At 56.9% G+C, this 41,756-nt stretch carries 39 protein-coding genes and 3 pseudogenes (1 of these 42 running past the window's edge); 14 read left to right on the top strand and 28 right to left on the bottom strand.

From position 1 onward, the window contains the following. From CTATCC11996_RS24085 to CTATCC11996_RS24060, 6 genes and pseudogenes are all read right to left on the bottom strand, one after another. Positions 1-369, bottom strand: a pseudogene (locus tag CTATCC11996_RS24085) (acetaldehyde dehydrogenase); the annotation flags it as partial. A gap of 25 nt (positions 370-394) precedes the next feature. Continuing rightward, positions 395-1,186, bottom strand: a complete 792-nt coding sequence (locus CTATCC11996_RS24080) for a 2-keto-4-pentenoate hydratase (RefSeq protein WP_034350307.1) — start codon at positions 1,184-1,186, stop codon at positions 395-397. A gap of 117 nt (positions 1,187-1,303) precedes the next feature. Further along, on the bottom strand, positions 1,304-2,110 hold the full coding sequence (locus tag CTATCC11996_RS24075) for an MBL fold metallo-hydrolase (RefSeq protein ID WP_236597811.1): 807 nt from the start codon (positions 2,108-2,110) through the stop codon (positions 1,304-1,306). Between the two features lie 226 nt (positions 2,111-2,336). Further along, positions 2,337-3,182, bottom strand: a complete 846-nt coding sequence (locus CTATCC11996_RS24070) for an alpha/beta fold hydrolase (protein ID WP_003081586.1) — start codon at positions 3,180-3,182, stop codon at positions 2,337-2,339. Positions 3,183-3,227: 45 nt separating this feature from the next. Next, on the bottom strand, positions 3,228-4,130 hold the full coding sequence (locus CTATCC11996_RS24065; protein ID WP_003081583.1) for a VOC family protein: 903 nt from the start codon (positions 4,128-4,130) through the stop codon (positions 3,228-3,230). A gap of 31 nt (positions 4,131-4,161) precedes the next feature. Continuing rightward, a complete protein-coding gene (locus CTATCC11996_RS24060; protein ID WP_003081581.1) occupies positions 4,162-5,709 on the bottom strand; it encodes a bifunctional 3-(3-hydroxy-phenyl)propionate/3-hydroxycinnamic acid hydroxylase in 1,548 nt (515 codons plus the stop codon). Between the two features lie 280 nt (positions 5,710-5,989). Here CTATCC11996_RS24060 and CTATCC11996_RS24055 point away from each other — a divergent pair, with 280 nt between their 5' ends. Together CTATCC11996_RS24055 and CTATCC11996_RS25335 are read left to right on the top strand one after the other, a co-directional pair. After that, positions 5,990-6,634, top strand: coding sequence for a TetR/AcrR family transcriptional regulator (locus tag CTATCC11996_RS24055; RefSeq protein WP_003081579.1), 645 nt, complete (start codon positions 5,990-5,992; stop codon positions 6,632-6,634). Between the two features lie 110 nt (positions 6,635-6,744). Then, positions 6,745-7,005, top strand: coding sequence for a helix-turn-helix domain-containing protein (locus tag CTATCC11996_RS25335; protein ID WP_080569939.1), 261 nt, complete (start codon positions 6,745-6,747; stop codon positions 7,003-7,005). Here CTATCC11996_RS25335 and CTATCC11996_RS24050 read toward each other — a convergent pair. Together CTATCC11996_RS24050 and CTATCC11996_RS24045 are read right to left on the bottom strand one after the other, a co-directional pair. Beyond that, entirely contained in the window at positions 6,995-8,248 is a 1,254-nt protein-coding gene (locus CTATCC11996_RS24050; protein ID WP_003081574.1) for an amidase, read from the bottom strand. The two genes, CTATCC11996_RS25335 and CTATCC11996_RS24050, sit on opposite strands and share 11 nt — an antisense overlap. 18 nt (positions 8,249-8,266) lie before the next feature. Next, entirely contained in the window at positions 8,267-9,265 is a 999-nt protein-coding gene (locus CTATCC11996_RS24045) for a Bug family tripartite tricarboxylate transporter substrate binding protein (protein ID WP_003081572.1), read from the bottom strand. Between the two features lie 76 nt (positions 9,266-9,341). On the opposite strand from CTATCC11996_RS24045, the gene CTATCC11996_RS24040 reads away from it, so the two are divergent. After that, entirely contained in the window at positions 9,342-10,328 is a 987-nt protein-coding gene (locus tag CTATCC11996_RS24040; RefSeq protein WP_236597813.1) for a LysR family transcriptional regulator, read from the top strand. 60 nt (positions 10,329-10,388) lie between these two features. Here CTATCC11996_RS24040 and CTATCC11996_RS25785 read toward each other — a convergent pair whose 3' ends face one another. After that, complete coding sequence (locus tag CTATCC11996_RS25785) at positions 10,389-10,562, bottom strand: hypothetical protein (protein WP_155278089.1); 174 nt, start codon at positions 10,560-10,562, stop codon at positions 10,389-10,391. Between the two features lie 77 nt (positions 10,563-10,639). Between CTATCC11996_RS25785 and CTATCC11996_RS24035 the strand changes: the two are divergent. After that, positions 10,640-10,906, top strand: a pseudogene (locus tag CTATCC11996_RS24035) (transposase); the annotation flags it as partial. 525 nt (positions 10,907-11,431) lie between these two features. On the opposite strand, the gene CTATCC11996_RS24030 reads toward CTATCC11996_RS24035, so the two are convergent. The 4 genes from CTATCC11996_RS24030 to CTATCC11996_RS24010 form a co-directional block, all read right to left on the bottom strand. Then, a complete protein-coding gene (locus CTATCC11996_RS24030) occupies positions 11,432-11,887 on the bottom strand; it encodes a hypothetical protein (protein ID WP_003081567.1) in 456 nt (151 codons plus the stop codon). Positions 11,888-12,171: 284 nt separating this feature from the next. Beyond that, a complete protein-coding gene (locus CTATCC11996_RS24025) occupies positions 12,172-12,870 on the bottom strand; it encodes a hypothetical protein (protein WP_003081565.1) in 699 nt (232 codons plus the stop codon). 460 nt (positions 12,871-13,330) lie between these two features. Continuing rightward, positions 13,331-14,377, bottom strand: a complete 1,047-nt coding sequence (locus CTATCC11996_RS24015) for a GNAT family N-acetyltransferase (protein WP_169315355.1) — start codon at positions 14,375-14,377, stop codon at positions 13,331-13,333. 247 nt (positions 14,378-14,624) lie between these two features. Further along, positions 14,625-15,131 (bottom strand): GNAT family N-acetyltransferase, encoded by a 507-nt coding sequence (locus tag CTATCC11996_RS24010; protein WP_003081561.1) that lies wholly within the window; start codon positions 15,129-15,131, stop codon positions 14,625-14,627. Between the two features lie 87 nt (positions 15,132-15,218). On the opposite strand from CTATCC11996_RS24010, the gene CTATCC11996_RS24005 reads away from it, so the two are divergent. The 5 genes from CTATCC11996_RS24005 to CTATCC11996_RS23985 all read left to right on the top strand — a co-directional run bounded on the left by CTATCC11996_RS24005 (position 15,219) and on the right by CTATCC11996_RS23985 (position 21,650). Further along, positions 15,219-16,142 carry a LysR family transcriptional regulator gene (locus CTATCC11996_RS24005; protein ID WP_003081559.1) on the top strand — a complete coding sequence of 308 codons (924 nt, stop codon included), beginning with the start codon at positions 15,219-15,221 and terminating at the stop codon, positions 16,140-16,142. Positions 16,143-16,485: 343 nt separating this feature from the next. After that, positions 16,486-16,983, top strand: a complete 498-nt coding sequence (locus tag CTATCC11996_RS24000; RefSeq protein WP_034350297.1) for an RNA polymerase sigma factor — start codon at positions 16,486-16,488, stop codon at positions 16,981-16,983. 80 nt (positions 16,984-17,063) lie between these two features. Next, entirely contained in the window at positions 17,064-18,224 is a 1,161-nt protein-coding gene (locus tag CTATCC11996_RS23995; RefSeq protein WP_003081555.1) for a FecR family protein, read from the top strand. Between the two features lie 128 nt (positions 18,225-18,352). Continuing rightward, on the top strand, positions 18,353-20,767 hold the full coding sequence (locus tag CTATCC11996_RS23990; RefSeq protein WP_003081553.1) for a TonB-dependent siderophore receptor: 2,415 nt from the start codon (positions 18,353-18,355) through the stop codon (positions 20,765-20,767). 427 nt (positions 20,768-21,194) lie between these two features. Next, positions 21,195-21,650, top strand: a complete 456-nt coding sequence (locus CTATCC11996_RS23985; protein ID WP_236597814.1) for a DUF4198 domain-containing protein — start codon at positions 21,195-21,197, stop codon at positions 21,648-21,650. Positions 21,651-21,919: 269 nt separating this feature from the next. Here the strand turns inward: CTATCC11996_RS23985 and CTATCC11996_RS23980 are convergent, their stop codons facing one another. The 4 genes from CTATCC11996_RS23980 to CTATCC11996_RS23965 all read right to left on the bottom strand — a co-directional run bounded on the left by CTATCC11996_RS23980 (position 21,920) and on the right by CTATCC11996_RS23965 (position 26,043). Then, the gene (locus tag CTATCC11996_RS23980) at positions 21,920-22,813 is read right to left on the bottom strand and encodes a hydroxymethylglutaryl-CoA lyase (protein WP_003081549.1); all 894 of its coding nucleotides are present in this window, start codon (positions 22,811-22,813) and stop codon (positions 21,920-21,922) included. Positions 22,814-22,827: 14 nt separating this feature from the next. Next, a complete protein-coding gene (locus tag CTATCC11996_RS23975; RefSeq protein ID WP_003066594.1) occupies positions 22,828-24,210 on the bottom strand; it encodes a tripartite tricarboxylate transporter permease in 1,383 nt (460 codons plus the stop codon). A 17-nt stretch (positions 24,211-24,227) separates the two neighbouring features. Next, on the bottom strand, positions 24,228-24,671 hold the full coding sequence (locus CTATCC11996_RS23970; protein ID WP_003081546.1) for a hypothetical protein: 444 nt from the start codon (positions 24,669-24,671) through the stop codon (positions 24,228-24,230). An 82-nt stretch (positions 24,672-24,753) separates the two neighbouring features. Further along, positions 24,754-26,043, bottom strand: a complete 1,290-nt coding sequence (locus CTATCC11996_RS23965) for a hydroxymethylglutaryl-CoA reductase, degradative (protein ID WP_003081544.1) — start codon at positions 26,041-26,043, stop codon at positions 24,754-24,756. Between the two features lie 171 nt (positions 26,044-26,214). On the opposite strand from CTATCC11996_RS23965, the gene CTATCC11996_RS23960 reads away from it, so the two are divergent. The 4 genes and pseudogenes from CTATCC11996_RS23960 to CTATCC11996_RS26005 all read left to right on the top strand — a co-directional run. After that, positions 26,215-27,615, top strand: a complete 1,401-nt coding sequence (locus tag CTATCC11996_RS23960) for an aminotransferase-like domain-containing protein (RefSeq protein ID WP_034350296.1) — start codon at positions 26,215-26,217, stop codon at positions 27,613-27,615. A 253-nt stretch (positions 27,616-27,868) separates the two neighbouring features. Next, positions 27,869-29,029, top strand: coding sequence for an IS30 family transposase (locus CTATCC11996_RS23955; RefSeq protein ID WP_003081540.1), 1,161 nt, complete (start codon positions 27,869-27,871; stop codon positions 29,027-29,029). Positions 29,030-29,578: 549 nt separating this feature from the next. Continuing rightward, on the top strand, positions 29,579-30,265 hold the full coding sequence (locus CTATCC11996_RS23950; protein WP_003081537.1) for a TetR/AcrR family transcriptional regulator: 687 nt from the start codon (positions 29,579-29,581) through the stop codon (positions 30,263-30,265). Between the two features lie 69 nt (positions 30,266-30,334). Next, positions 30,335-30,529, top strand: a pseudogene (locus CTATCC11996_RS26005) (transposase); the annotation flags it as partial. Positions 30,530-30,546: 17 nt separating this feature from the next. Here CTATCC11996_RS26005 and CTATCC11996_RS23945 read toward each other — a convergent pair. The 10 genes from CTATCC11996_RS23945 to CTATCC11996_RS23900 all read right to left on the bottom strand — a co-directional run bounded on the left by CTATCC11996_RS23945 (position 30,547) and on the right by CTATCC11996_RS23900 (position 39,826). Beyond that, positions 30,547-31,176: an isochorismatase family protein gene (locus tag CTATCC11996_RS23945; protein ID WP_003081534.1), complete on the bottom strand. Its 630-nt coding sequence runs from the start codon at positions 31,174-31,176 to the stop codon at positions 30,547-30,549. Beyond that, positions 31,169-32,251, bottom strand: a complete 1,083-nt coding sequence (locus CTATCC11996_RS23940) for a 2,5-dihydroxypyridine 5,6-dioxygenase NicX family protein (RefSeq protein ID WP_003081531.1) — start codon at positions 32,249-32,251, stop codon at positions 31,169-31,171. Before CTATCC11996_RS23940 ends, CTATCC11996_RS23945 begins: the two co-directional genes overlap by 8 nt. Before the next feature lie 26 nt (positions 32,252-32,277). Beyond that, positions 32,278-33,108 (bottom strand): alpha/beta fold hydrolase, encoded by an 831-nt coding sequence (locus tag CTATCC11996_RS23935; protein ID WP_003081528.1) that lies wholly within the window; start codon positions 33,106-33,108, stop codon positions 32,278-32,280. After that, the gene (locus CTATCC11996_RS23930; protein ID WP_003081526.1) at positions 33,108-33,884 is read right to left on the bottom strand and encodes a maleate cis-trans isomerase family protein; all 777 of its coding nucleotides are present in this window, start codon (positions 33,882-33,884) and stop codon (positions 33,108-33,110) included. Before CTATCC11996_RS23930 ends, CTATCC11996_RS23935 begins: the two co-directional genes overlap by 1 nt. A gap of 14 nt (positions 33,885-33,898) precedes the next feature. Further along, a complete protein-coding gene (locus tag CTATCC11996_RS23925) occupies positions 33,899-35,134 on the bottom strand; it encodes an FAD-dependent monooxygenase (protein ID WP_003081515.1) in 1,236 nt (411 codons plus the stop codon). Positions 35,135-35,243: 109 nt separating this feature from the next. Further along, positions 35,244-36,011 (bottom strand): ABC transporter ATP-binding protein, encoded by a 768-nt coding sequence (locus tag CTATCC11996_RS23920; protein WP_003081513.1) that lies wholly within the window; start codon positions 36,009-36,011, stop codon positions 35,244-35,246. Continuing rightward, positions 36,008-36,808, bottom strand: coding sequence for an ABC transporter ATP-binding protein (locus CTATCC11996_RS23915; RefSeq protein WP_003081511.1), 801 nt, complete (start codon positions 36,806-36,808; stop codon positions 36,008-36,010). Before CTATCC11996_RS23915 ends, CTATCC11996_RS23920 begins: the two co-directional genes overlap by 4 nt. After that, the gene (locus CTATCC11996_RS23910; RefSeq protein ID WP_003081508.1) at positions 36,805-37,794 is read right to left on the bottom strand and encodes a branched-chain amino acid ABC transporter permease; all 990 of its coding nucleotides are present in this window, start codon (positions 37,792-37,794) and stop codon (positions 36,805-36,807) included. Before CTATCC11996_RS23910 ends, CTATCC11996_RS23915 begins: the two co-directional genes overlap by 4 nt. Further along, positions 37,791-38,663: a branched-chain amino acid ABC transporter permease gene (locus CTATCC11996_RS23905; RefSeq protein ID WP_003081504.1), complete on the bottom strand. Its 873-nt coding sequence runs from the start codon at positions 38,661-38,663 to the stop codon at positions 37,791-37,793. The genes CTATCC11996_RS23910 and CTATCC11996_RS23905 overlap by 4 nt, the downstream gene beginning before the upstream one ends. A 29-nt stretch (positions 38,664-38,692) precedes the next feature. Then, a complete protein-coding gene (locus CTATCC11996_RS23900; protein ID WP_003081502.1) occupies positions 38,693-39,826 on the bottom strand; it encodes an ABC transporter substrate-binding protein in 1,134 nt (377 codons plus the stop codon). A 987-nt stretch (positions 39,827-40,813) separates the two neighbouring features. On the opposite strand from CTATCC11996_RS23900, the gene CTATCC11996_RS26570 reads away from it, so the two are divergent. Continuing rightward, on the top strand, positions 40,814-41,239 hold the full coding sequence (locus CTATCC11996_RS26570) for a TonB-dependent receptor plug domain-containing protein (RefSeq protein WP_370511094.1): 426 nt from the start codon (positions 40,814-40,816) through the stop codon (positions 41,237-41,239). Here the strand turns inward: CTATCC11996_RS26570 and CTATCC11996_RS23890 are convergent. Beyond that, positions 41,232-41,756, bottom strand: partial view of a Bug family tripartite tricarboxylate transporter substrate binding protein gene (locus CTATCC11996_RS23890; protein ID WP_003081496.1) — the 3' portion only. It continues 450 nt past the right edge of the window; 525 of the gene's 975 nt are visible here — the last part of the coding sequence; its start codon lies beyond the right edge, outside the window; its stop codon occupies positions 41,232-41,234. The genes CTATCC11996_RS26570 and CTATCC11996_RS23890 overlap by 8 nt on opposite strands.

The raw sequence follows: 41,756 nt of genomic DNA, 5'->3' as shown, positions 1-41,756 counted from the left end.
ATCCAGATGCATGTCGCCGTTGACCACGGGAATGCAGTACGGGCCGATGGCTGCCGGCGTCAGGTCGATCATGCGGATGCCGGGCTTGAGGCTGCGCAAAAAGGCGTCGTTCTTCACATGTGCGCCCGCGCTGGTGGCATCGAACACAAAGTCGATGTCGGCGAACCCGGGCATGCGTGTGAGGCCTTCCACGCCCTCGTGGGTGGTGGCCACGCCCATGCGGGAGGCGCGGGCCAGGCCGTCGGAGTGGGGATCGATGCCGACCATGGCGCCCATCTCGATGTTTTTGCCATGGCGCAGGATCTTGATCATCAGATCCGTGCCGATATTGCCGCTGCCGATGATGGCGGCCTTGAGTTTCTTGCTCATGGGTGTCCTTGTAGGAGAGGGGTCGTCAGGCCAGGCGGCAGCCGACGCTGCCCAGGCTGCCCAGATGTGCCTGGACCAAGTCGCCGTTGCTGAGAGCTACCATGGGTCCCAAGGCACCGGACAGAATGAGTTGGCCAGCGCGCAAGGGATGGCCGCGCTCGGCCATGGTGCAGGCCAGCCAGTAGGCTGCGCGCAGAGGGTGGCCCAGGCAGGCGGCGCCCGTGCCGACCGAAACGGTTCTGCCGTTGATGCTCATCTGCATGCCAAGGGCTGAGGTGTCCAGTGCGCCGATGCTGACAGGCTGTTCGCCCAGCACATAGAGACCCGAAGATGCGTTATCGGCTACGGTATCCACCAGGGTGATCTTCCAGTCCTGGATCACGCTGTCCACGATCTCCAGGGCTGGCAAGGCATAAGCCAGGGCGTTGAGGAACTCGGCCCAGGAGGGCGCATGGCTGCCTAAATCCTTGCCGACGACAAAGGCAACCTCGGCCTCCACCTTGGGCTGGATGAGTCGACTCATGGGAATGGTGTCGCCATTCATGTATTCCATGTCGTTGAACAGCACTCCGAAGTCGGGTTGATCCACTCCCAGCTGCTGTTGTACAGCTTTGCTGGTGAGTCCAACCTTGAGGCCAATGACTCGGCGGGCTGGATCTTCCAGGCAAGCCTGTGTATTGAGTTGAGCCACTTGGTAGGCAGCGTCGAGCCCGGTAATGCCAAAGGTTTCGGATACCCTGGCAATCGGGCAGCGGGAGCTGCGAGCCTCTCGTATGGCCAGGGCAGCAGCATGAAGGTTTGTTGATGGGGCAGTCATATGGGGGGAGCTGTGATCGGGTAAGGAGCAAGGCTCTTTGCCTTCGGCCGCAGTCGGCCGACCACACCACAGACCTGGTGCAGCCGGTGGTGAAGTGCTGTTTACTCTGGGGGGCCTCTATTCGAAGACCATGAGATCGCGTGCCACTTCGACAGGTCCACTGAAGTGCTTGCGAACGCCGTCGGTGTATCGCGAATCTGGCTCATCGCCGCCGGGGACCAGATGTGTCAGGATGACTTTCTTGACGCCGGCGGCCTTCGCGAGCAAGCCGATGTCTTCCGGTACCGTGTGCTCCTCGGTCATGTGGCGCATCATGCCGTCCGCTACTGCATCGGGTACATGCTGGCGTCGCATCATCTCGCGAGTCAGAGGCAGGTCTATGACCTCATGCACAAGCAGGTCGGCGTCCTTGGCGAAGGCAGTCAGCGCAGGACATTGGCCTGTGTCACCGCTGAAAACGATAGTCTTGTCGGGCGTCTGGATGCGCAACGCATAGGAGCGATCTTGTTTGCCGCGTTTGGCGTCAGCAGCCGGGTCTACCTTGTAGTGACAGTTCTCCTGGGCCGTAACGCTGATCAAGTCATCTTTGAAGACCAGGCCATTGCCTTGGATGTCATGCGCATGAAATGCTTTCTCGGGAGGGAGTTTTCCGCTTTTTGAGTCTGCTTGGCGAATGCGTGCGTTGACCGAGAAATACTGAAGAAAGCCATTCATCATGGACTTCGCACTCGGTGCGTAGACGTCCACCGGCCAGATCCCGAGATCCCACTGCACGCCCAGCAATGAGCCCCAGCCAGCGTTGTGATCGTCATGGTCATGGGTGATGAAGATCTGCCTGACCTTGCGCAGATCTATGCCTGCCGCATACAGCTGTCGCAGGACGCCGTCACCCGCATCAATGACATATACCTTGTCGCCCACCATCAGTGCATTGGCTGGCTGCGACCGAGCGGTGGATGGCAGAGGTCCACCCTGGGTGCCAAGGGTCACAAGTCGCGTCTGTGCGAATGCTCCGCCAGCCCAGGCTGCCACCAGCAAGCTGGCGCCCAGGAGAGTCTTCAGTTTCATGCTGTTCTCCATTCATGAAATTTCAGTAAGCAAGTCCAGGGCCTGTCGCGACCACGTCGGCGCAGCAGGCCTATGCAAGTGCTTAGTTGCTGGCGATGAAGTCTGCAACCAGGCGGTTGAATTCCTCGGCGTGTTCGATCATTGCCCAGTGGCCGCAGCGATTGAGTAGTACCAGTCGGCTATTGGGGATGCAGGCGAGCAAGAACAGAGAGCTTTCATATGAAACGACGCGGTCGTCACGGCCGTGAATCAGCAGCGTGGGGATCTGGATCTGCGGCAGTTTGGAGCGGTCCACCCACTTGGGCAGCGGTGCACCCTGGGGCAGTCCAGCAACGTAGTTCTTCAGATGTTCCGGGCGGGCCAGCGCCGCATCGGAGCGTGCTTTCGTCAATTCGGGAGTGGCAAAGCGCGCTTTGTCGAACGTCATGATTTCAACCAGACGGCGCATGTTCTCTGGTGACGCGTCCTGGTAAGCCTGGATCAGAACCTTCAGACCTTCGGAGGGGCCGTCGCCGGCTCCGAACAGCGAAGGCATCTTGCCCACGGGCGGCCCCATGGTGACGAGGTGGCTGATGCGCTCCGGATACTCGGTTGCCAGACGCAGAGAAGTCTGACCACCCATGGAGTTGCCGACAAAGGCCGCCTTCTCGATACCGAGTGCATCCATGAACTGGATAGCTGCATCCACATGGTCGAGGCGGTCCACCGTGCACGCATCGGACAGGCCCCAGCCGGGCATATCAACCGCGAGCACGCGGAACTGGCGCGCCAGCGTCTCAATGTTGCCGGAGAAGTTGCTCCAACCGGTGGCGCCCGGACCGCTGCCATGCAGCAGTATGACGGGATGACCTTCACCGGCTTCGTAATATTGCAGGTTCCAGTCGCGAGTTTTGACGGTACGGCTAGTGCTGGCTTGCGTGATAGACATTGGTATCTCCTTGGGACTTTGGGATAAATGAAATGAAGTCGAGGCTCAGGCTTGCAGCAACTCAGCTACAGCCTTGGGGTGGCGGTGTCCCCAGCTACTGAGGTGATCCAGGTGCTGGACCTGCCAGGTCTGCTCATCAATGACCAAGCCACCCCAGCCGAACTCCACGTTGAAGCCCGAAGGGGTACGGACATAGAAGCTGAACATCTGATCGTTGGGGTGCACGCCTAGCGTCATCTCGAACTGCCTTCGGTCGTCCATGCAGCGGTCATAGGCATGGCCCACGTCATCCATGGAGGACACTTCGACCATGAAGTGGTGAATGCGCTTGGGAAACGGCATATTTGCCAGGGCCAAGGTGTGATGGCGACCATTGCAGTGCATGAACGCCACGCTGGCAATGAAGTTGGGAGCCAGCTTCTCGTCGATCACATCGGTCAGTTTGAAGCCGAGCAGCCCATACCAGTGCATCAACTGCTGGCGATCTATGCCTCGCTCCATGAGTACCTGATGGCCCGCGCCGCCGAAGCCCGTCACAAAGCTGGATTTCAGCGTTTTGGAGACGAAGGGTGTGCTTGCGGTTGCGAATCCCGTGACCAGCTCCACACGATTCCCGAGTGGGTCTGCCGTTACAAAGATGCGCTGGACTTGGCGCTGCTCTGCAAGGGCTGCATCCCCTTGCTGCACTTGGTGACCTGCGGCTTGCAGGCGTGCAACGATGGCATCGAGGTCTGCATCGTTGCCGCACTCAAAACCGGTGAGCGACAGATCGTCCGCGGGGCCCTTCTGTATCAACCATCGATAGACTTTGTCATCCATGCGCAATTGCAGGGAGTCAGAGCTCCTGGAGCCCAGCTGCATACCCAGCAGGTCGACGCCGAAGCGCTCCCAGTCGGCAAGGTCACTGGCCTCAATGCCCACATAGGCAAGTTGATTCACGCTACTCATTGGAGTCTCCTTACAGAACTACGGGAGGTGTTCAGGCGGGCACAGCGAGGCCACTGGTATCGGCTGCCGCTACGAACTTGTCTGGGCGTATGGCGATGGTTTTGACTCCGTAGCGCTGTAGCCAAGGCAGCAATACGTTGTCGAGATCCACCAGCTCATCAGAACCGTGCGTGTAAGCGGTTTTGGGGCGAACCGTGAGGTATCGAGCATTGAGTGCGTCCCAGCCGGCTTTTTCTTCTGGGGTCAGCAAGTCAGCTGGATTCGTATCGACGCCCAGCAAGACGAAGCCATCACCCAGCAAGGTGTCGAGACGGGCCATCTTTCCGAAAGTGTCTCCCGCGATGGGCTGAGGAATCATTCGGCCGACGATGCTGGCATCGCCTGTGGCGCCGCGTATCCATCCTGCTTCCAGTGCAGGCGGTGCGATCAAAGGCGGTTCGTAGGGCGTTACTGTCTCGGTGGGTACTGCATGGAGGGCTTCGATTTCCTCGGCACTAGCCTCCTGCTTGATTACCCGTCCCAGAGCTACGGCCAGATTGGTGTAGAAGACCGCATTGGGGCGGCGTTCCGTTTCATAGGTGTCGAGCCAGTTGTCGGGCAACTCGCCCTTGATGACGCGGGCCATCTTCCAACCCAAATTAAAAGTATCACGCATGCCTGTTTGCATGCCAGCGCCTGCCCATGGAGGCATCAAGTGAGCTGCATCACCGGCCAGGAAGACGCGGTCCTTGCGCCACGTGTCGGCCATGCGTACATGGTGCTTGTAGAACGCGTGCTGGTGAATCTCGACATCGTCTTCCGTCACGCCCAAGGCCTTGAGCAGTGGCCAGACCTCTGCACTGGATGGGTAGTCGGCCGGTGTCTCGCCTGGCGTGAGAGGAATTTCCCAGCGGTGATTGCCAGCCGAGAGCGCGATATCGACCACAGGGCGGTTTTTGTCAGACCAGAAAGTCAGAAAGTCACGGTCAGGCCACCAGCGCTTGACGCGGCAGTCGATGACCACCCACGTCACGTCATTGGTGTCACCCAGCAGATCTATCCCGAGCATCCCACGGCAGGGGCTGGAGCCCCCGTCGGCGGCAATCGCGTAGCGTGCCCGCACGGAACTCAGCTTGCCGGTTGCTTTGTCACGGCTGGTCAGCGTCACGCCGTCAGAGTCTTGCTCGATAGCGATGACTTCAGCGCCGTACCGGACCTGTAGGCGCTCCCCGTAGGCATCGCCGCAGCGGCGCAGTTCAGCCTCCATGGTGGGTTGGTAGATGTTGTAGAAGCGCGGCTTGCGACCCAAGGTGCTCGGTGGGTGCTCCACTCGCATGATTTCCGTGCCGTCATAGGTGATCCAGCGAAGCGCGCGCTGTGGATCTATGACTTTCTCGATGCGCTCATCAATTCCCAGGTCCTGGAAGATGCGCATCGTCCAGTCATTGACCGTCACAGCACGGGCTCGTTGGTAGATGTCTTGCTCACGCTCCAGCGCAATCACAGATACGCCTTTGTTGGCGAGGGTTAGCGCGCCGATCAGCCCTGTCGGGCCATAGCCGACGATGGCAACGTCTGCGTCGTAGGTCTTGGTGGTCATTTAGCTTGTCTCCTGAGTTCGCAACCGTTGGTGCCAGTCATAAAGCTCAGATCAAGCATGCTTTGACATGGATTAAATTGGACCAATCGGTACAAAACAAGAATGTACCGATTGGTCCATAACTTGTGATTAGTGAAAACTAGTAAGGGTTTTCATGTATGAATTTGATGTGTGAACGTATTAAGAGCCCACATGATTTGAGGTGGACGGCAGGTACACCGAAGGCAATTGCTGCTGCCGAGTGCTGCATGTGAAGTCGCCAGACACATACACTGCACATATGGAAGAGAGCAAAAGCAATGGAAATCGGCGCGGACAACGTTCGCGTCAGGAGATACTCGATGCGGCAGCCAAGGTGATGGCTACCCGTGGCTATGCCGGCACATCGATGTCCGCACTAGTGCAGGAAAGCGGTATTCCCAAGAGCGCGATCTATCACCATTTCGAGTCAAAGGCGGGTCTGCTGTCCGAAGTGATGGCGCGTGGCGCGAGGGAGTTCTTCGCTGCGATGCGCGATGCTCATCAGCCGCCCCCGGAAGGTGGAACGCCACGTGAGCGACTTGGTTGGTACCTGCACAAGACGGGTGAAGTCTTTGTGCATCGAGAGGACTTTCTTCGTCTGCTGCTGCTGCTGGTTATGAGCAGCGAGGCCACAGATGCTCCCGAAGCAATGCAAACGATCGCCGAGATCCGTAAAGAGGGTCTCGACTACATGCGACACATGATTCGGATGTCCTTTAACGACAAGGGCGAGAAGGTCGCTGATGAGTTGGCGAATGCATTGGCATTCTTCGGTGTCGCAGGCTTCGACGGTGCATTCGTGGGTATGCAATCAGGTGATGGCCGAGCGATGTCGCAATACATGGCCCAGCTCACTGATGCGATGGTGGCTCTCGGTGAAGCTCAGGCTTGTGTTCGGTGTTGAGTCACAGGCTAACCGGCATGCAAACTTGCGGCCAGACTTCGTCCAGATTGCCTGGTGTCGAGTGACCGCTCCCGCCCAGAGCAGACACTGGCTGGTGATCTTGCTAGCGACTGCTTTGGGTCGATTTCTGGCCGCACCACAAACCTGAGGTACGCGTTAGGAAAGAGCTTCAAATAACGCCTTGGGAGTTTGTGGAGCGGGCACGGGCGGATGCCGACCGATCCATGCTGGAGTGCAGCGCCACGCCCCTGAAAACCATTGCGTTTGAATACGGCTTTGTGGATTCAGAACGCATGCGCAGAGCTTTTGTGCGCTGCGTGGGCGTTACTCCTCAGCAGTACCGAAGCACATTCAACCCCGTCAACGAATAGCGTCTTTAGCCGCTGCAGGAATATCGGTCGTCATGCGCTTGTGGCAATCAATGGCTGCAGCCAACACCTGGGCATCTGCATCGCGAGGGCCAATGACGGACATGCCTACCGGTGCTCCATCCACGTTGCGCCACGGAAAGCTCACCTGCGGAAGCCCTGCCAGTCCTGCGATGCAAAGCAACTGCTGCGCCATTTCTCGCATGCGTTGCAATTCATGAGCTGCGGTATCGCGCATGGGCGCTGGCCCTGGAACAGTAGGTAGCAGCACGAATGCCCCCGTATCAGCAAACAGCTTGTCGAGCATACGGGTAGCGGCATCTCGGAGGGCTTGCCACACCGCCAGGTCTTCTTGAGCGGCTTGCGAAGCGAACCCGAACCGGGCGCGGACATCGGCCCCCAATGCTGCGCCATGTGCTGTCACCCAATCGCCGTGGATGCTCCAAGTTTCCGCTCCTGCCAGGATACGGTGGGCTTGCGCCCAGTGGGCAAGAGGAAGTTCGCCGGCAGGTAACCACTGCCCATTCAGGCCGAGTCGCTGCAAATCGTCCATGAACATGGTGCGAACGTCAGGGTCACACACATGCAGGGCGTCTTCAAACAGGAGTATCTGAAGGTCAGGCTGGGCCTCGTGTACAGCCTCATTGTCAATCACGGCATGAATGCGTGCCATGTCTTCGCCGGACTTGGCAAACCAGCCGACGGTATCGAAGCTGGGTGCCAGTTTGAATCCCCCACCCGGCAAGCGCCCTTGCGTCGTCCGGATTCCCCAAATACCGCAATAGCTGGCTGGCAACCGGCAGGAACCACCGGCGTCGGTGCCGAGCGCGAAGTCCACGTCACCAGCGGACACGGCAGCAGCCGAGCCAGATGATGAACCTCCAGGTAGTCGCCCCGGCGCACCAGCGTTGTAGGGCATGCCATAGTGATGATTGATACCTGCAAGGCTGTAGGCCAGCTCGTCCGTGACTGTCTTTCCGATCCAGTGCGCGCCTGCTTCCAGGCACAGTTGCACTGCTGGTGCACTTTCTTGGGCGATAGGTTGCTGCGCTCCCCAGGCCGGCGTTCCACCCCCCATGCGTTGACCCTGCACAAGGAATATATCCTTGACCCCCATGCGCATGCCGGCCAGGGCATTGCCGGTCGGCGTAAAAGGCGGAGCAGTGCCAAAGCCCTCGCGTACAAAGGCTCCGCCAAGTCCCGGTTGCAGCAAATCATTGCGAGCCGCGTTGTCAAGTATGGGCATATCTGAAAATTTTCCTGATCAATTGAGTTGCAGGTCGATCCGGGTCAGCAGCTGGGACCAGCGGTTGGACTCGTCCGCTATGGCCTTTGCGAACTCGGTACTTTGCGAACCGATGGGGTCCATTCCGTTGCCGGCTAGCACGCGCTTGACTTCTGGATCATTGCGAAGCAGGGATTGCATCTTTTCGCGCAGTAGGTCCACGATCGGCTGTGGTGTACCTTTAGGGGCAAAGGCTCCTACCCATACAAGGGCGTCTACGCCACTGACCCCAGCCTCGCGCAACGTGGGAACCTGGGGCATCAGCGCAGACCGTGTAGGGCCGGAGACAGCCAATACCTTTGCACGGCCGGCCTCCACCAGCAGCTTAGTGGACCCCACGCTGTCAAACCGCATTCCAATCTCTCCAGACAGGAGTGCCGTGGTCAACGCGGGAGTGCCCTTGTACGGAATGTGTGTGAGCTTGACCTGCCCCTGCTGCGCGAACTGCTCGCTCACGAGGTGAATGACACTGCCTTGTCCCACACTGCCGAAGTTGAGCGTGCCAGGCTGTGTTTTGGCTTGCGCAAGCAGATCGGCGACAGACTTGAAGGGCGACCCCGCCGCCACTGTCAATGCCAAGGGATAGCTGCTGAGCATGCTGATCGGCTCAAAGTCATTCACCGGATGGAATGGCCGCTTGGCCTGTAGCAGTGGCGCAATCACGTGGCTGCTGTTGCTGGCGATGAGGATGGTGTAGCCGTCGGGTTTGGCACGCATGACGGCGGTTTCCCCGATGAGGCCGGTAGCGCCGACTCGGTTTTCCACCACGAACGGCTGCCCCAAAGCTGCTCCGAGCTTTTGAGCCAGCACACGCGCCATCAAATCAGTGGCGCCACCTGCTTGGAAGGGGGAAATGAAGGTCACGGGGCGTTGGGGGTAGCCGGATGCCGATGTTGGAGCAGCCAGCACCGATGGGCTGAGCGTCGCGCCCAATAGGCCCCACAGCACCCGACGTCGCAGCGTAGCGTGCAAAACCATTGTTTGTCTCCTTGAGTAAATCAAAGCTGAAGTATTCAAAGAGTGCTCAGTCCCAACAAGCGAGATTTCTCAAATCATGGTTTTGTCTTTTACAAATGCTTTGTCATTTTCCTTAATGGAGCCACACTCGGGATTTCACAGCAGCAAAAAGACAATGCGCTACGAACTGACTGATTTGAGAGTGTTCCATGCGATTTGCCAGGAAGGGAATGTGTCGCGTGGCGCTGCCCGATGCCATCTCTCCCCCTCGTCGGCCAGCCTCCGGATCAAAGCGCTTGAAGAGGCGTTGGGCACGGCGCTTTTTGTCCGCCACGCACGTGGGGTCGTACCAACCGCCGCCGGAGAAATCATGCTTGAGCATGTGCAGCGATGCGTGGCTGGTCTCGTGCAGATGGAGGGTGACCTGGCTCCCTTCGCCCAAGGCTTGAGCGGCCGGCTCACGGTGCTGGCGAACAACAATGTCCTGCACTCATTCTTGCCTCAGGATCTTGCGGCCTTTTTGGCTAGCTATCCCGACGTTCGCATTCATCTGCAGGAGCGCATGGGCACTGACATCATTCCGGCTGTGGCCGAGGGGCGAGCCGATGTGGGGATCGTGGCTGTGGATACCGACCATCCGCAGCTTTTTTTCTACCCCTACCGGGAAGATTATTTCGTCGTGCTGTTGCCGCGTCGCCATGCTTTTTCCCAGCACCGCTCACTACGTTTTTCCGATTGCCTGAATCACCCCTTCATCAGTCTTCAGACCGGGACTGCACTGCATACCTATCTGACCAATCAGGCGGTGCTGCTTGGCGGCCGTCTTGATGTGCGCGTACAGGTAACAGGGTTTGGGGCAATTGCAGCACTCGTGGCCTCTGGAGCAGGACTGGCTATCTTGCCGCGCTCGGCAGTCACGCCCCAGGACGAAGCGCACACCGTAATTGCAGCACTGGATGAGCCCTGGGCTTTGCGCCAACACCGCGTCTGCGTCAAGCGCGACGCGCCTCGCCACTGGCTTCGCGAACAGTTCGTGGCGCAGCTATGTCCGGACGCCCCGGCAGTGAGCTTGGCTCGGATTTGATGAGGTAGGGGCAGGGGGCAGCCCCCGCTCTTACTCCAGGCAGTAGCTCTGCACGGAATCCTATGTATTGAGGCGATCCTTCACCAGTCGCTCGACCACCGCCGGATCGGCCAACGTGCGGGTGTCTCCGAGTTGGTCAGGGGCAGCTGCCCCCGCAAGCGCTGTGATGTCGGCATGGTCAGCGCTCCAGCGTGCCGATGCACGTCTGCGTCCTGTAGCGATGCGCATCGTCATGCCACGCCCTGCTCGGACACGTCTACACACACGGTGCGCTTATTGCGGTGGGCAGCAGCAAAGTACGAGGCCATGGCGTGCGCTGGAACATCGCCATGCACCCAGGCAAGCGCAAGCTGCTGGACAAGACTCACCCGGTCGACAGTCTGACCGACCAACTCGAACGCCTCAAGGCCAGCATCCGGGCCAAGGTCGAACACCCGTTCCGTGTGATCAAGCGCCAGTTCGGCCACGTGAAGGTGCACTACTGCGGCCTAGCCAAGAACACCGCGCAGTTGCACACCCTGTTCGCATTTTCGAACTTGTGGATGGTGCGAGGGCGTTTGATAGGAGCGCAGGCATGAGTGCGCCTGTACACGGCCAAAGAGTAGGAGAACCGGCTTCAGACAGCGCTGCGATGGCTTGCGGACGAAACGTCGCAGCGAATCTGTTTGGCCGCCCAGCATCAGCACATCTCAGAGCGCATTGCGCAGACCTTCCTTAGTCGGGAATCGCAATGTGGCTGCAATGGGTCGATTGCTGGCCGACGCGAACGACCGCTAACGGGTACCTCAGGTTTGTGGCGCGGCCCCATCAAGTCTGTCATTTGGCGACAGACTGCTCATACAGCCAGAAGCAGTCGCTTGCTGGAACGCCTCCAAGGACTGCTGCTGGCCGAAGCCGGGCCTGGCTACTTGTGAGCGCAGCGCCGCAAAGCCGACCTTCGGCGCTGCGCCTTGAGCATCTGGTTTATGACAGGCAGTCAACGGGGCGGGGCATCATCAGTCGGCCATGAGCCGTCGCTGATGAAATCAAGAAGCAGACATTCAACGCCTTAATCAAGCCGAGCCGCAAAGCGGCTTCGGTTTGAATGAATTATTAGATCTGGCCTAGTAAATAACCAAATCTTGATTTGGAAGAATGCCGCATGGCCAGAACCCGGCGATGTAAAACGTCACCACCTTGACCCAGAAGCCGGGCTGCTCTAGCAGTAGCTCGCGGGCCGCCATGCGTGCGGAGAATTGAGCGCCGGCAAGAGCAGCTTGTGCGTAGTCCTCCGGACCCTCGATAAGCACCGGATAGCTTTCGACCGATCGCTGTCCCACCAATACGGCTTTTACAAGAGATAGCTCGGCAGCCCGGCGCTCGGCTCCGAGGCCGGCTGCATCTAGTTGATCTAGCTGCTTAAGGCCGTGAATAGGGTCTGGCTGGTCACGACTGGTTGGCAGCCAATCCCAGCCAATAGCCAACTGGAGCCGTATAGCGCCTGGCTCACTGCGAAATTGGCCACACGCCGAGAACAGCTGAGCTGATCGCAGTCCGTCTTCGAGTTCTGAGAGAGTCATTGCAAGGTCTAACGCCCTAGTTAACCGGCGCCGAAGCACGAAGTGCGGAGGATACTGCGGCAGGCCATGAGAATGCCCAAGGCATGGCCTGCCGTGGCGTCCGCGTTGAACGACCAGTCAGGCTGGGAGCTGATGCTTTTATGTTAATTGGGCGCATTCGCTAAATGCCCTCACTTGTTGCCAGACGTTTTCAAACTCCTGGTGAGACATTGAAAGATATTCAGGCTCAGAAATGTTCAAACGCTGATCTGCGAGAAACCCGAATGAATTGTTAGGGTGCATCTCTAGAAAGACAGAATGAAGGGGACTTTTGCAGCATGTCCACGCTCGATAACACTCGTGAAGATTGGCAATGCCCATTCAGCGGCCTCCTGAAAGGCAATCGAATCCTTCTTTCTATCGAAAGAGAGCGAGAGCTCTTTATCCCATATCAGAGGTCGACCTTTGAGCTCGTTGAGTTCTCGAAGAAGTCGACCCGTTGAACCAATCATGATTTCACCATCCGTGAGCGCAGGGAACTTAAAGAGGAACTCGAAATCACCAGGAAGCCAGACACCACCTTGAAGAACTGACCTGAAATGGAGGTTTTTATCGTCTTCTAGGATGCTTGCCATGGCTGTTCCACTCGCGTAGCTTTCAGGAAGAAGATAGGGGACGGAGAGGTTCGGCCTCTCCAAATGAGCTGCCCACTGTTGAATGGCCGAGTAGCCTTCCCAAGATGGACGGTTTGTATAGTACGGTTGAGTGTCTTCTTCGGACCACTCGATAGGGCCCAGGCCATGGGGTTCGAGTGCGGTATTGATACCGCTTTTCCATGCATCTACAGCCGCTAGAACATCTTCTTTGCGAGGAGGGCCTTGATCTTCCCCTGCATAAATCATCCTGTATTCATTGCCGTCCATTCGGGCTTGAGCTTGAATGACGTTTTCCCATTCTCGGGTATAGAAGCGAACGAAAGTTCCTGCGTAAATATCAAATGCCATAAGTTCATCTTAAAGCCTGAACTAGGCCGAATGGCGGAGTGCAAACACAACAAGCCCTAGAGCAACAGTATCCCAAAACCGGCAGCATCTATGGATAGTTTTGCTCGTTACCGTCGCCCATGTTTTTCATTTAATGGAACCTTCTGCATCACTGAAAGCCATGGGCTTGGGCAAGCGATGGACCGCTTTGCGGCTGAAGGGTGACTGTCTCCTCTGGGTAGTGAGCAGCCTTCGGTGGCGGGCTGCTACCGGCCGGGAGCGATCCCTGGAGCAGTTCCTGCAAGGGGCTGCTTATGGCTGCGTGAGCGGTCTGTCGCTGGATGGCAGACTTGATGGGGCAGTGCGATAAACCGAGGGTACCTACAGCGGTCCTGCGTGTCGGCCAGCAATCGACCCATAACCGTCGTTCAGGAAGAGCGGTACTGGCCATGGCTGCCAACAGCAAAGTGAACGGCGGTCACTATTTTTCTAGAGGGTAGTGATTGAACTCCCACTCAAGTATTGGCAAATATCGGGGCTCACCACATATCGGGCGCGGCATATCGCGCACATGCTGTGCACCCAGTCTCTCGTAGAAGCCCCGAGCCGACGGGTCCGACTCCACCGCCAGAGTGTTCACGCCTAGTCCGCGCACTACAGACAGCGCATGCTCCACCAGGTGCCGTCCATGACCACTTCCAATGGACTGTGGGTCGACCCAGCAATGTTCCAACTGCCAGCCTTCCTCGCGGCTCTCAAGACCATAAAAGCCTAATAGTTGCCCATCCGCTGCGACCAGCACCGCGTACTGACCGGTCATTTGCTCAGGTTGGAAAGTCAGCGCGGCCTCCCATGCCTCCATCCAGGTTTCGGGGTATCCCCAATGGGCTTTGCTGCGATGAGCCAAAGCACTGAGCGCCTGCGCATCAGACGCGCGGGATGGGCGAAGGATAGGAGTGTTGTCTTCCTGCAAAGCTCGCCCCGCCGGATCAGTGGTCAGCAAGCTGTACTGGTGCAGGCTGAGGAAGCGACCGTCCTTATATTCCACATCTCGCAGGGTTCCCTCGAACACGAAACCGATGCGCTTCAACAAACGAGTGCTGGCGGGGTTCTCAGGTTCAACATCTGCGTGGATGCGGTGTACGCCGAGTGAGGACAGAGCGAAGCGGAGGATGGCGGGAAGACACTCCTGCATCAGCCCTCGTCCCCAGTGTTCTGGCATCAGCCAATAGCCGATATCCAGGCTGCGATCGGAGTGAGACCAATCGTTGAAACCACAGGCGCCAATAAGTTCATCCCTCCCCGGGAGGGTGACGCCCCACCAAATGCCCCGATGCTCCTCCAGCAACGCGTCGTACCAGCGCATCTGCTCGTCCGTCGCTTCAAGGCTGTCGTAAGACACGCCGTAGTGGGCAATCACCTGCGGATTGGAAAGCCCGGAAAAAATCGCCTGGACGTCATCACGATGAATCCGTCGCAATGTACAGCTGGGCAGGAAAAACTCGGGAAAATCGGCAGGTAGGTCCATTATGTTCAGCTGCACAGGTATAGATCAGTGCATAAATTTCCCCAGCAAAGAACGCGGGAGTAAAGCACAGTCACTAGGCTTTTGGATGGAACAGTCCAACCATGGTATTTCTAATTGGTTGCTACCAGGCGGGCGTCAGCCAATTGATTCAATTAGCCACTGGCCAATATGGGTCGATCAGCGACAGCCTTAGATCGGCCAGAAGCAATCATTGGCCAAGGCTTTGAGCCCTCGAAGTTCGTGCAGTTCACAGGACCATGACCATTTCGTGCCAGGCCATGCCACCGTGGTCTGAGTCCGAAGGACGCTGGTACTGGAATCCCAGGCGAGAGTACAGCCCCACATGCCGCTCCTTGCACATCAGGTGGATGGTTTTCTTGTCCTCGGCGCGCATCTGCTCGACAAAGGTATGCATCATGGTGGCGGCGTAGCCTCGGCCTTGGAAAGCCGGATCGATCACCACGGACATGATGACCACGTTAGGTGCGGCAGCGTCATGCCCGACCAGCTCCTTGAACTCCTCGTCAGACATGCGCACCTCGTAGGCGCAGCCACTGTTGATGAATCCAATGATCTGTCCATCGCGCTCCATGATCAGGAAGCCAAGCGGATATTCACGAATACGCTTGGTGATCTTGGCAAGCGTTGCGGCTTCATCACCCTCATAGGCACCGGCTTCGATGGCATAGCAGCGATCGGCATCTTCTGCTTGGGCATGGCGGAACGTGAGATCTGGTGTCATGGCGGAGGTCATTTCAAGGCTCATAAATCATCAATTTCATGATGCTAATTGGAATGGACACTGCATGTAGTGCATTGTTTTCATTGCATACTGCATGTCATGCACTTTGCTTTGCGCCGTCTCGATCTCAATCTGCTGCTGGTCTTTGACGCACTGTTTCGCCACCGCAGTGTCGTTGCTGCAGCCGATGAGCTGGCCATCAGCCCTTCTGCGTGCAGCCATGCCCTGGCCCGACTGCGGGAGGGATTGGGTGATGAGCTGTTTTTTCGCACAGGCAGCAGCATGCAGCCCACACCGCGAGCCACCGAGATGGCGGAGGGAATTACGCTGGCACTGCATACGCTTTCGGACCAGCTGGGCGACCCGGCAACGTTTGCGCCTGGCAGCAGCACTCAGTCTTTCACTTTTGCTGCGACCGACTTCACCACCTTTGCTTTGATGCCTGCGTTGATCTCCAGGATTGAGCGTGCGGCTCCTCATGTACGCCTGCGAGTGGTCCATTCGCGTCATCGGGATGCCTACAGCGACCTGGTGCAAGAAGGAGCCCATTTCGTCATGGGTTTTTCGGATGAATTCAGCCCTGCGCAAGAAGGCGTGGAGGTCTTGCAGGGACATACCGATGCCTATGTCGTCGTTGCACGCAGAGGTCATCCTCGCATCGGCAAGAGGCTCTCCATGGCGCAATATCTCGCGGAACGCCATGTGGTCGTGAAACCCTGGCAGGAGGAGAAAGGCGTCATAGACTCAGCTTTGAGCAAGGGCGGGTGGACTCGCGAGATTGCGATAGAGCTGCCCAGTGTCATGGCCGCGCCTTTTATCGTTGCAAATTCAGATTTGCTCATCACGCTGCCCCGCCTGGCGGCACTGCAGTTGGAGGCATCGGCAGCAATTGCGATCTTCAAAGCACCTTTTGAGGTGCCGTCATACACCTTGAACGTGTATTTTCAGCACCGGCATCTGAGCAGTCCATGGCATCGCTGGATGCGCGCTCGTCTGGAGAGCATATTGCACCCCCAAGGGTGACAAAAGCGTGAGAGCGATTGAGCTTCGTGGGTCGAGAGCTGCTTTAGATAACTGGCGGCTCTCGGCCAGAAGCAGCCGGCCACCGCAGATTTTCGAACGGCGGCTTGAGGCGGTTTGCTGTCGGTACCCATCAGGTATGCCGGTCGACATTGAGCCGAACAGGGGGCACGACCGACCAGTATCCGTTGTTCGCATCGCACTGGATGCTTTGGTTGAGAATAAGTCGCATTATCAATCTATAATTTTGCCGTGTAGTTGATCGCAACTCTTTGCGCCAGGGATCCAGGGCTGTCTTACCGCCGCGCACGTTCGACCTCACTCATTGCTACTGGCTTTTTGGATCGTGCTGACCCGCTACTACAGAGACCTGCTGAATTTCTGCATGCGCAAAGTGAGAGACCGCGATACTGCGGCTGACCTGGCGCAGGAAAGCTATGCCCGTGTGCTTTCCATGCAGCAGAAGGGGCAGGTCATTCTTGAGCCAGGTGCATTGCTGAGGCAGGTGGCCTTGCGCGCCAAAATCGATATGGATAGACGGGCCGAGGTGCGCCAGCATCAAAATATCGATTCTTTGGAGGAGCGGGATCAGCCTGCGAGTCCTCTGCATCTGCAGCCCGAGCATGCCTATGCATCGTCTCAGAGCATTCAAGCGTATCTTGACACTATCGAGGGGCTGCCGCCTCGGTGTCGCGATGCCTTCTGCATGTACATCTTCGATGAGTTGCCCAACAAGGAGATTGCAGAGCGTCTGGGAGTGTCGCTGAGCATGGTGAATCAGTACATCAGCCGCGGAAAACTTGCATGTGCTGCGCGCAGAATGGAACTTGATAATGTCGAGTGATCGCAAATTCGCGTGCGTTTTGCGTAGCTGTTTCGCCGAGGGTGAATTTCTGCCCCGCCCCGTGCATCCGTATCCCTAAGATGAGTCACTCTTTTGCATCCCAGCGCAATGTGCCGGCCTCCTTTGACGAGGCTGCGGAAGCGCGCGAGCTTGCGGATTTTTTCAGTCGACAGAATCCGGTGGATGTGGCGGCCGTTGAATGGCACTCGCGTTGGGAGCAAGGCTTGAGCGAGAGCGAGCATGAAGCCCTGCGTCAGTGGTTGGCTGAGGATGCTGCGCATGACACGGCGTTTCGTCGTCTGACGCAAGACGTGGCGGTGCTGCGTTCTGCTCCTTCCGACGTGGTTGCAAAAGCGCGTTCCTCGTTCAAACGCGAGGCCATCGCCAGTGGTGGATCTTTTGCGCAGCCTGGCGGGGAGCCTGCGAAGCCGAAAGCGATGGAGGGATGGGCGCGCACAGGCGCTTTGTTGAGCTGGGTGCAGCCGCGCTCTGCCTTGGTCGCTGCCTGTTGTGCTGCGGTCTTTGCGGCAGGGATTGGATGGCATCAATGGATGCTGCAGCCGACATTCGAGAGCAGCTATGTTGCGCAGAAGGGGCAGCAAAGGCATGTCACCTTGCCAGATGGCACCGAGCTCGCCATGGACACCGACACCCAGGCTCAGGTAACCATGTACCGCGACCGCAGAGAAGTGCGGATTGCTGATGGACAAATCATGTTCTCGGTTGCGGCCGATCCCAAGAAGCCATTTCATGTTCTCGCTGGGCCTGCGCGTGTCACGGTACTCGGGACACGGTTTTCCGTTCGCTATCGCAACCAGGGGGCCGATGCCGGGGCTGTCAATGTTTCGGTGGAGAAGGGTCATGTACGTGTCGCCAGTTCCTACAGCACCGCCAGCGCGAAGGCTGATCTGCCTGTCGAGTTGCTGGCAGGACAAGGCCTGAGGGTGTCATCCAGTGGGGTGTTAGGCCAGGTAGCCAGCGTTTCTCCCGGCAGTGTCGCCCTTTGGCGCAAGGGCTTGGTGCGTTTTGATAACACCTCACTGGCTGATGCATTGCTGGAGCTGGAGCACTACGGGCCTACGGGCCTGGAGATCCGCGACCCTGCGGTTGCCGCTCTGACCATCGGCGGCAGCTACCAGATTGATAGACCAGGGGAGTTTGCGCGCATGCTGAGCCAGATCCTGCCTGTGAAGCTGGTCGGCATGTCATCGGGGAAGACCGAAATCGTCAGTGCGCATTGAGCACTTCATGCTCAATGCGGCCATTTTGAATTTTTTCGGACTAGGGGTGTAGTTCTGGTGATCTGATGCGTCTTAAAGAGTAGTGAGTTTCATTTTCATTCATTACTCGACGTTCGGAATCCCTCTCCATGCGCTTCACGCAGCCTCATTTCCAGCCCGCTCCTCTTGCTTTGGCCGCAGCCCTGGCAGTCCTCTCCCCGGTGATTGCGAAGGCGCAATCCGCTGCTGATAGTGCAAAAAGCATCAGTTTCTCGATCACTTCCCAGCCATTGGGGAGCGCACTCAACGAGCTGGCAGCAGCCTCTGGCACCTCGATCGGGTTTGCTCCCGCGTTGGTTGTCGGCAAGACCGCGCGCCCCGTCCATGGAGCACTCACGCTGAAGCAGGCTGTAGAGCAGATGCTGGCTGGAAGCGGTTTGGTCGCCGTGACTCAAGGGGGTGGTCTGATCATCAAGGCCATCGCGTCAAACGATGATTCCGCATCGCTGGCCACAGTCACGGTGACTGCACAGCTTGAGAGGGACGGCGTTACCGAGGGCACGGGCAGCTACACCCAGACGGGTCCCAGCCGGACGGCAACGGGCCTGAATCTCTCGCTACGCGAGACACCTCAATCCGTGACCGTCATGACGCGTCAGCGCATGGATGACTTCAAGCTGGAGACGCTGACCGATGTGATGGAGCAGACACCTGGCATCGCCGTCTACAGGCAGAACAATGCCACTGACTTTCAAGCGCGTGGGGCAAAGGTAAACCTGCAGACCGATGGCATGGCACAGCTGAGCAGCGGCTGGTATTACCTGACCAGCACCATGTTTTCGCTCGACGATATGGCTGAGATCGACCGGATCGAAGTCCTCAAGGGTTCATCCGGTCTGGTTGTCGGCAAGGGCGACTATGGCGCCACGGTGAACATGATCCGTAAGCGCCCGACCCGCGAATTTCAGGCCAGCGTGCGTGCCAATGCGGGGAGCTGGGACACTTATCGAACACAGGCCGATGTGAGCGGTCCATTGAACGAGGCGGGCACGGTACGGGGGCGTCTGGTCGCTTCTGCCATGGATGCAGGGGGATTCCGCGACCATGAAAAGAGCAGCAGCAAGATGCTGTTCGGGGCACTCGAAGCGGACCTCACTCCCAGCACACTCCTCAACCTCGGTATGACTTATCGCGAACGCGATGCACAAGGTATCGGCACTACGCAGCCGATCCAGCGCTACACGCGAACAGGTGGCGAGGTGGCGTGGATGCCGCGCTCTTTCAACACCGGTGCCCCCTGGGGCGGATATTCCCAAAAGGGTCTCAATATCTTCGGCAGTCTGGAGCAACGTCTGGCGGATGACTGGACAGCCACGCTCAAGTTCTCACATCAGAACGTATCCATGGACGATATGAAGGCTGGCTACTTCTACGACCAGGACCGCGCAAGCTTTGGCCGGTGGCGCAACATGGAGACCGATAACTGGAGCGTCAATCTGGATGTGAAGGGGTCATTCGAGCTGTTGGGCCGCTCGCATGAAATTCTGGCCGGCGCAGGCGTATCGCGCTTTCACAGCAATGTGCAATTGCCGCTGAATGCGTTGAACCTGGTGCCGCTTGGCAATCTCGGCATCAACATGGCACAGGGGGGCGCTGCGCTGCCTCAGCCTGATTTCAGTGTCTTGAACTACGGCAACAACAAATTCAGTCAGAAGCAGCGTTATGCCTATGCTGCGGGACGCTTCCGGGTGGCTGATCCTCTGCAGTTGATCACGGGCTTACGCGTCACACGGTTTGAAGAGCGTGACATCACACCCTACTGGTGGAACTATGACATGAAGGAGAACGGCGTGATCACCCCGTACGCTGGGTTGGTCTACGAGGTGCAGCCGAACGTGTCGCTGTACGCAAGCTATGCCAACATTTTCCAGCCGCAGACGGCTCAGGATGCGCGGGGTTCAACGCTGGCACCGGAGGAGGGCAACACTTATGAGGTCGGCGCCAAGGCCGAATTTTTCGACAAGCGCTTGAACGCCAGCATCGCTCATTTCTGGATGAAGACGAAAAACACCGCAGAGGAAAGCGGTGATCTCACTCCTGCGGGCACTACGGCCTACCGTGCGGTCTCGTCTGCAACGCGGCGTGGCTGGGAGCTGGAGTTGGCGGGCGAACTCGCGCGCGGCTGGCAAGCGCAGGGCAGTCTGGTGCAGCAAAGCAGCTCGCTCACCAGCGCCAGTCAATATCCCAAGTACCAGTTCAAGCTCGGCACGACCTATCGCTTTGACCAAGGCTCGTTGCGGGGACTGACTGTGGGAGCGGCCACACGCTGGCAGGGCAAGACCTCGATGAGCAATAGCGCTGCCACTTTGTCGCAGAGAGGTTATGCGGTGCTGGACCTGATGGCGCGCTATCAGGTCGATAAGCACCTGTCGTTCAGCCTGAACGTGAACAATGCACTGGACAAGAAGTACATGGCCGGGCTCACCAACTTTACCGCAGCAGGCTTGTTCTACACCTGGGGTGCTCCGCGCAGCGTAAATGTAGGAATGCGTTATGACTTCTGAGTGCCGATATTCAAAGTTGAACGTCGGTACTTCGCTGTCGTGGAGCTCGCCATGATGGACCTCCACTGATTCTGGGCAAGGCGGATAGAAACTCCGCGCTGACCGGCAATCAACCTGCCCAGCCTTTGTTATGTGCTATTCGACGCAGGGCCTGGACTGCAGGCCATTGTCGAACAGGGAGAAATCCAAAAGGCACCAAGACGCCGAGCGGATTGAATACAACCTTCAAGATGAGGATCGCTGAGTGCAATTGCTTCCTGTATTTCATCGAATGGCCTTGTGCCTGCTAATCAGTGGCCTATGGTGCCCAGCACAGGCACAAGCGGAGTATCTCTGGGTGCAGCCCGACGGGGCGGAGGTCCGAGCCTACGTAGGAGAGTTACACAAGCCATTAGACAAGTTGCCTGCGTTGCTGGAGCCCAAGGCAATGCAAGCTGATGGCAAATCATTGCCAATTCAGACTGCGATCAACCATATCGCTGTTACAAGGCCCATCAGCGATCTGCGCTTCTCTGCAACCGGGCTTGATGATGGAGTTCTTACCTACTATCAAGCTCGCTACGGTCGCCAGGACATTCAGGCCAGGAACGACTTGGAGCTGGTTCCTACCCTCCCTGACGGAAACACCTTTCGATTGATGTTCAAGGGGCGGCCCGTCGCAGCCAGTCAGGTGAATATCGAAACGGGGGAAGGGTGGCGCCGTTCACTGACCCCGTCAAAGGACGGTACGGTGAGCTTCACGCCGTCTTTTCCTGGCCTGTATGTGCTGGAGGTATCGGCTCGTGTCAATGATGCAGTGGTTACTGTGGGCGGTAAGAAATACAACGATGTACGCTATACCGCGACGCTTAGTTTTACTGTCCCTCAGCAAGAGGGGAGGTGAGTTGGCTGGCGCTGGAAGCGCACCACAATCGACTCTGCTGACGAGCATGAGCCAGTCATCGCAATAACTGAGGTGCAAGACAGCCAGAAGCTTCTCTCTGGTGGGTTGAGGCAGCTCATCTCAGAGACGTCAGCGACTGCTGCAGCGCATGGCAGACTTGCGTGTAGAAGTCGGGATTTGCTCTGACTGCGGGCTTTGACGCCTTCGAATAAAAAGGCCTTGAGATCTCAAGGCCTTTTTGCGCTGGTGCTCATGTAGAAGCGCAGGTTTCAGTGCGGCACCTCTTGCTGGTCATGCAAATCGCCCAGCACTTGTCGGATATAGCGACCTGCGGCTTGAACCCTGGACATATCTACGCCGGTCTCATAGCCCATGGCATGCAAGGCATGGATCAGCTTTTCGGTAGCCAGATTGCCTGATGCTCCTTGAGCATAGGGGCAGCCGCCCAAGCCCGCCACAGAGCTGTCGAAAATGCGCAGTCCCATCTCCAGAGAAGCGCAGACATTGGCTTCAGCCATACCATAGGTATCGTGAAAATGGCCCGCCAGGCGCGCGCTGGGAAGGTCCCTGAGGCAGACTTCCAGCAGCTTGCGTGTGGACTCGGGCGAGCCGCGGCCAATCGTATCGCCCAGAGAAATCTCATGGCACCCCATGGCCAAAAGCTCTTGCGCAACCTGCAAGACGGCCTCTGCAGCAACATCGCCTTCATAGGGGCAACCCAACACGCAGGACACATAGCCACGCACAGGGACGCCAGCCTCCAGCGCCTTCTGCACCACAGGCCTGAAGCGATCCAGACTCTGCGCAATGCTGCAATTGATATTGCGTTGCGAGAAGGTCTCCGAAGCCGCACCAAAGACCGCCACCTCGTCACAGCGAGCAGTCAGAGCAGCTTCCAGCCCTTGCAGGTTGGGCGTCAGTGCGCTGTAACGAACTCCAGGGCTACGGTCGATCAAGGCCATCACTTCGGCGCTACCGGCCATTTGCGGCACCCATTTGGGCGACACAAACGAAGCCGCCTCGATAAAGCGCAGGCCTGCGCCGCTGAGCTGGTTGATCAGCTCGACCTTGGCATTCAATGGCACAGGCAGCTTTTCGTTTTGCAGGCCGTCGCGTGGCCCGACTTCCACGATCTTGACCCGGCGCTCTGATGCATTCGACATTGCTGCCCTCGCTTTCAGAACAGCTTGAGCAGCGCAGGAACGCTGAGCACGGCTGTGTAATAGCCCATGAACTGCACGCCGGTGTTAAAGCCGAAGGTGCGTGAGAGCAGGCCACCCATGAGGCCCATGGTCAAGATCACCAGCAGACCCAGCAGACCGCCTTCCCAGACGCTGATCACGATGATCAGGCCGACAAAGGTGGCAATGATGGCTTCGTGGCTGACTTTGCGCGAGACAAACATTGCAGCACGGCGCGCGTAGTTCATTGCAAACGGATAGGACACCACAGCGGCAAGCAACACCGACAACATGCCGTAGCCCAGAAACTCCCAGTGGCTCAGCAGGTTGTGCAGATTGTGGGTCTGGCCCGTAGCAGCATCCACCGTAAAGCGTGGAGGTGCATTGAACAATGGTGCAGCAGGGCCGGCAGCCACAGGACTCAAGGGCAAACCGAAGGCGATCAGCGGGATCAGCGCTTCAGCAATGTAGGTGGCTTCCGTCACGCCGTTACGAGCGCTGAGCACCGTGGTCAGGCGGTGATAAGCGTGTTTGATGCGAGAGCCCACCAACTCGCCCAGCACCACGGTCATGGCCACAGGGCTGAATACAAAGGTTGCGCTGGAAATGGCGGCAGTTGTCAATGTCCAACGTGTCTGGGTGCGATCCAGCACCTTGAGAGGGTTGGGGAAGTAGCCCGACCAACCCTTGACATCGGGAGCCAGGTTGAACTGGCGAACCTTGTCGCGCAACATGCTCTTGCGGCCTGCGGGCGCCATGACGGTAAAGAGATCTGCGACCAGAGGTCCAATGGCGATACCCAGGAAGTAGCTGATGCTGAGCTTGGTGTCGTACTTGGCAGTCAGTGCCTGCAGAGCCAGAATCACCACCACAAAAGGCACGAGCAAAGCAATTGCACCCCAGCGGCCTTTGGAGAAATAAGCAATCAGCACGGCTGCGGCCAGAAAAATCCAGGGTGCAGTCTTGGTAATGGTTGAGCCGAACGGCGCCAGCATCACGGCAAACAGCACCGCCAGCGGCACGGCGACAAAGGCCGCGACAATGGCGCCCGAGACCATTTTGCGCAAGGCAATATGCGGCACGCCAAGTTTGCGCAGCAAGTCTGCATCCTGTAGCAAAGGCGTGGCGAGTGTATCTCCGGGAATGCCCAGCAGCGCTGTCGGAACGGCGTGGGTCATGTGCTTGGCAACGGCACCAGCCAGAAAGAAGGTAAAGACGCCTGCAGGCGGAACGCCGAGCAAAACGACAAGCAGAGTGAGTGGTGCCAGTGTCGTTGTTTCGTCGGTGCCGGAAACCAGTCCGATTGCAGCAAAGACGATGGCGCCGATCAGGCCCATGCCCGCAGCGACGCCGATTTGTTCAATGAGTTGAGGATCCATGCCGTGTACTCCTTGGGTTATTGGCCATCACGGCTTTGGGAGGCCTGGGGCGTGACGAAAAGCTCGTAGAGCTTGAGTTCCTTGAGCTCCTGCACCACGACTGGGGGCAGGTCAGACACCGAACCCAGACCACCGGGCTGCTGCTCCAGCTCACGCAGCACCTCGGCGCGCCACTCGGGGTTGCTGGAGATGTCTTCTTCGGTCACCACACGTTTGGGTGGGAAGATGCGGGCGCAAATAACGCCAGCCAGCACACAGCCTGCCAGGCCAGCGAGCATGGCGTAGGCATGAGCCAGCTGTTTGGACTCGACCACCGAGCTCAGCCAACGGCTGGCTGCAAAAAATCCGAGCACGCTGATGCCGATGCCAATCAGGATGGACCAGCTCAGGTGCTTGAGGTCGACGGTATCACCCCAGACCTCAGCGAGTTGCCAGTGCGAGGCTTGCTTGTCGGAACTCATAGCCTTGTCTCCTTGCTTGTTGTTGTTCCCGTTTTGGGTAAAAAAAGCCTCGCCCGGATGTGCCTGGCGAGGCTGAGGATGCTTAGCGCTGGGCGCGAATTTCTTGCAGCACTTCCAGTGCGCGATCGGTGCGCACGTCATGCTCGGCAGCCAGGCGCTTGGCGACGATCTCTACTTCTTCACCCACGGCACCTGCGACCAGCGCAATATTGCGAGCGTGAAGTGCCATATGGCCGCGCTGAATGCCTTCGGTGGCTAGCGCGCGCAAGGCACCCAGGTTCTGGGCCAGACCCACGGCGGCGGCAATCTCGCCCAGTTCCTGGGCAGACTTCACCTCCATGATCTTGAGCGCCAGACGCGCCAGCGGATGGGTCTTGGTGGCACCACCCACCAAGCCCACGGGCATGGGCAGCTCGATGGTTCCCACCAAAGCGCCGGCATTGTCTTTTTCCCAGTGCGTCAGCGAGGTGTATTGGCCGTTGCGGCTGGCATAGGCATGGGCACCGGCTTCCACTGCGCGCCAATCGTTGCCAGTAGCGACGATGACGGGGTCGATGCCGTTCATGATGCCCTTGTTGTGGGTGGCGGCGCGGTAGGGGTCAATGGCGGCGAAAGTGTAGGCGTCGAGCACGCCTTCAATAATTGCTTCGCCGCTGCGCTCTTTGGTGGCCAAGGTTTGCGGTGTCAGGCGTACACGAGCACGGGCCAGGCGCAGATCTGCCAGGTTCGAGAGAATGCGCAGGCGCACCGAACCACCGGTAATCTTTTCCACCAGTGGCGAGACCGATTCAGCCATGGTGTTCACGGTGTTGGCACCCATGGCATCGCGCACGTCCACGATCAAGTGCATCACGACCATGGGGCCGCGTGGAGAATCGGGGAAGACATGGATTTCGATGTCCTTGCAGCCGCCGCCCAGGCTGATCAGCACCTTGTCTCGGCTATTGGCTTGCGCGAGGATTTCATCGCGGGCCTTGAACAATGCCAGCCTTGCACCATAGGGGTCGCTGATGCCGACGATTTGCACCTGCGCACGCATCAGCGGCAAGGTGCTCGATGTTTCAAAGCCCCCGTCTTCACGGGCCAGCTTGGCCATATACGATGCAGCAGCAATGATGGAAGGCTCTTCCACTGCGAGCGGAATCAGCACATCGCGGCCGTTGATGCGGAAGTTGCCTGCGACACCCATGGGTAGCTCGAACGTGCCCACCACATTCTCGATCATGCCGTCAGCCAAGGCGGCGGGCAGGGCGCCTGCCTGGGTCAGTAGATTGCGTTCTTCGGCGCTGAGATTGCACGCGGTGGCGACATGCTCCCAGCGCTGTGCGGGGGTGAGAGCTCGGAAATTGGGAAGACGCGAATCGACGGCCATGAAAACTCCTACAGATCCAAATCTGGATATCAATACAAGGGGACGGTTGGCCGAGAATTTATTCAAACTGTACCTTTTAATACAGGTACAGTTTGCAAGAACAGTACTGCCGCGATGCAACATTGGACCCATCTGCATACATACTGGCAACTCACGATCCAGGAGACTTGAATGGCGGGTGGTAGCAAGCGTCAGGCCCCTATTGCAGAGCGTTTAGCTGATTTGATAGGGCAGCAAATAACCGATGGCGTGTATCGAGCAGGGGACAAGCTGCCGTCCTTGCGTGAGCTGGCGCATTTGCACAGTTACGCCAAAAACACCGTGGTGGCAGCCTTTGATCTTCTGGTCTCGCGCGGCTTGGTGGAGTCCCGGCGCGGCGCTGGCTTTTATGTTCAGCCGCAGGCACGCCATGCGGTTCAGGATGAAGACGCAGGGCAGCTCAATCGTGCGATGGATGTGGTCTGGTTGATGCGCGAGCAACTCAAGACCCAGCCAGACGCTGTCGCGGTTGGCGATGGATTTCCGCCGATAGAGTGGCTGGCAGATATGCGCATGGATCGCTATCACCAGAAAGTGGTGCGAACCGGACTGGGGTCCCTGTTTCGCTATGGCAGCCGCTTTGGCTATGCGCCGCTGCGCGATAGCCTGGTACGCAAGCTGGGTGTGTTCGGCCTGGGTGTCACACCTCAGCAACTGGTCCTGACCCAAGGTGCGAATGAAGCCATGGATCTGGTGATTCGCTACTTCGTCCCGCCCGGCGCGACGGTGCTGGTAGACGATCCTGGCTACTATTTGCTGTTTGGCAAGCTCAAGCTGGCAGGGGCGCGCGTGTTGGGAGTCCCCAGGCAAGCCGATGGACCTGATGTCCAGGCTTTGGAACAGTTGCTGTTGACCGAGCGCCCGCGCTTGTTCTTTACCCAGTCTCTGGCGCACAACCCCACTGGCTCGGACATCAGCGCTGCCAAGGCTTACCGCGTCCTGCAACTTGCTGAACGGCATAACCTCTTGCTGGTAGAGAACGACCCATTGGCCGATTTCAAACCGACTTCGTCAGTGCGTTTGTCCACGCTGGATCAGCTGGAACGCACGATCTATATAGGCAGTTTTTCCAAGTCGTTTTCTGCAGCCCTTCGCGTGGGATTCATCGCCTGCAGCGATGCTTTAGCCAGCGACCTGGCAGATTTGCGATCACTGATCCATGTGAGCGGATCCGAATACTGCGAGCGCATGGTCGATGTGATGCTGCGCGAAGGCCATTACGAGCGGCATCTCGTGCGATTGCGCCAACGTTTGGGCAAGGCAACGGAGCAGGCGCTGGATTGGTTGGAGATGCACGAGTGCGAGGTGTTCGCGCGTAACCCTCAGTCGCTATACCTCTGGGCCACGTTTCCCGGCAATCCCGATGCCGTGCGTCTAGCCGAGCGTTTGCTCGCCCACAAAGTCACCATGGCTCCGGGCCATGTTTTCAGCCTCGACCCGAGCCAGACATCGCCTTGGTCGCGCTGCAATGTAGGTGCCATGCTGGACCCCCGCTTTGAGGTGGCCTACCGAGCAATGCAGGAGGTGCGCTAATCGCTTTTGCATAGCTTTGCGCAACTCATTGTTTGGAGTCAAAAGAAGAGAAGTGGCCTTGGTTGAGAGCCGCCTTCCCTGGATTGTTCAACGCTACGGGCGTATGGCAGCCGATTGCGGTCGCTGGCCTTAATTGACCATCATTCCGATATGCGAGGACCGACCTGCTTGTACTAACCACCGGCAGCAAACGACTGTGGATTCAACTGGTCAATGCAACACAATGACTGCCACTGGCGCAAGGGGTGTTGGCATGAAGCAAAGACCGCGGATTTACTACACCGAAGCTCAGAAAGCCCTGATGTGGGATCGCTGGAAAGCTGGCGATACCTTGCACGAGATCGGCAAGCTGTTTGACCGACCACACTCGTCCATTCACACCATCTTGAGTGCGACAGGTGGCATCCGGCCACCAGTGAGGCGTCGGTCTCGCTGGGCATTGACCATGTCTGAGCGAGAAGAAATCTCCAGGGCGTTGGCCGCAGGTGAATCTATCCGCTGCGTTGCCGGCCGCTTAAAACGAGCTGCGTCGACCATCAGCCGCGAGCTCCTGCGCAATGGAGGTAAGACTGGCTATCGAGCAGCCAAAGCGGATGAGGCAGCCTGGACGCGAGCACGCCGCCCCAAGACATGCAAGTTGGCCAGCAATCCTGCATTGGCTCACATCGTGGCGGTTAAATTACAGAGTCAGTGGTCGCCCGAGCAAATAGCGGGGTGGCTCCAACGCACTTACCCCGGCGAAAAGGATTTGCAGGTGTCTCACGAAGCCATCTACCGCACGCTCTTCGTCCAAACACGCGGGGCCTTGAAGAAGGAGCTTCTGGAGCACTTGCGGCGCACCCGGGGGATGCGTCGCTCACGCCACTACACCCAGAAAACACCCATCCATGGCCGGATCGTTGACGCCGTGCCCATCAGCGAACGCCCAGCCTGCATAGAGGATCGAGCAGTGCCGGGCCATTGGGAGGGCGATCTGTTGTTTGGCGATGCCTACAGCCAGGTGGCAACGCTAGTAGAGCGCCACACCCGCTACGTAATGTTGGTCAAGCTAGTGGACAAGGACTCGTACACCGTGGCGGCGGCGCTGGCCAGGCATGCGCAGACCTTGCCGCAAGAGCTCTATCGTTCCTTGACCTGGGACCGGGGATCGGAAATGGCGGGGCACAAACGATTCACTGTGGCCACCGACATCCAGGTCTACTTCTGCGATCCACAAAACCCATGGCAGCGCGGAACGAACGAGAACACCAATGGGCTACTCAGACAGTACCTGCCCAAGGGCATCGACATCTCTGGCTACTCACAAGATGAATTGGATGCGATTGCGAGAAAATTAAACGAGCGGCCCAGGAAGACCTTGGGGTACAGAACCCCAGCTGAGATGTTTAACGAATGTGTTGCATCCATCGGTTGAATCCACAACCCATTGCAGTCGCTCGCCAGCCATCGTCTTAGGTCTGCCTTGTAGCGGTTGCCGCTGGTCGATGCAGCATCGTGAACTATCGGTCACGATCCCATATCAGTCGTCCAAGCATCTACCTAGCGACTATCCAACGTCAAGTTTCAAATGAGCCTTGGGAGGGGAGCGGGGCAATAGGTTGCAGGGCGTCCACTGTCTGAGTGTGCATACATAGACTTGCGACTCAACGGTGTTGTTTGAGCAGTTGTTAGCGATGCCTGCTGCACCTGCAGGGGCTCCGTAACATCGTGACACCTGCGTTGCTTACATGTGCAGGTATAGAGTCAGTCACCTCGCAATATTCTCAGACTTTTCCATTGCCACGGTCCCTGCCTAGAGACGCCACAAATGCGGGTCGGTGTTAGCCATATCCTGGTCGGCTTCTTTTAGGTCGGTGGATACCCAGGAAATGGTTGTCGATGTACTTATAAAAACACTGTGTACCGGCCTTACACGTACAGTGCGCTACACATATACTTCATTATTGGTCAATCGATTAATTAAATGAAAAAAATAGATGTCATCGGCCACGCTCCTAGCAAGCGGGTCAAGCAAAGAAAGCCAGGGCGGCCCGAGGGAATTAGTGCGGTTCGCGATGAGATCATGGATGCAGCAGAGGCGCAGTTCGCGGAACTGGGCTATGCAGGAACCTCCTTGCGGGAGATCGCGGCAGCGACAAATGTCACGCAGGCTTTGATCAGCTATTACTTTGGTTCTAAATACGGATTGTTCGAAGAGACTTTTCTGCGCCGTGGGCAGCTTATCTCGCAGCAACGCACCGAGTTGCTTGAAGCTTTGCTATGCAGGGGCAAGCCTACTGTTAGAGAAATTGTGCATGCCTTTCTTTCCCCTACATTGGCCTTGCGTGGGACTCTGCAGGGACGATCGTTTTTGAGGCTGCAAGCTCGCATGCATACAGAGCCGCCGGAGATTTCATACAAAGTACGTACCGACGCTTACGGCTCATCTACTCAACGCTATGTGGAGGCCTTTCGATTGGCCCTGCCACAGCTTACGGAGTTGGATGCGTACTGGCGCGTTACATTGATGGTTGGCACTTATCTCTACGCATTTTCAGATACCCATCGAATGGAGGAAATGACACCGAAAGGGCTTTATGACCCGGACGACACCGAAGCGCTCATTGATCAAGTGACGCGCTTCGTGGTTGGCGGATTCCTGGCGAATTAGGGAACCTCTGCATAAATCTCCAACGCATGTGCTTGCACATGCGTGCCAGGTGCGGCAACATCCCGGCCCATGAAACAAACTGATCTCACCCCGAACCTCTCCACCAAGAAGATTCGCAAACGCGAATTCCTTGAGCAGATGTAGCAGGTAGTGCCCTGGAGGGAGTTGGTGGCATTGATTGCTCCCTACGCTCCAGAAGGGCGCAAAGGTCGACCACCGTTTCCTGTTGAGATGTTGCTGCTCGTCCACTTTATGCAGCAGTGGTCCCCTAAATTTAGACTTCAGCGTTTAAGCGTGACAAGTTGGGCATGCAGAGCTTCTAGGCTGATGACATCGGCATACTTTTGACGCATGTCAAACAGACTGGCCTCATGCGGACCGATCGCACGATCGCCCACGCAGTCTTCAATTACGACGGGGCGAAATCCCCAACACATGGCGTCTACCACGCTGGCGCGCACGCAGCCGCTGGTGACGCAGCCGGCCACCAGCAAGGTGCATACGCCATGTTGCGTGAGCCAAGGGGCGAGGTTGGTGCCGAAGAATGCTGAAGGAACAGTTTTTCGCACGACCAACTCACCAGGTGCAGGTGCAAGAACATCGACAATAGCACTGGCGGGTGAGTGCTCTTTCAATCCCAACATGCCTGGCACTTTTGTACTGAAGATATTGGCGTCGCTATCGTTATCAGCGTAGACAATGCGGCTATGTGCTACGGGCCATGCATGCTCACGGGCAGTCGAAAGTAGCTCTACGGAGCGATCAATGGCCTCAGGAATGTTGCCGCCGCCGAAAGTTCCAGGATCAGCAAATCCATTTACAAAGTCCACGATTAGAAGACCGATGGGGGCTTGAATGCCCAAGCCCGCACCGAAGCCTTGACGTGAATAGACGTGAGACTCGTCAAGCATGGGTAACCTCCAGTGCGGAAGCAGATTTTGTAGGCTTCATCAGTGACTCCACGACTTGGCCGTCATTCACGACTTGCAGCCCATCGACAAAAACATTGCAGTGCCGCATTGGGATATCGATGTGGCAAGCAGTAGTTCGGCTGCCCCCAGCTTCGTTGTTAGGACCAAGGGAAAAAAGGAAGTTGCCGCTAACCGCTCGAGCATCCATGCCCAGAGTAGCCTCGCGATCATAGAGGCCTAGCGTTGACCAAAAAGCACGCTTTTGCAGACCCCAGCCCACATGTGAAATTGCATAAGCTTCTGGATCATCGAAAGACTCGATGTATTCGCGAAGCAATTCGGCTTCGGCATCGCCATCGATGCTAGTCACAAAGCCGTTCTCCACTGTGAGCGTGATGGGCTCGCCTACATAGCTTTTCATGGGAAGCAAAACATCGCCTTTGGTCAAGACAATGCGGCCTTGCGCGCCACCCTCATTCGGCCAGGTAAAGGCGAAGCCGCTAGGCCAGTGATCCCAACGGCCGGGCTGATCAACGAATCCATACTCTGCGGTTACCGGGTATTCGCCAAGTGGCAAGTGAAGATCAGTTCCTGAAGGAGAAGTGACAAGCATCTCACGCCTGCCTTTGAGTAGCGCTACACCAGCTTGTACGCGTTCATAGTCTTCAAGTGTGGGAACTAAGCGTGCCAAGACCTCGGGAGGTTCTACTGCAAGCAGGATTTTTGTGCCTGACGCCAGGATCTCATGCTGCTCAGGAGAAAACAGCAGTGTCATCAAATCAAGCACCAGATCGCTGGCCTTCAGTGCAGCAATCGCTGCACGATTGCCCGTGAGTGGCGTCGTGCCAAGATAGGCAAGGGTATCGCGGCTGAGTGACTTCTCGCCATTGACCGGTGGCAAGTTGAGCTGGCTTACGCAGGCACCCAGCATAGTGGCCGAAGTGATCGCACAGCGTAGGGTTTGAGGGTGAGTGTGGTCGCTCGTCAGCACAGTGACGGCATCGCCGCGTTTGAGCTTGGAGAGGTTTAGTACTTGTGTCCAGGCGCGGATAAGTTCGGTGTCGCTGATGGCCATGGCAATCTCCGTATTAAATGATTTCGTTACTCCAGCGCTTGGCCGAGAAAGTTACCGAAGGCTTGATAAAAACCTTCCTCGTTATCCCAGGGGATCATGTGACCAGCATTACTGACGCGCTTTTCGTGCAGGCTTGGCACCAGCGCCCGGATTTCGGATACCTCTTCTTCGCGAATTACATCGCCTCGTTCTGCACTCATCAGCATTAGCGGTACTGCAATGTGTGGAAGATCCGCGTGAATGTCGTCCATTTGGAAGGCATTAAAGCTGGCGACAATGGCGCGCTCGTCGCAGGTGTGCAACCACTGTGCGCGCAATCGCAACTGCTCATCACTCCATGAGGGACAGAACTCGCGCATTTGCTCAAGGCTGATTCCTTTGCACGCCATGCGGATTGAGTCGATGTACCAAGCTAGATTGGCTGGATATGCTCGACGACCCGGGCCTGAGACGGGGGGGTCGACGGCTACTACACGTGTAAGACCGATGGGGTGATGGGACGCTGCTCGAATGGCAACGCGCCCTCCCATCGAATGGCCGACGAAGGCATATTTGGACAGACCTAGTGCCGACGCGAACGCATTGAGGTCAGCAGCTTGGGCATCCAGGCTGTAATCCAGTGCACCGGATGCCTCACTTAGGCCTCTACCGCGTACATCGAGTACGTATGTGTCATATTGGCGTCCAAAGCGCTCGGCAACAAAGCCCCATGTAACCGCGGGACTGGTAATGCCGGGGATGATGATGACCGCATCGCGCTCGGCACGTTGGTCTTTGTTACCGCCATAGCGGAGGTAGTGTTGACGTATGTCATTGGCCCGCACCTGCGCGCCGTAGAGAAAGGTGCTGTCGTTCATTAGAAAGCCTTCTTCGTTGAGTAGGCCCCCGATAGCAGCGCACCAGCTCCGGGGACTACTTGTTCTAGGCCGAGCTCGCTTAGCATCGCGTAGGTGGTCGCCACGGCTGCTGTCACCACCGGCTTACCTGTCGCGGCTTCTACTTGAGCAATCGCTGCGAGCGAGGGCATTTGTACGCAGGCGGATAGCACGATCGCATCGACATCGTCAGTCTTCATGCCAGAAACGATGGCAGGCAGTTTAGAGGGGTCGTGACGACCAACTTCCAAGTTGTCTGCAATCTCAAGTGCTCTCCAGTCACTGACCTCAAAGCCTTCGTGCTCAATGTAGTCAATGACCAATTTGGTTAGGGGCACCATGTATGGTGCTACCAACGCAATACGTTTGACCCCCATGACCTTTAGAGCATCCACCAAGGCCCCTGCGCTGGTGATTACCGGAGCTGCCCCCTGATTACTCGCAGTTGCCTTGCTGAGGCGCGACTGTGACGATCGGTGGTATCCATGACCCATGGCCATGATGGCAACTAAGCAAGCGTAGCCCAGTACATCAACACGAGCATCACTGAGTTCCAAGGCACAGCGATCGCTTTCTGCATCCATGGCCGCAAGCTCGTCCTTGTTGACATGCTTCATTCGCATGCGAGCAGAGTGAAAGGTAAAACGCTCGGGGCGCACTTGTTCACGCAGGCGTAACATGGAAGGGATCTCAGTCTCCATTGTGGTGTTGGAGCTGGGAACGATTTGTCCGATGCGGAATGAGGTTTTCGTTGTCATCTTGTCTCCTGAGTTCAAGCCGTAGCGACCTTGGTGCTTTCGCTAAAGCGTTCAACGCAGGCGGTTGCGTCGTAGGAATAGACCCATTCGGCTTTGATACCCACGGCATTGGGATCCTTGGTCTGGGCGTTCTGGAAGTCCTCGTCCCGCTTTCTCTTCTCTTCAGGAGTGGAAAGGTGATAGGTGCGACCACGTTCACGTGCTTCTAGTTGCACGCGAGCGGTGCGTGGACGACGCTCAGCTTCGTAAGCATTGAGCGCTTCATTCAGGTCTGAGCTGAAATGTGAGAGTGCTGCAGCAAGCACATAGGCATCCTCAATGGCCATAGCCGCACCCTGCGAGAGAAAAGGCAGCATGGGGTGGGCCGCGTCGCCCAGAAGCGTCACATTGCCCTTTGACCACTGGGTCATAGGATCGCGATCAAACAATCCCCACTTGAAGATTTGTTGAGCGTCGGTCTTCTCAAAGAGGTGGAGGATGTTGTCGTGCCAGCCTTCAAATGCAGCTAACAACTCTTCTCGGGTGCTGGGCTCGGTCCACGACTCTGTGACCCAGTTCGCGCTTTCGTTGACTGCAACGATGTTGACTGCGGCGCCACCTTTGACGTAGTAGGTGACGATATGTGCTTTGGGGCCCATCCAGAAAGAGGCGTCCGGGCTCACAAAAGGCAGAGGGTGCTGCTCTACAGGAACTACTGCGCGCCAGCACATATGTCCGGTGTACTGCGAAGGTGTCTTACCCCACAGAGAGTCTCGCACTACAGAGTGAATGCCATCCGCACCAACGATTAGGTCGGCTTCAAATTGAGTGCCATCGCTGAAATGCGCTACGGCTTTGTCTTTGAGCTGGGTAATTCCAGTGCATGAGACGTTAAAGCGCACGCGATCTGCAGGGATGCCTTCGCACAAGATGGCATGCAAATCTGCTCGATGCACATGCCAAAAGTCTGCGCCAAACAAACTTGGGCACACCTCGCGCAAGGGCGTGTGAAACAGTTCTCGGGCATCGTCCCAGTTGCGTCCAACCATGGCATTGGGTAAGAAACCGATACGTGCCAGTTCTTCGCCAAGTCCAAGTGCTCGTAAAACCTTGGCTGCATTAGGCGTCATCTGAACGCCTGCGCCAATTTCTCCAAATGCATTCGCGCGCTCAAAAACGTATGCGTCGATGCCAGACAACCGAAGTGAGCGCGCCAGAGCTACGCCTCCAATACCGCCGCCGACGATGCCCACTCGCAGTGATTTACTCATTTTTGTGACTCCTAGATCCGGGCAGCGCTGCTGCCCTAGTTGATTGATCGATTAATTAATTAATTTTTGAATAAATAAAAGATGCATATGGGTGCCCCCTAGAAGTTGCTTAGCCGCCGAGATAAGCGCTAAGGATCTCAGGGTCCTCGAGCAGACCAGCTGCATTGCGGTCTGCCACGACACGGCCTGTTTCGTAGACATAAGCACGTGTCGCGACTGACAAAGCGTTGTGTACGTTCTGCTCCACCAGCATCACGGTGACGCCATGGGCGTTGATTTCACGTACGAACTCGAATACTTCTTCAGCCATGCGAGGACTCAAACCAAGGCTAGGTTCGTCCAATAACAAAAGACGTGGCTCCGACATCAACGCGCGACCAATAGCCAACATTTGCTGCTCGCCACCGCTTAATGTGCCGGCAAGTTGCTTGTGTCGTTCTTTGAGGCGAGGAAAGCGCTCATAGACCAGGCCCATGCGTCGCTCAATTTCAGACTTGGACTTGCATAGATAGGCCCCCATGGACAGGTTTTCGTCCACTGTCATGCTGGGCCATACATGGCGTTCCTCTGGAGATTGCGCGATACCTTGTCCAACTACGCGGTCAGCTGCTAGGCCAGCGATGCTTTTCCCTTGGAAGAAAATTTCACCGCGTGTTGGTTTGAGTAGACCTGAAATAGCTCGCAAAGTGGTGGTCTTACCGGCGCCGTTTGCACCAATCAGTGCAACGACTTCACCTGGAAAAATGCTTAGGTTCACTCCATGCAGTGCAGCCGTCTTTCCATAGCTGACATACAGATCGCTCAGCTCAAGAATGGGCTTACCAGAGGCTTTGCCCTGTGCGCTTGCATGCATTTCATGCTTGCTAATTGCATTCATGCTTTCTTTCCTCCACCGCCTAGGTAGGCTTCAACCACTCGGCTGTCGGCTTGAACTTGTGCAGGTGTTCCTTCAATCAGCTTTTCACCGAAATGCATGACAACGACACGGTCTGAGACACCCATCACCAAACTCATGTTGTGCTCCACAATCAGAATGGACTGAACCAGGGTGCCTCGTAGAGTTTTAAGAATCTCACCGAACTGGCGAGCCTCTTGGCTATTGAGGCCCGCTGCAGGTTCATCCAGCATGAGAATTTCGGGTTTAGCCGCGAGCGCGAGCGCCACTTCTAGAAGTCTGAGCTCGCCGCACGACAGTACCGATGCTGGTGTGTGCATGCGATGAGTTAGGCCCATGGTGTGAACGATGTGTTCCGCGCTTTCCTTTACGGCGGATTCGGTTGCACGAACCGCACGGTTGGGAAAGAACGTACGCCATAGCGACTGATGGGCCTCCAGGTAGTGACCGGTCAGGACGTTCTCAAATACGGTAAGAGATTTGAGAATATTTGTCTTCTGAAAGCTGCGAACAATGCCCATGCGAGCCATGTGATAAGGCTTCCGGCCGGTAACGTCGTTGCCCGAAAATTTCACTTGTCCCGAGCTAGGGGTGTAAAAGCCCGTTATCAGGTTGAAGCAGGTGGTTTTGCCTGCTCCGTTAGGGCCAATCAAACCGACGATCTCTCCTGGATTGACATCGAAGCTAATGTCTTTGACTGCGTGGATACCACCGAAGGATTTACCTAGCCCACGCACCTGCAAGGAGTGTGATGAACTCTGTGCCTGGATTGCGCTCATGCGGTTCTCCCTTCTGCTTTTAATGATGCTTGAGCCTTAAGAGCGTTTGCTTGTCGTGACTCGCGCCATTGAATAACAAAACTCATCAGGCCACGGGGTAGGAACAGCACAATGGCGATCACTACGAGGCCAAAGATGGAGAGACGCAGTTCCTTAGCTTCACGCAAGTACTCTTCCAGGAAGGTGACCAATAACGCACCGATCAGGGGGCCGACGAGCGTTCCTTTTCCTCCAACAAGCACCATGATGATCATGCTTACCATGAAGGCAAATCGGAATACTTCAGGTCCAACGAAAGAGATGTAGTGTGCGTAAAAGCCTCCGGCCATTCCGGAAAGGAGCGCACCGAGCACCAGAGCCATCATGGAATAGCTCAGTGGCCGAATGCCGATAGATTGCGCCACATATCGGTTTTCACGCACAGCTACCGCAGCACGGCCAGCATTGGAATACACGAAGCGGAAACTGAGGTAAAGCGTAATCGCTAGCAAAGTCCAGGCTATGCCGTAGTAAAACTGCTTGGCTGCCAGGTTACCGCTGTCTCCTAACCAACTGGGTTGGGGAATGCCTGCAATACCCATGGGGCCGTTGGTCAGGGCAATCCAGTTGTCAGCGACGAGGCGCAGTACTTCGGCGAACGATAGCGTCACGATAACGAAGAACGGACCCTGTAAACGTAGGGTGATGCCTCCGATGATTACGCCCACTAGTGCTGCCAATAGACCTGCTGTAGGGATGGTGGCCCAGATGGGCCAACCGTACTGTGTTGAGAGTATGGCCGCAGCGTAGGCTCCGGTTCCCAAAAAGGCAGTGTGACCTAGCGAGAACTCACCCACATAGCCAACCACTAGGTTGAGGCTACTCGCCAATACGGCATAAAACAGCACCATGATGGCGATATGCAGCAAGTACTGATCGCTCACCATTAGAGGCAATAAAGCAGCCAGCGCCATTAGGGCAAAAAGACAGTGCTTCTCGAGTTTCATGCGCGCTCCGATCTTTTGGAAAATAGCCCATATGGCCGGAAAACAAGAGTCAGAATCACCATAGCAAAGCCGACGATATCGACCCATCCGGTTGCCACGTAACCGCCCCACAAGGCCTCTACTACACCCAGTAGAAGACCACCAGCAATGGCTCCGGCAAAGCTACCCATGCCTCCCAGGATCACCACCACAAATGCCTTCATGCTGACTAGGCCGCCAACAGCGACTTGAGCTGAATAAATTGATCCAAGCAGCATGCCTGCCATGGATGCAATCACAGTTCCCATAGCGAATGTGGCCGCATAGACATTCGCAGTGCGCACCCCCACAAGCTGTGCCGCCATGGGATCTTGGAAGGTGGCGCGCATGGCTCGTCCTAGACGTGTTTTGTGGATGACCAACCACGCCATAACAATCATCACTGCGCAGACAAGCACTGCAAAGACTCGCAGTTTTGTCAGGACCACAGGACCGAAGAACATTGGTCCAGCTGAGATTGGTGCTTCGACCTTCAAAGGCGCGGTCCCCACTGTCAGCAGAGCGGTGTTGGCCAAGAATATCGAGAGTCCAATCGTTAACAGAATGCCGGGTTCTTCGCCTTGGTTGCGAATACGCTCAATCAAAAAGCGATCAATCAACCAGCCAAAGATACCCATCACGACAGCCACCAGAGCAAGACCGCTGAAGAAGTCGAGCCCCAACCTGGTAGTTGCCCACCACCCCATGACACCGCCGAGCATATACAACTCGCCATGGGCAAAATTAACCACTCGCATCAGTCCAAGGATCAGAGTCAATCCAAGCGCTGAGAGCGCATAGAACGAACCCGTCACTAGGCCGTTGGCGAGGTACTGCAGAAGTAGTTCCATCGTCCGAATCCTGTATCAGTCTTGTACTCTTATGGCTTCTCGGTCGCGGACTGGGCAACCACCTGCGGCTCGCGCTGGTTGATTTGCACCAGTACTACATCAAAGCCGTAAGCCTCGCCCTTTTCGGTAAAACGGTAGCGGCCATTTGGTGCGGCATAGTCGGTCTTGCGAAGCGCATTGCGAATAGCTTCAGGCTCTGCCTTGCCTGCACGTGCTACGGCATCCAACATGATGTTCATAGCGTTGTATCCAGCCGCGCCGTACTTGCCTGGTTTTTCTTTGTAGGCTTTGCTGTATTGCTCTACAAAGGCTTTGTTCCGCTCATTTGTGAGACTTGATGCATAGGGCACTGCGGCATAGATACCTTCTGACGCATCTCCAGTGAGACCGATGAAGTCCGACGTTGCCCATGAACCAACGCCAAAAATTTTGGAGTTAATGCCAAATTCTTTGAACTGCTTGACAAGGATGGAGCCGTCTTGCGTCTCTGCTGCAACAAACACTCCATCTGCTTTACTTGCACGAAGCTTTGTAAGCAATGTGTAGAAATCGGTCACGCCATGGTCAAAGTATTCCTTCATGACCGTTTTAACGCCCAAGGACTCCAAGTCCTTGGAGAAGTCCTCAACGCCGCCACGACCCCAGTCGTCATTTACGCCGATATAAGCCACCTTCTTTAGCTGGAGCTTGTTTGCCAGGATCTTGCTAAAGGTCTTGGACATGAGCCGATCAGTTTCTGCCGAACGGAAGAAGTACTGCATACCTTTTTCTGTCAGGTCAGCTTTAGAAGAAACGCCTGAGACAAAGGGAACTTTGTACTTCTCAGCGACGGGCATCACCGCTGCAGTGGCTGAGCTGCAGAAAGCCCCTTGCAGCGCCACAACTTTGTCGCGCTGTAACAGCTTTTCGGCCGCATTGACCGAATTGGCAGGGCGGCACTGGCCATCTTCAATGACAAGCTCGACCTTTCGACCCAGCACACCGCCTGCGGCGTTGCGCTGTGCTACGGCTAGCTTGGCACCATTGACGGATGCTAGGCCGTTGTACGCAACTGATCCGGTTAACGGTTCGATCACGCCAATTTTTACCGTCTCTTGCGCAGTGGCTGCGGCGGTAACCGCAAGCAGGCTTGCCAGGGACATCAGTTGAGACCATTTGTGCATTTCACTCTCCAGATGAGGACAGACACCCATCTGATGTGCCAGCTTCTGCTAGCCCACCAGTACTAATAAATTAAACGACCAATTAATTAAGTGCCTGAAGAATATCCGCCAAGGCGGAAATCTAGCTTCGGGGTTAACCCGGGCAACTAATTGAATGTTACGTAAGCAAGTTTGGTGCCAATCTGAGAGTCTGTTTTGCGCTGTCAAGATAGGGAAGCTAGGCGCCAAGTGTCACTTGCGGTGCACCAACTAGGGTCCTGTGCACTTGCAAAGTGCAAAGATCAACTCGAAATCGTGCTCATCGCGAGCCATGGAACAAGAGCAAGGTCGTCGGGCAGAAGTCGCCGTTTAGGCTCTAGTATCTATGGGTGATGCGTTCAAGCCTTCAGATGGAAGGGCTGGTAACTTTGAACGTCGACAAGGCGCGCCAAGAACTTGGTTGTGTACAAGTGGTCAATTGAGCCCAAGGACTGACTGAGCTGGAGCAGTTGTATCGTGCTAAAACGGGGCCCATCGCTTAAGTCCTATCTAAGACACCTTTTGGTCGAGAGCACCAGTTCGATCAAGGTAAAAGAGGTCACTCGAAATTCATGACCGTCCAGTTACTGCTTTGGTTACTAGCAGTCATTGGCATCCTTAAGTTGAGCGACTGCAGATCAGCCTAGACCTGCCGTTCACGGCTACCGACCGGACCACAACTTCTAGCCGAACTCAGTCGGTCACGACCAGCAGCCTGGTCAGCCACACCGGCACACGCGGTCAGTTTGACCGGAGTACGCAGCCGATCACGGACCACTGCTTGAGCGGCTTTCGCCGGCCACACCAGTTTTTGGAGCGTCCCCTGTCTTGAGCGGCAACTTCGTCCTCGGGGTCGGCTGCTTGGCTCGACGCGTCCCCTCTCTGGCAATCGCTTCTGCCTGCAATGACGGTGGCACGCCCGTAGTGATGCTAGGTGCTGCAACAGGGCACGATCTCACCTTGGGTTAGGTGCGGGTGCCGGTGCAAGCCGAGCATGAAGCCGCCACCAGTCCCATAAAGTGTGCTGGACTGCCAAGTGGACGGCTACCGGCACCAGACCGAGACCGACACCGACACCGACCTGCGCAAGGCCACGCAGGCGGTATTCGTGTCACTCGCGACCCAATGGACGGGCAAGGCATTCAGACCTTCTCTGACGCCTTGCGCTGCACCTCGGGTGTGCGCTCGGAAGAGGAGCAGACCAGTGCCAACAACTTGTTCATGCGCGGCCTCCTCGCGGAAGGCAAGTCCTACCTGGATGGTCTGCGCATTCATCCTGCTGGGTATTTCAGCTGCTTTGCGGAAACACCTTATGCTTTGGAGCGTGTCGAGGTGCTAAGGGGCCCGGCTTCGACTCTCTATTGCCAGGCGTCTGGAGGCTGCGTCGTCAGTTGACCTGCATCTGGGCCTTGCGTGCCACCTCGCCCAGTCGTTTGTATTCGGACTGTGTCAGCGCTTCGAAGGCTGGTGCCGCAGATCCCTTGGGGGTGAACCCGGCCTGCACCAGTTTGTCCTTGACGGCCGGATCGCTCAGGGCCTGGTTGATGGCAGTATTGAGTTTGGCTGTGATGGCGGGGTCGAGCTTGGCTGGGCCATATACCCCGAACCATGGGTCGACTGCGTAGCCTTTGAGTCCGCTCTCCGCGATTGTCGGCACATTGGGTAACGATGGACTGCGCTCGCTACCAGCCACGGCCAGTGCTTTGAGCTTGCCTGCCTGAATGTGTGGCAGGGAAGCGGGCAGGTTATCAAACATGGCGGGCAGGTGGCCGCCAAGCATGTCGGTAATACCCGGTACGCTGCCTTTATAGGGCACATGGACAGTATCCAGGCCTGTCATTTGCGCAAACATCACGCCAGCCAGGTGCATGCTGGTTCCGGCGCCGGCCGTACCGTACTGAAAGCCTGGGTT

This window comes from Comamonas testosteroni ATCC 11996, from assembly GCF_000241525.1.
In the GTDB taxonomy this organism is placed as follows: domain Bacteria; phylum Pseudomonadota; class Gammaproteobacteria; order Burkholderiales; family Burkholderiaceae_C; genus Comamonas; species Comamonas testosteroni.
Note: the sequence above shows the minus strand (reverse complement) of the source record. Positions and strands in the feature narration are given on the sequence as shown.

Excerpts from the sequence above, each read along its gene's own strand:
- CTATCC11996_RS24080 (WP_034350307.1), bottom strand. The coding sequence starts at position 1,186 with ATGACTGCCCCATCAACAAACCTTCATGCTGCTGCCCTGGCCATACGA.
- CTATCC11996_RS24075 (WP_236597811.1), bottom strand. The coding sequence starts at position 2,110 with ATGGTGGGCGACAAGGTATATGTCATTGATGCGGGTGACGGCGTCCTG.
- CTATCC11996_RS24070 (WP_003081586.1), bottom strand. The coding sequence starts at position 3,182 with ATGTCTATCACGCAAGCCAGCACTAGCCGTACCGTCAAAACTCGCGAC.
- CTATCC11996_RS24065 (WP_003081583.1), bottom strand. The coding sequence starts at position 4,130 with ATGAGTAGCGTGAATCAACTTGCCTATGTGGGCATTGAGGCCAGTGAC.
- CTATCC11996_RS24060 (WP_003081581.1), bottom strand. The coding sequence starts at position 5,709 with ATGACCACCAAGACCTACGACGCAGACGTTGCCATCGTCGGCTATGGC.
- CTATCC11996_RS24055 (WP_003081579.1), top strand. The coding sequence starts at position 5,990 with ATGGAAGAGAGCAAAAGCAATGGAAATCGGCGCGGACAACGTTCGCGT.
- CTATCC11996_RS24050 (WP_003081574.1), bottom strand. The coding sequence starts at position 8,248 with ATGCCCATACTTGACAACGCGGCTCGCAATGATTTGCTGCAACCGGGA.
- CTATCC11996_RS24045 (WP_003081572.1), bottom strand. The coding sequence starts at position 9,265 with ATGGTTTTGCACGCTACGCTGCGACGTCGGGTGCTGTGGGGCCTATTG.
- CTATCC11996_RS24040 (WP_236597813.1), top strand. The coding sequence starts at position 9,342 with ATGGTTTTGTCTTTTACAAATGCTTTGTCATTTTCCTTAATGGAGCCA.
- CTATCC11996_RS25785 (WP_155278089.1), bottom strand. The coding sequence starts at position 10,562 with ATGACGATGCGCATCGCTACAGGACGCAGACGTGCATCGGCACGCTGG.
- CTATCC11996_RS24030 (WP_003081567.1), bottom strand. The coding sequence starts at position 11,887 with ATGACTCTCTCAGAACTCGAAGACGGACTGCGATCAGCTCAGCTGTTC.
- CTATCC11996_RS24025 (WP_003081565.1), bottom strand. The coding sequence starts at position 12,870 with ATGGCATTTGATATTTACGCAGGAACTTTCGTTCGCTTCTATACCCGA.
- CTATCC11996_RS24015 (WP_169315355.1), bottom strand. The coding sequence starts at position 14,377 with ATGGACCTACCTGCCGATTTTCCCGAGTTTTTCCTGCCCAGCTGTACA.
- CTATCC11996_RS24010 (WP_003081561.1), bottom strand. The coding sequence starts at position 15,131 with ATGACCTCCGCCATGACACCAGATCTCACGTTCCGCCATGCCCAAGCA.
- CTATCC11996_RS24005 (WP_003081559.1), top strand. The coding sequence starts at position 15,219 with ATGCACTTTGCTTTGCGCCGTCTCGATCTCAATCTGCTGCTGGTCTTT.
- CTATCC11996_RS23995 (WP_003081555.1), top strand. The coding sequence starts at position 17,064 with ATGAGTCACTCTTTTGCATCCCAGCGCAATGTGCCGGCCTCCTTTGAC.
- CTATCC11996_RS23990 (WP_003081553.1), top strand. The coding sequence starts at position 18,353 with ATGCGCTTCACGCAGCCTCATTTCCAGCCCGCTCCTCTTGCTTTGGCC.
- CTATCC11996_RS23985 (WP_236597814.1), top strand. The coding sequence starts at position 21,195 with ATGCAAGCTGATGGCAAATCATTGCCAATTCAGACTGCGATCAACCAT.
- CTATCC11996_RS23980 (WP_003081549.1), bottom strand. The coding sequence starts at position 22,813 with ATGTCGAATGCATCAGAGCGCCGGGTCAAGATCGTGGAAGTCGGGCCA.
- CTATCC11996_RS23975 (WP_003066594.1), bottom strand. The coding sequence starts at position 24,210 with ATGGATCCTCAACTCATTGAACAAATCGGCGTCGCTGCGGGCATGGGC.
- CTATCC11996_RS23970 (WP_003081546.1), bottom strand. The coding sequence starts at position 24,671 with ATGAGTTCCGACAAGCAAGCCTCGCACTGGCAACTCGCTGAGGTCTGG.
- CTATCC11996_RS23965 (WP_003081544.1), bottom strand. The coding sequence starts at position 26,043 with ATGGCCGTCGATTCGCGTCTTCCCAATTTCCGAGCTCTCACCCCCGCA.
- CTATCC11996_RS23960 (WP_034350296.1), top strand. The coding sequence starts at position 26,215 with ATGGCGGGTGGTAGCAAGCGTCAGGCCCCTATTGCAGAGCGTTTAGCT.
- CTATCC11996_RS23955 (WP_003081540.1), top strand. The coding sequence starts at position 27,869 with ATGAAGCAAAGACCGCGGATTTACTACACCGAAGCTCAGAAAGCCCTG.
- CTATCC11996_RS23950 (WP_003081537.1), top strand. The coding sequence starts at position 29,579 with ATGAAAAAAATAGATGTCATCGGCCACGCTCCTAGCAAGCGGGTCAAG.
- CTATCC11996_RS23945 (WP_003081534.1), bottom strand. The coding sequence starts at position 31,176 with ATGCTTGACGAGTCTCACGTCTATTCACGTCAAGGCTTCGGTGCGGGC.
- CTATCC11996_RS23940 (WP_003081531.1), bottom strand. The coding sequence starts at position 32,251 with ATGGCCATCAGCGACACCGAACTTATCCGCGCCTGGACACAAGTACTA.
- CTATCC11996_RS23935 (WP_003081528.1), bottom strand. The coding sequence starts at position 33,108 with ATGAACGACAGCACCTTTCTCTACGGCGCGCAGGTGCGGGCCAATGAC.
- CTATCC11996_RS23930 (WP_003081526.1), bottom strand. The coding sequence starts at position 33,884 with ATGACAACGAAAACCTCATTCCGCATCGGACAAATCGTTCCCAGCTCC.
- CTATCC11996_RS23925 (WP_003081515.1), bottom strand. The coding sequence starts at position 35,134 with ATGAGTAAATCACTGCGAGTGGGCATCGTCGGCGGCGGTATTGGAGGC.
- CTATCC11996_RS23920 (WP_003081513.1), bottom strand. The coding sequence starts at position 36,011 with ATGAATGCAATTAGCAAGCATGAAATGCATGCAAGCGCACAGGGCAAA.
- CTATCC11996_RS23915 (WP_003081511.1), bottom strand. The coding sequence starts at position 36,808 with ATGAGCGCAATCCAGGCACAGAGTTCATCACACTCCTTGCAGGTGCGT.
- CTATCC11996_RS23910 (WP_003081508.1), bottom strand. The coding sequence starts at position 37,794 with ATGAAACTCGAGAAGCACTGTCTTTTTGCCCTAATGGCGCTGGCTGCT.
- CTATCC11996_RS23905 (WP_003081504.1), bottom strand. The coding sequence starts at position 38,663 with ATGGAACTACTTCTGCAGTACCTCGCCAACGGCCTAGTGACGGGTTCG.
- CTATCC11996_RS23900 (WP_003081502.1), bottom strand. The coding sequence starts at position 39,826 with ATGCACAAATGGTCTCAACTGATGTCCCTGGCAAGCCTGCTTGCGGTT.